Origin of the sequence: Iodobacter fluviatilis, from assembly GCF_004194535.1 — a bacterium.
In the GTDB taxonomy this organism is placed as follows: domain Bacteria; phylum Pseudomonadota; class Gammaproteobacteria; order Burkholderiales; family Chitinibacteraceae; genus Iodobacter; species Iodobacter fluviatilis_A.
Genome location: NZ_CP025781.1, coordinates 2,475,830 through 2,533,500, shown reverse-complemented (window position 1 = coordinate 2,533,500; position 57,671 = coordinate 2,475,830). Strand labels below are relative to the sequence as shown.

38 protein-coding genes, 1 tRNA gene and 5 pseudogenes (2 of these 44 running past the window's edge) are annotated in these 57,671 nt (G+C 45.0%); 12 read left to right on the top strand and 32 right to left on the bottom strand.

Annotated elements, in window-relative coordinates:
* From C1H71_RS11320 to rpsU, 17 genes are all read right to left on the bottom strand, one after another.
* Positions 1 to 1,144, bottom strand: partial view of a hypothetical protein gene (locus tag C1H71_RS11320; protein WP_130106637.1) — the 5' portion only. The gene continues 116 nt to the left of window position 1, outside the view; the window shows 1,144 of its 1,260 coding nt (coding positions 1–1,144); it begins with the start codon at positions 1,142 to 1,144; the stop codon falls past the left edge of the window.
* A 112-nt stretch (positions 1,145 to 1,256) separates the two neighbouring features.
* Positions 1,257 to 2,546: a lipopolysaccharide biosynthesis protein gene (locus C1H71_RS11315; protein ID WP_130106636.1), complete on the bottom strand. Its 1,290-nt coding sequence runs from the start codon at positions 2,544 to 2,546 to the stop codon at positions 1,257 to 1,259.
* Between the two features lie 62 nt (positions 2,547 to 2,608).
* The gene (locus C1H71_RS11310) at positions 2,609 to 3,574 is read right to left on the bottom strand and encodes a GDP-L-fucose synthase family protein (RefSeq protein ID WP_308418280.1); all 966 of its coding nucleotides are present in this window, start codon (positions 3,572 to 3,574) and stop codon (positions 2,609 to 2,611) included.
* Between the two features lie 59 nt (positions 3,575 to 3,633).
* Complete coding sequence (gene gmd / locus C1H71_RS11305; protein ID WP_130106635.1) at positions 3,634 to 4,755, bottom strand: GDP-mannose 4,6-dehydratase; 1,122 nt, start codon at positions 4,753 to 4,755, stop codon at positions 3,634 to 3,636.
* Position 4,756: 1 nt separating this feature from the next.
* Complete coding sequence (epsI, locus tag C1H71_RS11300; RefSeq protein ID WP_130106634.1) at positions 4,757 to 5,473, bottom strand: exosortase-associated protein EpsI, B-type; 717 nt, start codon at positions 5,471 to 5,473, stop codon at positions 4,757 to 4,759.
* A complete protein-coding gene (gene xrtB, locus C1H71_RS11295; protein ID WP_130106633.1) occupies positions 5,448 to 6,338 on the bottom strand; it encodes an exosortase B in 891 nt (296 codons plus the stop codon). The genes epsI and xrtB overlap by 26 nt, the downstream gene beginning before the upstream one ends.
* A gap of 5 nt (positions 6,339 to 6,343) precedes the next feature.
* Complete coding sequence (gene epsG / locus C1H71_RS11290; RefSeq protein WP_262488277.1) at positions 6,344 to 7,219, bottom strand: chain length determinant protein tyrosine kinase EpsG; 876 nt, start codon at positions 7,217 to 7,219, stop codon at positions 6,344 to 6,346.
* The gene (epsF, locus tag C1H71_RS11285; protein WP_130106632.1) at positions 7,216 to 8,592 is read right to left on the bottom strand and encodes a chain length determinant protein EpsF; all 1,377 of its coding nucleotides are present in this window, start codon (positions 8,590 to 8,592) and stop codon (positions 7,216 to 7,218) included. Before epsF ends, epsG begins: the two co-directional genes overlap by 4 nt.
* 27 nt (positions 8,593 to 8,619) lie before the next feature.
* Positions 8,620 to 9,405 carry an SLBB domain-containing protein gene (locus C1H71_RS11280; RefSeq protein WP_130106631.1) on the bottom strand — a complete coding sequence of 262 codons (786 nt, stop codon included), beginning with the start codon at positions 9,403 to 9,405 and terminating at the stop codon, positions 8,620 to 8,622.
* Positions 9,405 to 10,304, bottom strand: a complete 900-nt coding sequence (locus C1H71_RS11275) for an EpsD family peptidyl-prolyl cis-trans isomerase (protein WP_130106630.1) — start codon at positions 10,302 to 10,304, stop codon at positions 9,405 to 9,407. Before C1H71_RS11275 ends, C1H71_RS11280 begins: the two co-directional genes overlap by 1 nt.
* Before the next feature lie 31 nt (positions 10,305 to 10,335).
* Entirely contained in the window at positions 10,336 to 11,820 is a 1,485-nt protein-coding gene (locus tag C1H71_RS11270) for an undecaprenyl-phosphate glucose phosphotransferase (RefSeq protein ID WP_262488276.1), read from the bottom strand.
* 72 nt (positions 11,821 to 11,892) lie between these two features.
* Positions 11,893 to 13,065 carry a hypothetical protein gene (locus tag C1H71_RS11265; RefSeq protein WP_130106629.1) on the bottom strand — a complete coding sequence of 391 codons (1,173 nt, stop codon included), beginning with the start codon at positions 13,063 to 13,065 and terminating at the stop codon, positions 11,893 to 11,895.
* A gap of 1,868 nt (positions 13,066 to 14,933) precedes the next feature.
* Positions 14,934 to 15,010, bottom strand: a tRNA-Ile gene (locus C1H71_RS11260).
* A gap of 43 nt (positions 15,011 to 15,053) precedes the next feature.
* A complete protein-coding gene (rpoD, locus tag C1H71_RS11255) occupies positions 15,054 to 17,006 on the bottom strand; it encodes an RNA polymerase sigma factor RpoD (protein WP_130106628.1) in 1,953 nt (650 codons plus the stop codon).
* Positions 17,007 to 17,219: 213 nt separating this feature from the next.
* Complete coding sequence (gene dnaG / locus C1H71_RS11250) at positions 17,220 to 19,136, bottom strand: DNA primase (RefSeq protein WP_188053214.1); 1,917 nt, start codon at positions 19,134 to 19,136, stop codon at positions 17,220 to 17,222.
* Positions 19,137 to 19,259: 123 nt separating this feature from the next.
* Entirely contained in the window at positions 19,260 to 19,700 is a 441-nt protein-coding gene (locus C1H71_RS11245) for a GatB/YqeY domain-containing protein (RefSeq protein ID WP_130106626.1), read from the bottom strand.
* 79 nt (positions 19,701 to 19,779) lie between these two features.
* A complete protein-coding gene (gene rpsU, locus C1H71_RS11240) occupies positions 19,780 to 19,992 on the bottom strand; it encodes a 30S ribosomal protein S21 (protein ID WP_046350429.1) in 213 nt (70 codons plus the stop codon).
* A 224-nt stretch (positions 19,993 to 20,216) separates the two neighbouring features.
* Between rpsU and tsaD the strand changes: the two genes are divergently transcribed.
* On the top strand, positions 20,217 to 21,230 hold the full coding sequence (tsaD, locus tag C1H71_RS11235; RefSeq protein ID WP_130108209.1) for a tRNA (adenosine(37)-N6)-threonylcarbamoyltransferase complex transferase subunit TsaD: 1,014 nt from the start codon (positions 20,217 to 20,219) through the stop codon (positions 21,228 to 21,230).
* 159 nt (positions 21,231 to 21,389) lie between these two features.
* Here tsaD and C1H71_RS11230 read toward each other — a convergent pair whose 3' ends face one another.
* Positions 21,390 to 22,040 carry a fumarylacetoacetate hydrolase family protein gene (locus C1H71_RS11230; RefSeq protein WP_130106625.1) on the bottom strand — a complete coding sequence of 217 codons (651 nt, stop codon included), beginning with the start codon at positions 22,038 to 22,040 and terminating at the stop codon, positions 21,390 to 21,392.
* A gap of 196 nt (positions 22,041 to 22,236) precedes the next feature.
* Positions 22,237 to 23,172, bottom strand: coding sequence for a CobD/CbiB family protein (locus C1H71_RS11225; RefSeq protein ID WP_130106624.1), 936 nt, complete (start codon positions 23,170 to 23,172; stop codon positions 22,237 to 22,239).
* A gap of 316 nt (positions 23,173 to 23,488) precedes the next feature.
* Between C1H71_RS11225 and C1H71_RS11220 the strand changes: the two genes are divergently transcribed.
* Positions 23,489 to 24,082, top strand: coding sequence for a superoxide dismutase (locus C1H71_RS11220; protein WP_130106623.1), 594 nt, complete (start codon positions 23,489 to 23,491; stop codon positions 24,080 to 24,082).
* A 149-nt stretch (positions 24,083 to 24,231) separates the two neighbouring features.
* Complete coding sequence (locus C1H71_RS11215; RefSeq protein WP_130106622.1) at positions 24,232 to 25,365, top strand: hypothetical protein; 1,134 nt, start codon at positions 24,232 to 24,234, stop codon at positions 25,363 to 25,365.
* Between the two features lie 88 nt (positions 25,366 to 25,453).
* Here C1H71_RS11215 and C1H71_RS11210 read toward each other — a convergent pair whose 3' ends face one another.
* A complete protein-coding gene (locus C1H71_RS11210) occupies positions 25,454 to 27,937 on the bottom strand; it encodes a family 20 glycosylhydrolase (RefSeq protein WP_130106621.1) in 2,484 nt (827 codons plus the stop codon).
* A 324-nt stretch (positions 27,938 to 28,261) separates the two neighbouring features.
* Here C1H71_RS11210 and C1H71_RS11205 point away from each other — a divergent pair, with 324 nt between their 5' ends.
* Together C1H71_RS11205 and purL are read left to right on the top strand one after the other, a co-directional pair.
* Positions 28,262 to 30,979, top strand: a complete 2,718-nt coding sequence (locus C1H71_RS11205; RefSeq protein ID WP_130106620.1) for a TonB-dependent receptor — start codon at positions 28,262 to 28,264, stop codon at positions 30,977 to 30,979.
* A 392-nt stretch (positions 30,980 to 31,371) separates the two neighbouring features.
* Entirely contained in the window at positions 31,372 to 35,322 is a 3,951-nt protein-coding gene (gene purL / locus C1H71_RS11200; RefSeq protein ID WP_130106619.1) for a phosphoribosylformylglycinamidine synthase, read from the top strand.
* 344 nt (positions 35,323 to 35,666) lie between these two features.
* Here purL and C1H71_RS11195 read toward each other — a convergent pair whose 3' ends face one another.
* The 4 genes and pseudogenes from C1H71_RS11195 to C1H71_RS21950 form a co-directional block, all read right to left on the bottom strand.
* On the bottom strand, positions 35,667 to 40,532 hold the full coding sequence (locus C1H71_RS11195) for an RHS repeat domain-containing protein (RefSeq protein WP_130106618.1): 4,866 nt from the start codon (positions 40,530 to 40,532) through the stop codon (positions 35,667 to 35,669).
* A gap of 286 nt (positions 40,533 to 40,818) precedes the next feature.
* Positions 40,819 to 41,802 carry a hypothetical protein gene (locus tag C1H71_RS11190; RefSeq protein WP_130106617.1) on the bottom strand — a complete coding sequence of 328 codons (984 nt, stop codon included), beginning with the start codon at positions 41,800 to 41,802 and terminating at the stop codon, positions 40,819 to 40,821.
* A 10-nt stretch (positions 41,803 to 41,812) separates the two neighbouring features.
* Complete coding sequence (locus tag C1H71_RS11185; RefSeq protein WP_130106616.1) at positions 41,813 to 42,349, bottom strand: hypothetical protein; 537 nt, start codon at positions 42,347 to 42,349, stop codon at positions 41,813 to 41,815.
* 92 nt (positions 42,350 to 42,441) lie between these two features.
* Positions 42,442 to 42,543: pseudogene (locus C1H71_RS21950) on the bottom strand (hypothetical protein); the annotation flags it as partial.
* A gap of 839 nt (positions 42,544 to 43,382) precedes the next feature.
* Between C1H71_RS21950 and C1H71_RS11175 the strand changes: the two are divergent.
* Positions 43,383 to 44,364 (top strand): annotated as a pseudogene (locus C1H71_RS11175) (IS3 family transposase).
* A gap of 214 nt (positions 44,365 to 44,578) precedes the next feature.
* On the opposite strand, the gene C1H71_RS11165 reads toward C1H71_RS11175, so the two are convergent.
* Positions 44,579 to 45,208: a helix-turn-helix domain-containing protein gene (locus C1H71_RS11165; RefSeq protein WP_130106613.1), complete on the bottom strand. Its 630-nt coding sequence runs from the start codon at positions 45,206 to 45,208 to the stop codon at positions 44,579 to 44,581.
* Positions 45,209 to 45,429: 221 nt separating this feature from the next.
* Positions 45,430 to 45,734: pseudogene (locus C1H71_RS11160) on the bottom strand (integrase core domain-containing protein); the annotation flags it as partial.
* Between C1H71_RS11160 and C1H71_RS21455 the strand changes: the two are divergent.
* Positions 45,724 to 46,200, top strand: a pseudogene (locus C1H71_RS21455) (transposase); the annotation flags it as partial. The pseudogenes C1H71_RS11160 and C1H71_RS21455 overlap by 11 nt on opposite strands.
* A 108-nt stretch (positions 46,201 to 46,308) precedes the next feature.
* On the opposite strand, the gene C1H71_RS11145 reads toward C1H71_RS21455, so the two are convergent.
* From C1H71_RS11145 to C1H71_RS11130, 4 genes are all read right to left on the bottom strand, one after another.
* A complete protein-coding gene (locus tag C1H71_RS11145) occupies positions 46,309 to 46,734 on the bottom strand; it encodes a hypothetical protein (RefSeq protein ID WP_130106610.1) in 426 nt (141 codons plus the stop codon).
* Between the two features lie 86 nt (positions 46,735 to 46,820).
* Complete coding sequence (locus C1H71_RS11140; protein WP_130106609.1) at positions 46,821 to 47,258, bottom strand: lysozyme; 438 nt, start codon at positions 47,256 to 47,258, stop codon at positions 46,821 to 46,823.
* A gap of 182 nt (positions 47,259 to 47,440) precedes the next feature.
* Entirely contained in the window at positions 47,441 to 47,716 is a 276-nt protein-coding gene (locus C1H71_RS11135) for a hypothetical protein (RefSeq protein ID WP_130106608.1), read from the bottom strand.
* Positions 47,717 to 47,782: 66 nt separating this feature from the next.
* Positions 47,783 to 47,995 (bottom strand): hypothetical protein, encoded by a 213-nt coding sequence (locus C1H71_RS11130; protein WP_223145853.1) that lies wholly within the window; start codon positions 47,993 to 47,995, stop codon positions 47,783 to 47,785.
* 1,092 nt (positions 47,996 to 49,087) lie between these two features.
* On the opposite strand from C1H71_RS11130, the pseudogene C1H71_RS21450 reads away from it, so the two are divergent.
* Positions 49,088 to 49,960: pseudogene (locus C1H71_RS21450) on the top strand (IS256 family transposase); the annotation flags it as partial.
* A gap of 54 nt (positions 49,961 to 50,014) precedes the next feature.
* Here C1H71_RS21450 and C1H71_RS11120 read toward each other — a convergent pair.
* A complete protein-coding gene (locus tag C1H71_RS11120) occupies positions 50,015 to 50,866 on the bottom strand; it encodes a FecR family protein (protein ID WP_130106607.1) in 852 nt (283 codons plus the stop codon).
* An 82-nt stretch (positions 50,867 to 50,948) separates the two neighbouring features.
* On the opposite strand from C1H71_RS11120, the gene leuS reads away from it, so the two are divergent.
* From leuS to rng, 4 genes are all read left to right on the top strand, one after another.
* Positions 50,949 to 53,558 carry a leucine--tRNA ligase gene (leuS, locus tag C1H71_RS11115; RefSeq protein ID WP_130106606.1) on the top strand — a complete coding sequence of 870 codons (2,610 nt, stop codon included), beginning with the start codon at positions 50,949 to 50,951 and terminating at the stop codon, positions 53,556 to 53,558.
* A gap of 69 nt (positions 53,559 to 53,627) precedes the next feature.
* A complete protein-coding gene (locus tag C1H71_RS11110; protein WP_188053210.1) occupies positions 53,628 to 54,116 on the top strand; it encodes an LPS-assembly lipoprotein LptE in 489 nt (162 codons plus the stop codon).
* 23 nt (positions 54,117 to 54,139) lie between these two features.
* Entirely contained in the window at positions 54,140 to 55,144 is a 1,005-nt protein-coding gene (holA, locus tag C1H71_RS11105; protein WP_130106604.1) for a DNA polymerase III subunit delta, read from the top strand.
* A gap of 136 nt (positions 55,145 to 55,280) precedes the next feature.
* A complete protein-coding gene (gene rng, locus C1H71_RS11100) occupies positions 55,281 to 56,735 on the top strand; it encodes a ribonuclease G (RefSeq protein WP_130106603.1) in 1,455 nt (484 codons plus the stop codon).
* A gap of 72 nt (positions 56,736 to 56,807) precedes the next feature.
* Here rng and C1H71_RS11095 read toward each other — a convergent pair whose 3' ends face one another.
* Positions 56,808 to 57,671, bottom strand: the 3' portion of a protein-coding gene (locus C1H71_RS11095; RefSeq protein ID WP_130106602.1) for a DUF6311 domain-containing protein. It continues 795 nt past the right edge of the window; the window shows 864 of its 1,659 coding nt (coding positions 796–1,659); its start codon lies beyond the right edge, outside the window; it ends in the stop codon at positions 56,808 to 56,810.

The following is a 57,671-nucleotide window of genomic DNA, read 5'->3' as shown; positions in this document are numbered from 1 at the left end:
CAATTATGCCTCCTTTAACACCACAAACAACATAATTGAGCTCTTTGTCATCAGATATATCACTATCACCAATTAAAATCAAAACAGATGCAAATAAAAAAGCTATTAAAGAGAAAAAACCATAATTTATTATTATATTTAAGTATGTATTATGAGCATTGGGGTATATAAACTTCCCAAACGTAAAGATATTACTAGCCATTAACATATCTCTTTGCATTGATCCAATAAAAAACTTCAATCCTTCATTAGAAAATATATAAAATGCAGACTGCCATAGCTGATACCTAGTTTCCATTGTTGATAACGTTTGTTCTTTTGAATTTAAAGAAATATATGCCATGGAAAAAATTATAATAGGTATTAAAATAACAATTAATCGCCCAGCTTTTTGCCCTTTCACAATATATAAAAAACTACAAAACACACCAATTAAGCTCCATAAAAATGCCCCCTTGGCTTGAGCGTAATAATAAGTGACAAAAAACAAACACAGCCCCATTAAGCAAAAAAATTTAGCTATATGTTTCTTTACATAAATAGTTAAAACCGCAAGTGCACATACAGGTGCAACTAAATATAATCCAAGAGCATTTGGATGACGAAAAAAACCTACTGCAATATTAGTTTTTAAAATTGAACCATCAAGACTCATTTTTCCTAATTTGCTAACATCCACATCAATAATATAGGGCCAGCCTAGTAACCCTTGCATAACGCCTAAACCTGCACTAATAATTCCAAGTAAAATCAATAATCGAAACAAGATAAGTAACTGTTTTTTGTTTTTAGTAAAAATAACTAAAATGGGCACTAATATACATGCAGGCAAAAGGTCTTTAAAGGACTGAAGCCCAGCTGCAGAACCAGCTAACAGAGAAAGAAATGCGCCCACTCCAGCAACAAACGCATAAATCATTACCCATTTTGACTCTTTAAATGCACTTTTCCACACTAATACCCCATGTATTGGATTAGCAACAATAGCCAAAAACAAATAGAAAATACTTGTATAAACTGCAATCTCAAGTATGGTAAAACTCACCATACCAGAAACGCCTGAAAACACCCGAAACTCCCCCATCATTAATACAAATAAAAAAACAGGAACTAAAAATGACTGAGAAAATTCATTATTATTCAAAATATATTACCAGTGGTGATTAAATTCAACCTTTGTAAAACATATAAGAGCTTGAAAAAATAAAAATCATTCATAAAGTTAGCACATCAACAATATAAATTATTAAAAAAAATCACAACGAGACCTTCCAAGCAAAAACAAAAGGAATAGAAGAATAAAAGAATAATCTTAAATAAGGAAATTTAAGTTTATATATTCTCTGTGAAATATAATGAATAAGCCCAAGACTACATAAACTAGCAATAAAAAAAGCCCAAGCAACGCCTTGCGCCATAAAAAATTTAACCAAAAACAAACCTAATACTATTTGAATAAATGCACCTAGTGCTGTGGTATATATCAATAAATGTGTTTTATTTTCTTGTAACAAACCAATGTTTAAACTAGGCTCAATCGCTCGAACTACTACGCCAAAAATAAGCGGAAAAAGCAGGCTAGCTTCAATATGAACCCCTGGAGCCAATAAAGGTAAAATCCAAGGTGATGCTAAGCATAATAATGCCCCGGCCAATGAATATGCAGCGGTGAATTTAATAGCCATCCTTGCAAAAAAGGCTTGCCCACGATCTGGATCTTCAATATGTTGAAAGCGGGCAGTTGGCCACCATAATGCAACCGGTGTAATTAAAAAATTAAGCACACCGGCTAACTTTAGTGCGATAACATATTGCCCTAAAGTTTGTTTATCTAATACAGAAGAAACAATAAAACGATCTGCATTATTTAAAATAGTAGCAAAAATAGCTGAAATGAGCATAGGCACGCCATACTTTATTGCACTATGCTTAAATACTTTTTTAGCCGCTAAATCAACTGGTAACGTTTTATTGCCTTTGAAAATTTGGTAATTTGCCAGAAATGCAGCAAATGTAACTGCTGCGGCATAGACAGCCAGCCACTGCACTGCGGTACTTACTAATACAGACTTACCAGTAATATTTATAAATGCGAATATAGCTAATATTCCAAATTTACTGATAATCCCTAGCATATAAGGTAGGGCAAGCAATTTAGCCCGTGCTGCAGCCAAACCTAAGCCTAATATTGCTTCCGCAACAATCACCCAAGGCATCAATAAAATAGCGTAAGAGAACTTAAACTGCAGCCCACCCCAGACGCAAGCTAAAGTAATTGCGAATAACATTGGGCCTATCGCTAACTCAAGGCATACACGTAGTGCTGCAGTTACATCAACTTTATCAACATTAACTAACTTTAATATTCCCCAGTTACCCCCCATTTGTGCAATCAACGCAAATAAATAAATAGCAGGTTCAAATAAACCCCACTTACCATATTCCTCCACACCTAAGGCTCGAACGATTAAAGGGATCATTAAAAACTGCAGTCCAGCTTGAGCTGCATTACTAATAAAAAACCCACCAAATATTTTTTTAATCATTAAATGTAGAGGTCACAGTTTTTTAACTAAGGTTAAAATACAAAAATATTTATTTTTTTAAATTAAATATGATTAGAAAACTCAGAATAAACATTAACAAGGCCATCAATAAATGGCATGCTAGCCCGCCAACCCATTTGATTTAATTTACTGACATCCTGCAATTTGCGCATCGTGCCATCTGGCTTACTCGCATCAAATACCAGCTCGCCGTTAAAGCCAACCACGTCACAAATCGTGCTCGCTAGTTCACGAATTGTCATATCTTCGCCAGTGCCAATATTAATCAGTGGCGGGTGTTGATCATTTAATTGTTTTTTATATTCTGTATCGGGCAAGTTCAATAAATAAACGCAAGCCTCGGCCATATCTTCACAATATAAAAATTCACGTTTTGGAGTGCCGCTGCCCCAGACCACCATTTCTTTTGCGCCGCTTTGTTTGGCTTCATGCGCTTTGCGAATAAGCGCAGGAATCACATGGCTGTTTTCCGGGTGGTAATTATCACCAGGGCCATAAAGATTAGTCGGCATAACTGCTAGGTATTGCGTGCCATATTGACGGTTATAGCTCCAGCACATTTCAATACCGGCAATTTTAGCCAGAGCATAGGGCTGATTGGTTTGCTCTAAAGGGCCTGTTAAAAGATACTCTTCTTTAATTGGCTGTGGGCAATCTTTAGGGTAAATGCAACTAGAGCCTAAAAACATCAGGCGGTTAACGCCATGCTGATATGCAGCATGAATCACATTATTTTGGATCATTAAATTCTGATAAATAAAATCACCACGGTACACATTATTTGCATGAATGCCGCCTACTTTTGCTGCGGCTAAAAATACAAAATCAGGCTTTTCTGCTGCAAAAAAAGCATCGACTGCGGCTTGATTAGTTAGATCTAATTCTGCATGAGTGCGGCTTACGATATTTGTGAAACCTAATTTATTTAGCTCACGCACAATCGCAGAACCCACCATGCCACGATGGCCAGCAATGTAAATTTTATGTTCAGGCAGGATATAGGACATTTTATTTATTCAATTTAATAGGGGGATAAGCTGGGCACAATGTGCCCAGATTGATATTACTACTCAGTTGAAACAGAGACTGTATAACCATGTGTTTTTAATAGGGCATGCTGACGAGCATTTTGCAGATCATGAGCCACCATTTCTTGCACTAATTCTGGCAAGGTGGTTTCTGGTACCCAGCCTAATTTCACTTTGGCTTTTGTTGGATCGCCCAATAGTGTTTCAACTTCAGCAGGGCGGAAATAGCGTGGGTCGACTTGCATAATGATATCGCCCTCTTTTAATGCAGGTGCTTTATCGCCTTCAATTTTAGTAACGATGGCTTTTTCATCCACCCCTAAGCCCTCAAACTTAAGCGAGATACCCAACTCACTGGCTGACATGCGAATAAAATCACGCACGCTATATTGCACGCCAGTAGCAATCACAAAATCATCCGCCACTTCTTGTTGCAACATCATCCATTGCATTTTGACGTAATCACGGGCATGGCCCCAATCGCGCAGGGAATCGATATTGCCCATAAACAGGCATTTTTCTAAGCCTTGAGAGATATTTGCTAAGCCACGGGTGATTTTGCGCGTTACAAAGGTTTCACCACGGCGCGGGCTTTCATGATTAAACAAAATGCCATTACATGCGTACATGCCATAGGCTTCGCGATAATTCACCACAATCCAATAGGCATACATTTTAGCCACGGCGTATGGGCTGCGCGGGTGAAATGGTGTGGTTTCTTTTTGCGGGATTTCTTGCACCAAGCCATATAGCTCGGAGGTGGAAGCTTGGTAAAAACGTGTTTTCTTTTCTAGGCCTAAAAAGCGAATAGCTTCTAATAGGCGTAATGTGCCCATTGCATCAACATCGGCTGTATATTCTGGCGATTCAAAACTCACTGCCACATGCGATTGCGCACCAAGGTTATATACTTCATCTGGCTGCACTTCTTGCAAAATACGGGTTAAATTAGATGAATCGCTTAAATCACCGTAGTGCAATTTAAAACTGCTATTTTCAATATGTGGATCTTGATAAATATGATCAACACGTTGAGTATTAAACGATGAAGCACGGCGTTTAATACCATGCACTTCATAACCTTTTTCTAATAGAAACTCAGCTAGGTAAGAGCCGTCTTGGCCGGTAACACCCGTAATTAGCGCAACTTTTTTACTCATATTATTCTCCATTTAAATTTCCAGCCAGTCTAACTCTGGTTTGTTTATCAACATTATTTAATAGATCATTGGTAAATTTTTCTTGCAGCTGATACGAAGCATCTATTTCTGTTGAAATATTGGACACCCTAAATAATAAGCCATCTGGAATCGTGCCTTTTAAGCCGTAACTTATTTGAGCTAACTTTCTATCAAAGCCAGAACGCAGCGCGGTTTCACCTACGGTAATCCAATAGCTTATTGGCTCTGTTCTACTCCCGTTTACCGCAAGTAAACGCCGTACCGGTATATAATCATTTTTATATTTTAATTTGCCATCGTGAGTGTTTTTCAATTCAAATCCTTGAGCCGGATAACAGTACTCTGGCCTATGTACTTGCGACCCATCCCCTCCTTGATCTCTGCCATAGGCAATAGAAAGCATGATTTGCTCGCCTTTAGCATTAATATAAGTACGGTTTACTATTTGGCTATATAGATTATCCAGTTTTTCTTGTAATTCTGGATTTTTACTAATGGGCACAACGCGTGTATCTTGTGTCCAGTCCGCAAAGGTTTTAGGAATCGATTTTTCTAAATCTATCTTTGGCTTCGTATCGGCCATCGCATTTTTGGGGGTGAGTGTATAGCCTAAAACTGCCGATAAAAATAAAGCTGTAGCAATAACCAATGCATATTTATTTTTTTTTAAATTAAGCATTTTTTTTAATTCCTGCATCAGTAATACCACACTTTTTCATGATCCAGCCAAGCAATGTGTCAAACGACATGAGCAAAAATAACGCGGCCCCAAATAATACAAAACCAGCAAAGCCATGCAAAAAACCTTGGCCTGCGGCATCGCCAAAATAATAGGTGATTAAAATAAGGATGATTACACGAATTGTGTTCGCAGCGAATGAAATTGGCACAACCATCAATGCAATACAAACATTGCGTGGCACAGATTTATATCCCATTAAGTTTAAATATAATAAACCAATCGCCTCTAAAGTAAATAGTGTATGTAAACCAGCACAGGCATCTGCTACCAACATTTGGTATTGTGCTATTTGAATAATTACCCCAGTACGCGAAACAGGATAGCCCGCATGATATAGCAAGGCTTCTGCAACATAAGAAACCGCCATTTTCATAGGCAAAGTAAGTGCCGTCACCAATACGCCAGGCAAAGGCAACATAAATAACATAAAAAACAATGGGAACCACATTAAGCGCAATGCAGCCCAGCCACCAAATAACAGCAATAATGAAGCAAGCACCGCAATAAAAGAAAAAGCCAATACCAAATCAATTGATTGTGATTTACCTAAGATAAATAATAGGCAACTAACAAGCAACAAAATCCCCCCCAATGCTGGCTGCTGTTTCCCCTCAATACAGGCAGAGATTAAGCCGTCTTTATTGCGATAGAAAAGCCATAATCCTATCGCCAAGACAATGGGGCCGTGGGCTTGGCTCTCTTCCCCCCAGATATGGTTTAGCAACCACCAAAATGCCGGAATAAACATAGCAGCCAAGCCAATCAATACTGGCCCAGTTTTAATCAGTAATTCGCGTGGATTATGTGCATAGGCCATCATGTGGTTCACTCCTCAGCCGTAGCAAGCACGCAGCCTAGAATCTCTGCTCCAGTGGACTCCAGCTGCTCACGGGCTTGTGCTAGGCCTTTAACCGTTGTTTGGTTGCGATTTACAATCAAAACAACTCCTTTAGTTCTGGCGGCGATAAGCTGAGCATCCATGGCGCACATCAATGGGCTAGTGTGGTAAATGACCACATCAAACTGATTGGCAAGCTCGCCTACTAGCTGGCTAAATGAATCTCTTGAAAGCAGCTCTTGCGGGTTGGGTGCTTGTGTACCCGCAGAAAGCACGGATAGATCGCGTAAATCGCCAACTTTTTGTATCGCCTCAAGCCCTGCTCTATTAGCCAAAACATCGCTTAAACCAATACGATTTGTTTGCCCAAATAAGGCATGCTGATGTGGGGAGCGCAAATTAGCATCCACCAATAAGGTATGCTCACCTAGCTGTGAAAACACCACAGCCAAATTAGCTGCCAGCAAATCAGCAGTTAGACCTGCATCATAAGAAGCCAAGGCTATCGATTTATTGCCGCTTTCTACCCAGCGCAGCAAGAGCTGACTGCGCAAACTGCGTAGTGCTTCAACACTAGGATCAAAAGGTTGATACGCTGCCAAGATGCGCTGATCAATATCGCTTTGCCCTGCAATTAAATAGGGATAGGCAAACTGATGCGCCAGTACGGATTGAATATCTGCTTCAGTAATAAACCCCAGTTGAATCGCAGCCTGACCAAAACGCAAATTAGTTTCTTTTTGCATTAATAATACTTTTTCAGCCTGGTTTGCTGTTAACTTCCCAGAATCTAGTAATTGCTTGCCGATATTTCCCACAGATGCCGCGGCAGATAGCTCCTCTTTATTAACCATGGTATTCATGCTTTTACCTCCGCCAATCGGCGATACGATTTCTTTTTAGCCGCGGGTATAGGTAAATCAGCAAGCACAGCAATACCCAGAATGGATTCAATATCTTCTTTGCTGCGAATTTTACGATCAAATAACTCTGCAACCATTGAAACAATTACTGCTAATAAAGTGCCAACAAATATAGATAGCACTAGATTTAATAGCGTTTTAGGGCTGGAATGCTTTAGTGGTGGTATGGCAGATTTCAAAATAGTGATATTGCTAAGATCAGAGCGACTTTCTAGCATTGTCTGACTAAAACGCTGCAAGGCTTGATCATAACTACGCTGTGCATTATCTACATTACGCTGTAATACATCAATATTGGCACGGCCTGACTTCAGCTCTAAAACACGTTCTTTCTGTGTTTTCATTGCTTGATTTAATGCGGCCTGACGTGATTGTGAATTACCAGCAACCCCGCTTAAGCCCCCCGAGTATTGAGTCATCAAGTCATTTAATTGATTTTGTGTTGCAGTCACCTCAGCCAGTGCTTGGCGATAATGCGGATGATTTGGGCCATTTTTTTCTGCCAACTCTTTTAACTTTGCTTCCTGAGCCGATAATTGGCCTTTTAATTGCAGGATAAGTGGGTTATTTAAAACATCTGGCGCACTTTGGCCACCGCGTGCCCGGGCTTGAGCGTCAAAAGTTTGTGATTGAGCCCCTACCAATTGACTAGATATTTCATTTAAACGCTGCATTTCAATATCAAGGCGTTCATCAGTTGCAACGATGCCTTTTTCTTGCTGATATTCAGATAGTTTTTGTTGCGTTTTTTCCAGATTCGCTTGTAGCGTTTTCAATTGCTCTTGGAAAAAAATATTATTTTGCTGCGCCGATGCCACTTTAATATCAATTGTTGTACGAATATAGGCCTGAGTAAAGGCATTGGCTAAAGTGGCTGCAAACTGTGGATCAGTTGCTGTATAAGACAAATTAATCACATTACTTTCACGGCTAGGTTTTACTTCTAAACCTTTTAATAAAGATTCAGCAAACCAATTCCTAATGTCACCACGCCCCTTAGTGGCCTCAATAAATTGCGCCTGCGCTTCTGGCAGATTTATCAGCCCCAGCGTATCCACAACTTTTAATGCCCCATTCTGACTAGCAATCATTTCAACTTGCGTAGCCATAAAACTTGGGGCTAAAAATCCAGCTACCTGCTGCCCTGTAACTGGATCAGTCGCTTTGATATCAACGGCCAAAGCAGCATCAGACGTATATTGCTTTGGTAATATCAGGCTAATAATCAGGGTTACTAAAATAACAGTAGAAAAAACAGCAACTCCAATAAGCTTTCTAGCACGTAGGATATTTAAAAACTGTTCGAGTGTCATTATTAGATTTGCTCTATCACGATTAGATTAGAAAAGGCTTTCTTGCACAAAAATAGTATCGTTTTCTACGAGTAAATCACTCAATTCAGCCTCTACTTTCGTAACCGCACCAAACTGATCAATACGATGAATTTCTAACCTGCGCTGAGATGCACGTGGATTAAATCCCCCTGCAACCGCCAATGCCTGCATCACCGTCATTTTTGGCTCCATGCGAAACACACCAGGACGATTTACTTCACCATAAACATAAAACTGCTGAGCACGAGGCACGTAAACGACATCACCATTAATTATGGGCATATTGCGCTTTTCTTCATTCGATAATTTCATCGATTGATTTAAGCTATATTCAATACGCTCTACCCCACGCAACACGATAATTTTGTCACCCGCATTTGGGTTTAGCCCGCCAGCAATAGCGATCAAATCTACTAACCCCGTAGCACCTTCTAGCGCATATCGCCCTGATCGATTCACCTCACCAATCACAGCAATCCGCTGGCTACGGTACTGAGAGATTAAAACACTTACATTAGGGCTATTAATAAATTCCCCTTTTTTAAGCGAATCACCAATTAAAGCTTCTGCCTCGGTGTATTGCAATCCCAATAGCTTGATCTCGCCAAGTAAAGGGAATGCAACAGCCCCCTTATCATTTAACTGCAATTCTGTTGTTAAATCAGGGTGATCATAAACACTAATTTTAACTATATCGCCAGGCCCAAGGCGATATTCAGCATTAGGTGCAGCAATGGCAAAAGTATTGTAAAAAAATACAAAAACCAAGGCGATAACAAGCTTTGCTTTCATTATTTTAGCCCTTTCAATCCTGCTTTTAATCCATCATCCGTGCTCGACGTGCCGCTTGCTGCCTCTGGATTGGGATTGGGCTCAACAAATTTTTGGGTATATTCAATTTTTGCTGCATCACGCAATGCTTTGATCTTCACTTTGGCATCCACTTGGGCTTTATCATTTTGCAGATAACGCTTAATAAGTGGTGCGGCATTTTCTTTAGCAACAGGGGCTAAAATGCTTTCTTTTAATACCAACAACACCACTTTATCGCCCTCTGGCATTGTCATAATATCGCCAATTTTCATCACCGAAAATTTTGGCAATAAGGCTAATGGTAATTGCTCTGCGGTACGTTTAACTTCATTTTCACTAAATGCAATTTTTTCAGCATCTAAAGTGGCTTTTACCTGCTGTGCATTGCTTACTTTATCTAGCTGTTTAATTATCCCATCGGTATATGATTTTTTATCAATACTAAACACTAAAAAATCATAATTTTTTCGCTCGGCAAATAAAGCAGGATTTTCATTGTAAAATTTATCAATTTCTTCAGGCTTTAACTCTTCCGCTTTGCCTAATACTCGCTCTGCTGCGGCTTGCGATAAGATTTGACGCTTAGCCGCTTCAATCGCTTGTACTATATTAGGCTCTCTATCTAGCTTTAAATCCGTTGCTTTTTGCACCAACAGTTCTTGATCAATAAGTTGATCGAGCATTTGTTGCTTAATAGCGGGGCTAGCATTTTGTACTTGTCCAAGCAAACCATTTAATTGATGAACCGTAATTTCAGTTTTGTTGACCTTTACCAAAACTTGGCTAGGTGATTTCTTTTCATCTTTATCACCGCACGCAGATAGCAATATTACAGCAGCAATAGATAACACAATAGGTTTGATAGCTGTTTTTAGCATTTTAATTCCTTAATATTTTTTCAAGTTGAATTTAATACGCATTCCTGTCACGAAGCACTACAGCAACAGTTAAAACTATAATTTTCAAATCTAGCCACACCGACCAATTACGCAAGTAATCTAAATCGTATTTTATGCGGTTTTGCATTTTATCTAATGTATCTGTCTCGCCTCTAAAGCCATTTACCTGAGCCCATCCTGTAATGCCGGGTTTTACTTTATGCCTAATCATGTAGCCTTTGATTAATTTTCTATACTGCTCATTATGTGCATTGGCATGTGGCCTTGGCCCTACAATACTCATTTTTCCTTGCAGTACATTAATAAACTGCGGCAGCTCATCTAACGATGTTTTACGTAAAAAGCCACCCACTGCAGTTATCCTTTGATCATTCTTAGTTGCTTGGACAACTTTATCGCCGTCTTCCATTACCGTCATTGATCGAAATTTATAGACCAGCACGCTATCGCCATTTTCGCCATAGCGGCGTTGCTTAAAAAATACTGGCCCAGCAGATGTAGATTTAACCGCTATAGCAACGCAGAGTAAAATAGGCCAAATTATCATTAAAATAAGCACAGACAATACAATATCGCTAATTCTTTTAACTACGCCATTCAAACCCATAAAAGGACTTTCACAAATAGCCACAATCGGCATTCCAGCCACATTATCAAAGCGTGCATTAATTAAATCAAAAACAAATAAGTCAGGAATAAAATAAATTGATGCTGTGCTATCTTTCAGCTCGTCAATTAAATCTAAAACCCGCGGTTGAGAGCTCATAGGCAATGAAATAAATATTTTTTTTATACCATTTTTTTTAACAAATTGAGGTAAAATATCCAAGCCACCTATTAAATGTTCTGATGCACTTTTTGGCAGTCTACTGATGGCCCTATCATCAAAATATCCAATAAAATCCATTTTTAAAAAAGGTTCTTCATTGATGTTTTTAACTAATAACTGGCTTGGTTGATTAACCCCAACAACAATAACTTTACTATGTTCTGCATTTTCACCTGAATCAACCCGTAACACATAAACTCGGATCGCAACATGCACACCAATTAGCACAATTGGTGCCACAATAAACCATGTAATAACAAATGGTGGATGGTAATAATTTACAAATCCAGAGACTCGCCCTATTAATACTAAGCCTATCACAACACCTAACCATTCCACGATAAAACGCCCAAGCCCTTGCCATGATCTAGAATAACCAGGAATAAATAAAAACATCCCATCTAACAAAAGGGCGGTTAGTAAAAATGCAAGTGCGCCTAAAATAAACTCATACCCATCCATTGCAACATCAAAGGGTATAGATAATAAGTACAGTGTTACCACAACCAGCACTGGATCGATAAACAGCTTAAAAAAGCTAATAAAAGGCGCAGCATTAGAGAATTCGCGGAATCGATCTGCTAACAAACTTGGAGCAGACACAATACTCGATTCTAATTGGCTTTCATCTATATATTGGTCTATTTTTTGGGCTGTATCATTCACAGTAATATATACCTTCTGATAAGTTTATCATTGATTAATTAAAAATTAATGCACTTATCGTTTATTAAACACTTAATAAACCAGCGTGGCATTCATACCGATTTGGTAGTATTTATAATCAGCATTATTCAAGCTACTGTTCCGCTTTTCTGTTTGCAAATAGCTATTAATTGTTAGCTGTTGTAATGCTTTATAGCCAATGCTTAAGCGTGCGGTATTTGTTTCTTCTTCACTACTTGATTCACTTCCGGCAACTTGAACACTACGATTACGCTGGTTCAAATCAAGATTCCAATTTATTTTTTCTGACATAGTCCATCGAGCATTAAAATTCATATACTGATCTAAGTTTCGCCCTGCGCCGCTTGTAAACTCTGCAAATTTTTCACCGTAGCTGAATCTTAGCCGTGTTTTATCTGTGATCTGCCAAAGAAGCCCTAAATCACCTTGGGGAGTGTATTGTTTTTCATTATTAAAATCAGAAACCCAACGGCTTATTCCTAAAGAAATGTTTATATCTACTTTACTATCAGGCGCATAGGCAAGATCTAGTGAGGTAATTTGTTCGGTAAAGCCAGCCCTTAAAAATAAATCTTGATCATAGATATACTTTCGCCAACTATGCTTAGCTGAGATATAATTACCTTTGCTTGAACTGTACCTCAATCCTATGCTAGCCATTTCATTTTTTGTATCAATATAATTTTTTATATCATGTTGCTCAGTGCTAACTATTGCAGAACCAATAATGGCAATGCTGTTTTGTAATTGCAATGCCCCTTGCCAATTTATGCTATTTTGCTTTTGCATATCCAAAATACTATTGCTATTTAAGCCAAAAATATTATCCTCAAATGAAGCCATGCGTGTTGATGTGCTTGTCCTTAACTGCCCAGTTGCAATACTACCTACAACCCAATCCCAAATTAAATTTACACTCCATTCATTGCGATTTAAATCAGTAAAATTACTATAATTAATCTGATTTACATCCGCCGCTACATGAACAAATTGGCGAGATACAGCTAAATCTAAACTTGCACCTAAACGCGTTTCTAATTTTGAATCAGATTTTTTTTTATGTTTAGCTGTTTGTAAATTATCTTTATTTTCATCTAGCTTAAATGTATTGCTGTCGTATTGATATGCAACATCTGCTGTTAACTTAAAAATATCTTCAGGACCATAAGCAGCTTGCGCATAATCGACCAAGCACACTCCAATTAGGCAGGCACGAAACAACATCACTTGCATCCTTACTTTTTTAATCATCTTATAATTAATGAAGATACATCAGTAGTATTGCAAATGTCCTACCGTACAACACCCTTTATGACATTTTTGTTATTTATTTATTAGTGCAGTTTACCTGTCTTTTAAACTTACTGCATTATTTGCTACATATTACACATTGCTTATATAGCATAATGCAACACACACATGGATAAACTACCCATCACCCCTTACCTTTTAACAACTTACCAAATAACCAAGTTTAAACTTACATAAATGCGCTTATTTTGCGAAAAAAGAGTAATTATTCTCTTTATATCGTCTAAACTAGTCATACTTATTGAGCAATACTGCATATTCATAATGACGTTATCATTACTCAGTAAAATTTCCTTAATACCGCAGGTGTAATGATGTAGTAATTTTTCAAAGTAATCGCTGTATATTATTAAAATGGCATATTTTATAGGTAAAATACCTTGCTATAATCACCTCCTTATTTTTTGTATATATACAACATCTGCATTATTAGGCTGTAACCACAATAATAAAGGCCGCTTACCTAATGGTTTGCGGCCTTTTATTTTTTAGCTTCATTTATTTATATATAGATTGCCACTCAATTTGCATAAATATCGCAGCTTTAAAGCAGCTCCTTCAAGTAGCAGCGGGCTGAACAAGGCAAAAGATATGAGCTGGTACGAGTACCATGAGCATCTTATAACGCCGTGCAGACCCAAACATATAGCCAACCCTTAGCGTGTGAGGGGGTTTTCCTCGCTCAGCAATGGGGCTGGGCCGGAAAACGGCCATTCACTGCGTTATGCTTGGCCATTTTCAGGCTCAGCGCAATTGTGAATGAAACGTCAACAGACCTTAGAATAAGTACGAATGCACATTTAGTATCTGTGCTTTGGTGAGGGGCAATACTTCGATCATTTATTTGATCGGTAAGTAACGCTAGGAAAATGCCATTGAAGGGTGGCAGATCACTCATGCTAGATAACATTGTGCAAAACCCCCAGATCATCCCGCAGTTGGTAGCTGATGCTGGAAAACACAATACGCCTGCACACCATCAGATTGGCATTCTCAGTAATATCTAAGGCGATGCACGATAGTGACAACCCCACCCAAGATGAGCAATCTGTTGCATGCTCATAGCCCGTCTGGAGCCGGCCCCAAAGACAACGCATCAACCCGCCAATACTCTGTTTGAGGGCTGCGTTTTAACAGCCAACTCAAATGACTTAGCAAATACCTTTGGCGCTTCATTGTTCAAACACGAATGGCGGCAAATCCTGCTATAAAAAAATTTTATTAAATATAGTAGATGATCTAACCCTGCTCCTTTACTCGTGTTTTGTAGACCCTTGATGAATCAATTCATTCTTTAACGCCCCACCCCAAACAAAAGCAGTCCATTGGTGCATTGTCATAGCAGCCCCCTTCCCAAAGCTTGCCATTACCCCTCGCCATCAAAAGTCACGCACGCAATATTAACTACCTCGTCCTGAATACCTCACCAGCTCGCTCATCATTCGACTATCTATTGAGTAACCGACAATGTTACAGATAAGTACATTCTTGAATTAATTTTACTAGCAGCCTGTCGGTCTTAACGATCGTAGCGAGGGAAAGACCGGTTTGAGACAGATTTCGCGGGTTTTTGAGGCGATAGCTGGCTATTCAACGAGAAAATGCGTGAAATATGGCCAAATCCGGCTTTTCCGTAGTAGAGCAGTCTTAAGTCCGACAGGCTGCTAGTGACTTGTCTAGTAGAAGAAAAGGGGGGAAAGAACCTCCCTGAGATGGACACGGAAAAGTAGACAGGCAAAAAAAATACCCAGCCTAAGCTGGGCATTTCTTTAACAAAATTTTGGTGGGCCCGGTCGGACTTGAACCGACGACCAAAGGATTATGAGTCCTCTGCTCTAACCAACTGAGCTACAGGCCCGTCATTCTTTTATTTTCGAGTGGACTCGAAAAGAGGCGCTATTCTAACCTTCACTAGCCTGACTTTCAACAAAACTTTTCAGTCTTTCTGAACGAGTCGGGTGGCGAAGCTTACGCAGGGCCTTGGCTTCGATCTGACGGATACGCTCACGCGTTACATCAAACTGCTTACCCACTTCTTCCAGCGTATGATCGGTATTCATATCAATACCAAAACGCATACGCAGAACTTTTGCTTCGCGTGGTGTAAGTGTATCTAGCACTTCCTTAGTCGCTTCACGCAAGCCTGCGTAGATAGCGGCTTCGGCTGGAGCCAAATTGTTTGCGTCTTCAATAAAGTCGCCCAAATGGGAATCGTCGTCGTCACCAATCGGCGTTTCCATCGAGATCGGTTCTTTAGCGATCTTGAGGATTTTGCGGATTTTGTCTTCCGGCATTTCCATGCGATCAGCTAGCTCATCAGGAGTCGGCTCAATACCGGTTTCCTGCAAGATTTGCCGCTGAATGCGGTTCATCTTGTTGATTGTTTCGATCATGTGTACCGGAATACGGATAGTACGGGCCTGATCGGCAATCGAGCGTGTAATCGCTTGGCGAATCCACCATGTTGCGTAAGTCGAGAATTTGTAACCACGGCGATATTCAAACTTATCTACCGCTTTCATCAGGCCGATATTGCCTTCCTGAATCAGGTCTAGGAACTGTAAGCCACGATTGGTGTATTTCTTAGCAATCGAGATAACCAGTCGCAAGTTGGCTTCAATCATTTCGCGCTTAGCACGGCGAGCTTTAGCCTCACCCGTCGACATCTGACGGTTGATTTCTTTCAGGTCTTTAATCTGGATCATTGCGTTAACTTGCAGCTGAGCCAGAGTTTGTTGCTTTTCCATAATAGCGTGCTGATAGCGCGCCAAAATAGCCGAGTATTTGTGCCCGTAGTTGATCTCATCCACTACCCATGTCGTATCTGTTTCACGACCAGGGAAGGTTTTGATAAAGTGATCACGCGGCATTTTTACCCGAACGGTACAGATATCCATGATTTCACGTTCGCTGCTGCGGATTTCATCCACCATGCCGCGTAACTGATCGCAAAGCGATTCAACTTGGCGAGCGCCAAAGCGTGTAATCAGGAAAATCCCAGCAATCGCTTGCTGATGCTCCAGATAAGTTTTGCCGTGCGCGCCTTCTTTAGCCAGCGCTTTGATCATTTTATCGAAGTGCTCGCGCACGATGTCAAAATGCTCACGCACTTGAGTTTTTAATAGCTCAAGATTGGCTTTAGCTGCTGCGCTACCGTCGTCTTCCTCGCCTTCTTCTTCGATCTCTGCCGCTTCGTCAGCATCCTCTGCTTCCGCTTCAATCACTTCGATTGGCGGTGGGGTGTTTTCGTCTGCGTTAGGATCAATAAAGCCGTCGATCACATCATCAATGCGGATCTCATCAGCCAAGCCCTTTTCTACCAAGCCTAAAATATAGGCAACAGTAGTTGGGCAAGCCGAGATCGCTTGGATCATGTGCTTAAGACCGTCCTCAATCCGTTTGGCGATTTCAATTTCGCCTTCACGGGTTAAGAGCTCTACCGTCCCCATTTCACGCATATACATGCGCACAGGATCAGTAGTACGACCAAACTCTGCATCAACGGAAGATAGTGCTGCTTCTGCTTCTTCAGCAGCATCTTCATCCGGCACAGACGGCGCTGCATCGGACATGAGCATATCTTCAACGTCTGGTGCTTCGTCGTACACCTGGATGCCCATATTGCTGATCATGCTAATGATGCCTTCGATTTGTTCGGCATCCAGCATGTCATCTGGCAGGTGGTCGTTGATCTCGGCGTAGGTTAGATAGCCGCGCTCTTTACCGAGCACGATCAGCGTTTTAAACTTCGCTTTACGTTGCTCGGGGTCGGCCTTCTCCTCGGAGGGCCGATTGGCCTCACGCAAATCAGCTTGCGTTTGGTCGTCTTTGTCGATTTCTTGATCTGCCGCCATGACTCTCGAGTTCAGGTATGTTCGGGAAAACCGTAGATTGTATCACAAATTGATGACAACTCTTCGGCATAAGTGCACCCACCTTACTGCTACTGCAAAACGCTAAGCTGTTTGTACTGCGTATGGCTATCTGCCCAGAACCCTTATTACCCATGGTAATGCTAGGGTTCGCTTTGTATGCACAGCAAACAGTCGTACGTTTTCAATTGCCGTTTATCGGTGAGATACGAGTGCTGCAAACTCCAGTTTTTCTCCCTCTGTTAGTCCACCATTCGCTTGCTTATAGGTCAGAGCATAAAAACGCTCTTGCATCATCGGGCGAATCACACTGACTTCTACCGCTTTTAGCGTTGCGGCCAATTGCTCTTCAAGCTCGGCCTCGGAAGCCTTATCAAAGTACTCCCCGCCAGAAATACGCAAACGATGTAGTACATCGTAGTCAAACATTCCTTGCCATGACTCTACGAGTTGCAAACTACCCAGCAAAGGGTAATTACAAATTTTATTAAGCAACTCCTGTGCCAAACCAACGGCTTCAGTCTCTGGCCAAGCTTGCCATACTGGTTCGCTGCGTCGTGCTAAATCTGGGTGCGCCAACACCAGTTGAATCAATTGATGCACCGGCCCAGTCGGCGCGGCCCTAGGTGCTGGTCTTGGCATTTGGCTTGCTGGTATTTTTTCACCTGCCCGCCCTTTCCACTTACTTTTTGGCTGCCAATTGGCTTGCCAAGCTCGTTTTTCGGGCCGGACGACTTGCTGTTCCCACGGCTGACCGTAATGCGCTGGGGCCGATTCACTCTGAAAACCTTCAACGGGCAAATATTCCGGCACAGATCTTACAGGGCCGCCATCCAAAACGGTGCTTAATTCGCTCATTTCTAAGCGAGATAACTCGGCCAAGCGTTTACGAATCATCATTCCAAAGGCTGGCGCTTTGACCTGAGAGAGCATTGGAGCCGCTAAGGATATCAATTTAGCCCGCCCTTCTTCGCTTTCCAACTGAACTTGGCTAGATAATTCTTTCAGTAAAAACTGTGCTAGTGGCACAGAATCTTGCAATAAGGCAGCTTCAAAGCGCTGCTGGCCAAATTCTTGCACGTAAGAATCAGGGTCATGCTCAGCAGGCAAAAAGAGGAACGCTAATTTTTTACCGTCTACCAGTTGCTCTAAACTATTTTCTAGCGCCCGCCAAGCGGCTTTCTTACCTGCTTTATCACCATCAAAGCAAAAATAGACCTCATCGGCCAGCTTCAATAGCTTACGAATATGTTCTGGTGTGCATGCCGTGCCTAGAGAGGCCACCGCGTATTCCACGCCATGCTGATTAAGCATCACCACATCCATATAGCCTTCTACCACCAGCACACGACCACGATCACGGATCGCAGCTCTGGCCTGTGGCAAGCCATATAGTTCCTTACCCTTCTCAAATACGGGCGTTTCGGGCGAATTCAAGTACTTGGGTGCACCATTGCCCATAATCCGCCCACCAAAACCAATCACTTGGCTGCGCTGGTTTAAAATCGGGAACAGTACCCGTGAGCGGAATCGATCATAGCGACGCAGGGTATTTTCTTCTTCCGCCACCAAGCCCGCGTCTTTAATGACCGTGTTATGCTCATAATCAGCAAACACGGCTTTAAGCGATTGCCCGTTACTTGGCGCGAATCCCAGCCCAAAGCGGGCAGCGGTTCGCCCCTCTAGCCCACGGCTTTTCAAATACTCAATCGCCGCCGGTGCCGTTTTAAGCTGGGCGCGATAATAATTCATGGCGGTTTTAAGCACGTCATAAATACCAGGCGCGGCCTTGGCTTTTTCACTGATGGGTGCGTCGCTCACCGGCACTTGCATGCCTACTGATTCAGCCAACATCCGCACTGCATCTGGAAAACTCATGCCCTGATGCTCCATCACAAAGCCCACCGCCGAACCGTGCGCACCACAACCAAAGCAATGATAAAACTGCTTGGTTTGGCTCACCGTAAACGAGGGTGATTTTTCTTTATGAAAAGGGCAGCAAGCGCTGTAATTCTGGCCGGTTTTTTTCAGCGGCAAATAGCGCTCAACCACGTCCACAATATCGACGCGATTAAGTAAATCTTGGATAAAATCGTCTGGTATTTTTGCCATCTTGTTGTTTTTCCAACCCTGATGGACCATTTAGAAACAAAAAACCAACTAAAAATCTACATCTAAGTCTAAAAATTAAATGCAGATTTTCTAGCTCTGATTCACAAATCAGAGCCCATTAAATTAAGCCATTGCCACTTTTACGAGCTTAGATACTTCAGACATATCTGCTCGCCCTGCCAGAGCAGCTTTCAGCTCCGCCATAATTTTACCCATTGCTGCTGGGGTTTTACCATGGCTGGCTACGGCGCTGGCCACGGCGGTGGAGATTTCTTCCGCAGAGCATTGCTGTGGCATATATTCAATCAATACCACCACTTCTTGCTTTTCTTTATCTGCCAAATCTTGGCGATTTGCCGCTTCAAACTGCCCAATACTGTCTTTACGCTGCTTGAGCATTTTCTCAATCACAGCGGTCACTGCGGCATCATCCAGCTCAATACGCTCATCCACTTCACGCTGTTTAATGGCGGCCAGTAACAAACGAATTGTACCAAGGCGGTCAGCTTCTTTTGCTTTCATCGCGGTTTTCATATCGTTCTGGATTTGCAGTCTTAGGCTCATAGATTTCACTCCGTGATTGAAAGAGAAATGCTAAAAGGCCGCTCTAGGCGACCTTTCGGCATGCGCTGCTATAAAACTCTTAGTAGAGCTTTGGTGGCAGTGTTTGGCTACGCAGACGCTTGTGCTGACGCTTTACAGCAGCAGCTTGCTTGCGTTTACGTTCAGCCGTTGGCTTTTCGTAGAATTCGCGCGAGCGAAGGTCTGTCAACAAACCAGTTTTTTCAACAGCACGCTTGAAGCGACGCATCGCAACTTCAAACGGTTCATTTTCTTTTACGCGTACGTTAGGCATCGAGCAATCCTGTTTTACGATGATCTCAAAAAAAGACCAGAATCGTTTACATCAATCAAGGCGTAGCATTATCCATAAACTAGAGACACATGTCAAAGCCCAATCCGCAACAGCTCACCATAAACATGCGGTGAGGCGCGATGACTGCGTTTAAAAATGGCACTTTATATAATTACATCAGGCCGTTAAGATGGCGGATTACATCCCTTTTTGAGTACGCTGGCATGCTGGTATTAGGCATTGAATCTTCCTGTGATGAGACTGGCATTGCGCTCTATGACACCGAGGCAGGACTGCTGGCGCATCAAATCCATTCACAAATTGCCATGCACACCGAATACGGCGGCGTGGTACCGGAGCTGGCCTCACGCGATCATATTCGCCGCGCCCTGCCGCTCACCTCGGCTTGTTTGGCTGAATCAGGCAAAACGCTGGCCGATATCGATGCCATTGCCTATACCGCGGGGCCAGGACTGTCCGGTGCGCTACTGGTCGGCGCTTCGGTGGCCAATGCACTGGCTTTCTCGCTAGGCAAGCCTGTAGTCGCCGTACACCACCTAGAAGGGCATTTGCTTTCACCGCTCCTTGCCAAGCCCGCGCCTGAGTTTCCATTTGTAGCGCTATTAGTGTCTGGTGGGCACACCCAGCTCATGGCCGTGCGTGGAATTGGTCAGTACGAAATTTTAGGTGAAACCGTTGATGATGCCGCCGGTGAGGCTTTTGATAAGTCGGCTAAATTATTAGGCCTTGGCTATCCTGGCGGACCAGCGCTATCTAAATTGGCCGAACAAGGCGATGCAAAACGCTTCACCCTGCCCCGCCCAATGCTGCATTCAGGCAATCTAGATTTTAGCTTCAGCGGGCTAAAAACCGCCGTACTGCAACTGGCAAATAAACAGGACGAGCTGGATCAACAAACTCAAGCCGATATTTGCGCAGCGTTTCAAGAAGCGGTGGTAGAGGTTCTCAGCAAGAAATGCTTAGCCGCACTAAAGAAAACAGGGATGAATCGCTTAGTAATTGCAGGAGGGGTTGGGGCCAATAAGCAACTTCGTGCGGGACTAGACGCAGCCGCTAAAAAACGCCGCTTTGAGGTGTTTTATCCGCCGCTAGAATTATGCACCGACAACGGCGCAATGATCGCCTTTGCGGGTGCACAACGTTTGAAGTTTGCAACGACGGCAGGAAGTTATGCAGTGAAGCCACGCTGGGATTTATCCAGCCTCGCAGCGGTTTAAAACACAGCAATACCAAACACTAACCTTGCAGCACGAAGTTTAGCAAAAACACGGAGAGCACAGAGAAAACCCTTAAGATTTAAGGATGTTTTTTCTACTATGTGCCTCCGTGCTCCCCTAAACTCCGTGGTACTAAATCTAGGTTTACCCCTCCCCCAATCAAGCCACCACAAATGTCTCGTCGATTAGCTCGCCCAATCTGAGCCTTAATCGATCACCCGATTGGATCTGACCTACGCCCTCTGGCGTGCCGGTGTAAATTAAATCGCCAACTTGCAAAGTAAACCGGCTAGAAATCCAAGCAATCAAAGTAGCAACATCAAACGCCATAAGCTTTGTGTCCGCCTCTTGCTTAACTTCATCATTAATTTCAAAAGAAAACGTCACCGCAGCAGGATTGCTGATTGCGCTGGCGGGTACAAATTTAGTCAGTACCGCCGCGCCATCAAAGCCTTTAGATAAAGTCCACGGCATACCGTTTAGTTTGGCCTTTGCTTGCACATCACGGGCGGTTAAATCCAATCCTAACGCGTAGCCAGCAATATGCTGCAGAGCGTCCTCAGTAGCAATATTCTTGCCCCCACGGCCAATTGCTACCACCAGCTCGGCCTCGTGATGCACCTCTTTAGACCAACTAGGGAGTTGTAGCGCTTCACCGGATTGCCGCACAGCAGAATTAGGCTTAATAAACACCACCGGCTCCGCACCAATACTCGCCCCCATTTCCGCAGCATGCGCAACATAATTACGGGCAACGCAAAAAATATTGTTCACATTTATGACCGATTGATCAATCTGAATGCTGGGCATTTAAGACTCCTATGAATAAACTCACGCTAGCAGCCTGTCGGACTTAAGCGATCGTAGCGAGGGAAAGACCGGTTTGAGACAGATTTCGCGGGTTTTTGAGGCGAATAGCTGGCTATTCAACGAGAAAATGCGTGAAATCTGGCCAAATCCGGCTTTTTCGTAGTAGATCAGTCTTAAGTCCGACAGGCTGCTAGGCTTACAAAATAGCAACGGCTCCTAGCCAAGACCCTAGGCTAAATAGCAGTACGATGGCAATCCACAAAATAGCCGTGCGCCAGATCAGGCCCACAGCGCTAGCCAAGTAATCTGGGCTTGCTGCATCGCCAACGCCTAGCTCTGGGCGAAATTTAACGGTGTGATCTTGATGCAAGGTATCGCCTAAGCGCACGCCAATCGCACCCGCTCCGCTCGATAATAAAATGCCGTCAATATAATCCGCCCAAGATTGAGCTTGGGTGCGCCAACAATAAACGGCATCTTCAAAATTACCCATAATGGCAAAGCTGGCGGCGGTTAAACGCACCGGCAAGTAATCGAGCATCTCAAGCGCAGTCACAGCAAATTGCCCAAATGGGCCTGAGCTACGGCCCCACTTTTGTGCCAATAAACTAGCCGCGCGGTAAAGTAACGCACCCGCCGGCCCCACAAACCAAGCCAGCACCACAAACCAAAACAGCGTACCAAACACATAGCGGTAAGAATCAGCCAAACCTTGCTCGATGGCCACTTTAGACACTTCATCAGCGCTCATTTCTGCGGCATGCTGGCCATTCCAATCTGAAAGCAAGGCACGTGCAGTGTCTAAATCATCCGCCTGCAAGGCCTTAGAAATGCCAGAAAACGCATGGCTAAACTGACGGAACCCCATGGTCAGATAAAGTATCGCCACATTCCAAAACAGAGCAAAGCCCACATTTACGCGGCACAAAAGGGCATACACCACAAACGAGATAATCAGCAAAGGCAACACCAATACCAGCCATGCGCCTACACCATTTCGATATTCACCCGCATTAAGGCCACGCTCCAATTGATTAGCGAGGCGTACAAAAGCCAAAGTGAATAGATTACGATTAGATAAGGGCCGGAACTGCTCCAGCGCCAGAGCGATAATAAGAGCAAGAATAGTCATTTTTAAATTCCTGAAGCCGGTCTTGCCGACAACTTTTGCAGACGGCGAAAGATACCACAGGCAACCGCCAGCCCCAAAACCGAGTGTTACCACCGCATAAATTAGTTTGCACGAAAAACAGCGGCAAACGTCATGTAAACATATGCGGTGTAGCAATCATTTAATACAGATTAACGACTTAATTTGCCAGAAAGCTGGCAAATTATAGCCAAGATAAAAATTAAGCTATCGCGTAGAACTTGAAATTAGCAGGGATAGTCCCGATATTTAATTAAAGCTGTTTCGCGCCTAAAAACATACCCAATCGGAGATCACGATGGAACACAAACTGCCTGAATTGCCTTACGCACAAGATGCTCTTGCTCCATTTATGTCAGCAGAAACGCTGTCTTATCACTATGGCAAACATCATCAGACTTACATCACCAACTTAAACAATTTAATCAAAGGCACTGAGAACGAATCATTGTCGCTTGAAGAAATCGTTAAAAAAGCCCCTGCTGGTGGTTTATTCAACAATGCAGCGCAAGTTTGGAACCACACCTTCTTCTGGCTAGGTTTCAAGCCAAATGCAGAAGCTGCAGACCGCGCTCCTGCTGGTGATTTAGCTGCGGCTATTGATAGCGTATGGGGCTCATTTGCTAAGTTTCAAGAAGCTTTCAATGCTTCTGCTGCTGGCAACTTTGGCTCTGGCTGGACATGGCTGGTTAAGAAAGCCGATGGCACCCTCGCTATCGTAAACACCTCTGCAGCAGCTACTCCGCTAACAAGCGCTGACACTGCGCTGTTGACCTGTGATGTGTGGGAACACGCTTACTACATTGATTACCGCAATAGCCGCCCTAACTACCTAACAGGTTTCTGGAAGCTCGTTGACTGGAATGTAGTGGCTGCACGCTTAGCTGCTTAATTGCATTAAAAGGGCACGGCATGCCGTGCACGATAACGTCTGGCGCTTACATACAACAGTATGTGAGCCTAGGCGTTTTTTTATATCGATCAAATGAGCGATAAGCTTATGCTTTCGCACTCAATGCTTATCATCGCGGACAAACTTAAATGAGATTAAAAGCGGCCTGCCTCTGCCTTAGCCTGATTGTTAGCACCCATAGCCTTGCGGCCAGTGTGGAAGAAAAACGCTTAGATGCAGCAAAAACGGTTATGCCACACTTGCTCGCCCCTTTTGAGACTCAAATCAGTAAGCTGAGCAGTAGCTTAGCCACAGCAAAAAATAGCCAAGAAGTAGACACGTTATTAATCAGTGCTGGGCAGGTGCTTTGGAACAATGCTCGCCAACAAGCGCGACAAACCACGGACGATAGGCCGCTTTACTGGGCACGTCTTGCCATGACCCAGCAAATCCGTGATGGCAAGGTGAGCTTTGATGCCAATGCGGCGCAGCGAAATAGCTGGTTAGTCCTGTTTGAGCAAAGCAGCCGCGGCATTCAAGATATTCGCTACACCCAAGGGGTGAAGCGCATCTTGCTAACGGGCTTTGATCCTTTCTTGCTCGATAGAAACATCAATCAAAGCAATCCATCGGGCCTAGCCGCGCTGCTACTGGATGGAAAATTTATTGAAGTGAATGGCCAGCAGGCGCAAATTGAAACCGTAATTGCGCCGGTACGCTTTGCTGATTTTGATGCCGGTTTTGTAGAAGACCTGCTCACGCCCTATTTTAAATTGCCCGTAGATTTAATCGTGACCGTCAGCATGGGGCGCAAAGATTTTGATTTAGAGCGCTATCCGGGCCTGCGCCGCTCGGCAGATTTTCCTGATAATTTAAATATTAAAACCGGCGGCACGCTAAAAACCCCAGTGTTACCGCTACTGAAAGGCTCAGCGCTGGCCGGTGCAGAGTTTGTAGAATTTGGCCTGCCTGCCAAAGCGATGTTGGCCGTGCAACAACCATTTAGTGTTCACGATAACTGCACCATCAGCAGCCTACGGCAAAAAGATTTTTGCCCCAAAAATCTAGCCGAATTGGCAAAAGAAGTATCGGTAGAAGGCTCTGGCGGCGGCTATTTATCTAATGAGATTTCCTATCGCAGCCTGCGTTTACGCGATCAGCTAGGGGCAAAAATCCCAGTCGGCCATATTCATACCCCTGCCATTAAACAATATAACGCCGATAAAGAAGCGGCCATTGTTCAGCAAATAGAAGAGCTACTAAAGGCTGCGCTGGCGAAATAGGCGGGTGTAAGGGCGGGTTTAAAACCCGCCCATTACGCTTTCTAGCCGCCCACCTGACGGCCTAAGAACGGGTAAAATCTTACCCACCCTACATTACAACGGTTCTGCTTTTACGCCCACTGCGGCTAAATGCGGCGGCTTTGACTTCCCCACTGGCAGCAAAGGGCGCGGTGTATAGCATAGATGCTGCTGTTGGCTCGCTGCCATCCAAGGTATAACGCAGAGCCAAGCCTGGCGCGGACACATTCAAAGCAACTAAGCCATCTGTGCATTGCACGCCCGGCAGCGGGATGCGGTAGCCATAACCGCCTAAAAAGCCATCCAGGCGGGGCAATTCACGTTGGCCTAAGCGATTGGCAAACTGGTTCCAATCGGCATTCATTTTGGCATCGCGCTCAGCTTTATTTGCAAGCGCAGTCCAAGCTGGATCTGCTGCCCACGCACGCTCTGCCAAAGCAATCACCCGTGGCATCGCCAAATATTCAACCCGCGCTTGATTACGCGTATTTTCACCCCAGAGCTGGCCCTGAATCCCCAAGACATTTTGCTTACCTGTTGGCGTTAAGCGCTGCATTTGCGCCACTTTTTTCGCATCTAATGGCTTACCAAATAAATCAACCGTAGCGGTAGTGTAAATATCCAGCGGGCAGAATTCATAAGCACCACGCGTTTCAATAAAGCCGCCCCAGTAATAACCTGGCTCTTGCGGATCTTTTGCGTAGGACAAATCGAAATACAGATTAGTCACATTCGACAGCACCACTTGATAGCCTGCATTGGCGAGCTGATAGGCAAAATCCTCCTGCCCCCAGCCCCAGACATTATTCCAAACATAGGGCTGGAATTTGGCGTCTACAAATTCTGGATTCGGGCCATGCTTGCCATCTTGCTTAGATAAGGCTATTTCCTCCCAGCCTCCAAAGATCAGATTGTGCTGTTGCAACAGGGTGCGATAACGGGCAAGGAAGTAATTTTGTAAGGCCTGAATCGAAGCAATGCCCTGCTCTTGCATAAATGCCTGACATACAGGCGAGCCTTCCCATGCGCCGTGCGGCACTTCATCGCCACCAGTATGCATGGTGGTGAGCGGTGCGCCTGCCTCGGCAAACATCGCCTTCATATCCACCAACACCGTTTCAATAAAGCGGTAGCAAGACTCTTGGCCGATGCAGATCACATTGTCTTGCCACAGCTGCACCGATTCGTACTTGGATTGATCGTTGAAATCGCTAAGCAGATATTCTTCTGCCCCCGCCAAATCACCAGCCGCTTTTAAACGCTCATAACGCAGCTCCATCGCCTTAATCGCAGCACGGGCATGGCCTGGCACGTCTATTTCTGGGATCACTTCAATATGGCGAGCGGTAGCAAATTGCAAGATTTCGATAAACTCGGCACGGGTATAAAAGCCGGTTCCCGCAGAGCCAGCCACTTTGGCACCAGAGCCAAAGCTAGGCAATAAGCTGGTTTTTTCGTCCACGCTAAACCCGCGCAATGAGCCAAGCTCGGTGAGCTCCGGCAAAGATGGAATCTCTAAGCGCCAACCTTCATCATCAGTCAGGTGAAAGTGAAATTTATTTAACTTATATAAGGCCATGCAATCTAGTAAGCGCAGCACGGTTTCTTTGCTAGAAAAATGACGTCCCACATCCAAGTGCATGCCGCGATAAGCAAAACGTGGCGCATCCAGTACTCGGCCCAGTGGCACAACCAGCTCAGCCTGTGGATTCTGATAGCTATTCACCGGCAATAACTGACGCAGCGATTGAATCCCATTCATCACCCCTGCTGGGCTAGCGCCGGTAATCACAATGCCGGCCGCACTAATTTCTAATAGATATGCCTCTAGCGGCGCGCCACTTTCTGCCACGCTAATCGCGCCAATTTCTAGGGTAATTCCCGCGCCGGAGCGAGCTCTTTGCAGCTCTACCCCACTCACATCCCGTAGCACAGCACGCAAAAACGCCGCCTCTTTAGCCAGTGGCTCGCTGTGCACAATCAAAGTGTGCGCATTAATCAGGAATTCACCTGCAGTCCAGCTGGCTTCTAATGGGGTTGGCGTAATTTTGCCAACGGCATGACTCGCCAGCAGAGTGAGTGCTTTATTTTCTTCAAAGCGTATTGCTGCAGTCATAGTCGGGACTTGATCGCCTAAAGTGCGATTGCATTGCTCTGGCCGGCTAAATGGCACGATCTCAGGATCACCAATCGCTTCGGCTATTTCGTTTTGATAAACAATATAAAAGCCCAGCGGAGCGTCCGTTTCATTAATCACCCATAGCAAACCCTGATAGCGAATCACCACCGATTCGCCCGCCGCTAAGCCTGCAAATTCTCTAGAAGGGATAAAACGGGAAAGATCGCCATTAACATGCTCAACCCGAAAGCCACCTTGCACGCTTTCTGGCTTGATCTTGCGACAGCTATTAAAACACAGCGCCCAATCTTGCCCAGTTAACGCCACATCAGAAAGATTTGTAATAGTGAGCTCGGCTAAAAAATGGTCTCCCTCGTCATGATTAGTCAGGCATTCCCACTTTAGCTGCAATTGTGCACCCGCTGGCTGCGTCATTTTATCTCCCGTCTCTTTGGTTTTTTTAAAAACATCGCACTCAATAGCGCACAAAGAGTTTAGAAGCATTCACTCCATGAAAACAGCAAGGACTTTGCTTGTATTGCGGAATTACTAAGGGCAGACAAAAAGCACAAGCAACCCAAACACCTGCATTAGCAGGCGCTTCACGCCACTTCATTGCTCTTACTGTCATAAAGGCGCAACAAATAACAAGCGCTTACGTTTAAAACGGGAATATTTACCGGGTAATTGTTACGATCGGATTAATCGCTTACTTACAAGCGTCTCCAAAAAAAGCAAAGTCGTTACCTAGGATAAGAGATGAAATTCCCAATCAAAGCCTTAGCGCTCGCGCTAGCTAGCATCAGCTACGTCTCTTTTGCAGTCGCCGAAGACTCGCCAAATAAAGTACAACGCGTTGAAGTAACGGGTTCAAGTATTAAGCGCATCGTAAAAGAAGGCGCTTTGCCGGTTCAGCAAATTACTAAAGAAGAGATCGTTCGCTCAGGTGCCACCAACGTAGCTGAATTGCTACAGAATATTCCTGCGATGCAAGGCTTCTCTGTGGCGGCAACGGCTGCGGGAACGAACTCTGGCGGGAATGTGAATGCTTCGCTGCATGATATTGGTAGAGCTTACACGCTGGTGTTATTAAATGGCCGCCGTATCGCACCACAAGGCGATGGTAGCGCAGTGAATCTGAATGCCATTCCGATGAGCGCCATTGAACGAATCGAAGTGCTGACCGATGGCGCTTCAGCCATTTACGGCTCTGATGCTATTGCTGGTGTAATTAACTTTATTACCAAGAAAAATCTGCAAGGTGGTCAAGTAGACGCCAGCTATAACGCACCACAGCAATCGGGCGGCGGCTCATCCTGGAATACCTCCTTTAGCTATGGCTTTGGTGATTTGGATGAAGATCGCTTTAACGTTTTGCTATCCTATCGTCACGACGAGCAAACCGCACTAAAAGCCAAAGATCGCGACTTTGCTAAAACATCATATTTACCGTTAAATTTTAACGGCAATAACTATGTTTTTGATAGAACCAGCCCATCATCGATTCCAGCCAATGCCACGGTTCAATTTAATGATTCTAAAAAGAACCCTAATAAAACATTTAATCCTGGATTTCTCAAAACTGGTAGCTGCGGCGAGTTAAATTTTAAGAGCTTAAGCACTGAAGATGCATGTGGTTTTGACTTAGTTAATACTATTGAAATCTACCCAGAATCAAAACGTGACACTTTGTTTTCCAATGTAAAATTCAAGGTCAATGATAACCTTACATTCTTCGGGGACATGGCTCTTTCACGCTATGACTTAACGGCACGTATTGCGCCCAATCCCGTGTCACTGACCATTGATAAAAATTCTGCTTACTATAAAAATTCAATTGAGCCATTCCTATCTTCAGCTCAAAAAGCTGATGTTAAAAAAATATCCGCCACCTATCGAGCTTACGATTGGGGCACACGTGATAGCCAAACGCTGACTGATTCCAATCACTTTGTAGCCGGTGCCGAAGGTGAATTATTAGGTTGGAGCTGGAATACGGCTTTGACTTGGTCCAAGAATGCACTGGAAGAGCGTTATGTCGGCGGTTACATGAAAGACGCCGAATTTCGCGACATGCTAAAAAATGGCTCATTTGACCCATTTGCACCGATTGGTAGCCAATCAACAGCCACCAAACAACTCATCAAAGACTCCATCTTTAATGGTGCGGTCCGTACTGCGTCAACCACGCTGAAAGGTGTTGATGCCAAAACCTCAGGTGAAGTATTTACCCTGCCGGGCGGTGCTGCCAACTTAGGTCTGGGTGTGGATTACCGTGATTACAGCTATGAGCAATCGCCATCAGCAAACGGTAAAATTTATGGCTTTAATGATATTCCAGCCTACGATCTGCATCGCGCGACTTACGGCCTGTTTGCCGAGCTATTACTACCAGTAATTCAATACCTAGAAGTGAGTGCGGCCGTACGTTATGACAATATTAATAAAATTGATAACGGCATAAGCAAAACCACCATGGGTGAAGACATGGCAGCCAGCACTTATAAACTATCTGCTCGCTACCAACCTACTAAGTCTTTCCTGATTCGCGGCTCGATTGGCACAGGCTTTAAAGCGCCAGATATGCTGGATATTGGCCAACCGCTAGTATCTCATGGCGTAACGACCTCCAGAGCATGCCCATTCCCAGATACTGCATACTGCAAACCGGCGAAACTTGCCCAATACGATATGCTTTCTGGTGGCAATGAAAAACTCAAGCCTGAAGAATCAGAGCAATACACCATTGGCTTCCGCTTCGAACCAATATCTAACTTCTCATTTGGCGCTGACTTATGGGATGTAAAAATCACTAACCAAGTCTCTGCGGTAAGCCAAGATCTTGCTTGGAAGGACCCAGCTAAATACGCCAGCTTATTTACCCCGAGCGCAGAAGCCAGCACAGGTGATATGTACTGGGCCTTTAAGAGCATGTCCATGAATATCGGTCAGTCCCACACCCAAGGGATAGACTGGGATTTTAACGGCAATTACAAGCTTGACTTTGGAACGCTAAGTGGCTCGCTGGCAGGTACATATCTGATTGACTCCTCCTACACTCGTGCAGGTACGGATAATGATTGGACAGATAGCCTAGGCCACACCGGTGAAAACAATGCCGTGTCCTTCCGTAATATCATGAAACTCAACGTAGCCTTAAAAACAGGTGCATTTAATAATGCAATCACGGTCAACTACCGTTCAGGCTACGGCGATACTGAAGCAGAGGTACGTAATCTTGCTACAGGTCAAAATGAAATGATTACCTTAGAAGTTCCTTCCTACACCACGATGGATTGGCAAGGTACTTACACTGTAAACAAAGCATTTGAAATCCGTGCTGGCGTGAAAAACATCTTTGATACCGAGCCACCAATGAGCTTGCGCACGGGCAACGGGCATCAAAATGGTTATGACCCACGCTATACAGACCCAATGATGCGTTCTTTCTACATAAGTGGTAGCTATAAGTTCTAAAACTACAGCAAGTGCTTACCCATACACAAAACCCAGCCGCAATGCTGGGTTTTGTTATATTTCAAACAAAGCCATTGATGGAAGCCCCCTAAAACCATTAGTTAACTGATGTTACGCAGGCCTTTAGGTGGAATGCGCTCTGCAGCTGATTGAGAAAACCCTAACCCATTGATTTTTCATAATGGGTGCGTAACATCAGTTAATTAATTCAGAATATATAAATATTAATAAAAACTAACAGTAAGCAAACGTAATATAAATACTTTACTTTGTCAGCCTATCCTGCTAGAAATTCCATATAGTTAGCAAACAGTCGCCGATATTCAAGGCAAATCAGGTCGTTTTTGGGTATCATTGCGACTTCCCGAGGCTTTCCAGACAAGATCAAAGACATGGCTGACGTTCTCCAATTGCGCGGCGGTACCGCGCTTTCATCTTTCCGGGTCGAAAAACTGACCGCCGCCCTAGCCACTCATGGCGTCACCGCCCGCATTTATGCTGAGTATTGGCACTTTGCCGAACACAGCGCAGCGCTGAGTGATGATGAACAAGCGATCCTCAGCAAAATTCTGCATTACGGTGAGCCAGCCCAGCCAGCGCTCGCTGCCGGCAGCTTGATTATGGTCTTGCCACGCTTGGGGACGATTTCTCCTTGGTCGTCTAAAGCCACCGATATCGCCCAACACTGCGGCTTACGCAACATTGCCCGTATCGAACGCGGCATGGTGTTTTATGTTAGCAAGAGTAATGGTGAAGCTTTATCTAATGCCGAGCGTAATCTGCTCTTGCCGCTGATTCATGATCGAATGACTGAAGAAGTCTTCAGCAGCTTGGAAGCGGGCAATGAGCTATTCCGCCACTTTGAGCCTAAACCTTTTCTGACAGTTGATATCTTGGGCGGTGGCACAACCGCACTGGTCAAAGCCAATAGCGAATTTGGCTTGGCACTCAGCGATGATGAAATTGATTACTTGGTAGAAAACTTCAACAAGCTGGGCCGCAATCCCACAGATGTTGAGTTGACCATGTTTGCGCAGGCTAATTCTGAGCACTGCCGCCACAAGATTTTTAACGCCGATTTTATTATCAATGGCGAAAAACAAGATTACAGCCTGTTTGGCATGATCCGCGAAACGCATAAAGCCGCGCCAGCGGGCACAGTTGTGGCTTATTCAGATAACTCTTCGGTGATTGAAGGCGCAGAAATCAGCCGCTTTTACCCACAGGCAGGCAGCGCCGAATACGCATTCAGCGCCGAACAAACGCATATTTTAATGAAGGTGGAAACGCATAACCACCCAACCGCTATTTCGCCGTTTGCCGGAGCTGCAACCGGCTCCGGCGGTGAAATTCGCGACGAAGGCGCAACCGGCCGTGGCTCTAAGCCTAAAGCTGGTTTGGCGGGCTTTACCGTATCCAACTTAAATATTCCGGGGGCCGAGCAGCCTTGGGAAGCACAGCCTTACGGCAAGCCAGATCGCATTGCCAGCGCGCTGGATATCATGATCGAAGGCCCGATTGGTGCAGCCGCATTTAATAATGAATTTGGCCGCCCGAATATCTGTGGTTACTTCCGCACCTTTGAAGAAGACCTAAACGGCGAGCGTCGTGGCTACCATAAGCCGATTATGATTGCCGGTGGTTTGGGCAATATCAGCGCCCTGCACGTTAAGAAAAACGGCTTGCCTGATGGCTCGCTCCTCATCCAAATCGGCGGCCCCGGCATGTTGATTGGTATGGGCGGCAGCGCGGCCAGCTCGATGGCAACTGGCGACAATGCGGCCAATCTGGATTTCGATTCAGTACAGCGCGGCAACCCAGAAATCCAACGCCGTGCGCAAGAAGTGATCGATCGCTGCTGGCAGCTGGGTGCAAATAATCCAGTCCTGTCGATTCACGATGTAGGCGCGGGCGGTATTTCTAATGCCTTCCCTGAGCTAGTGAACGACGCAGGCCAAGGCGCGGTGTTTAATCTGCGCAAAGTCAATATCGAAGAAAAAGGCATGGCGCCTAAGGAAATTTGGTCGAACGAAAGCCAAGAGCGTTATGTATTGGCGATCGATCCTAAAGATTTGCTGGCATTTGAAGCCATTTGCGAACGCGAGCGTTGCCCGTTTGCCGTGGTTGGCCGTGTCACCGACGAAAAGCATCTGGTGCTGGCTGACGATCATTTCGAGAACAAGCCTGTCGATATGCCGATGAATGTCTTACTCGGCAAGCCTCCAAAAATGACACGTGACGTGAGCCGTATTGCGCCTGAGCTGGCTGTTTTTGACGCTTCTGACTTAGAGCTGAAAGAAGCCGCTTACCGCGTATTGCGCTTGCCATCGGTGGCCGATAAATCGTTCCTGATTAATATTGGCGATCGCACCGTGGGCGGCTTTACCGCTCGCGACCAAATGGTTGGCCCTTGGCAAGTGCCGGTGGCCGACGTGGCCGTTACTGCGATGGCTTACGATAGCTATCTTGGCGAAGCAATGGCGATGGGCGAGCGCACACCGCTGGCGCTGATTTCTGGCCCAGCATCTGGCCGTATGGCGGTAGGTGAAGCGCTGACCAATATTGCGGCTGCGCCGATTCGTCAGCTATCCGATGTAAAACTGTCTGCAAACTGGATGGCCCCCGCTGGCCATGCGGGGGAGGATGCCAATCTTTACGATACCGTACAAGCCGTTGGCTTAGAGCTGTGCCGCGAGCTGGGTGTATCGATTCCAGTCGGTAAAGACTCATTATCCATGAAGACCGTCTGGGATGACGCAGGGACTGCCAAGCAAGTAGTTGCGCCGCTGTCCTTAGTGATTTCTGCCTTTGCACCGGTCACAGATATTCGAAAAACACTGACTCCAGAGCTAAAAACCAGCGTAGATACTGATCTGATTCTGATCGATCTTGGCGATGGAAAATGCCGCTTGGGTGGCTCGGCACTGGCACAGGTTTACAAGCAAGTTGGCAATACCGCCCCCGATATCGTAAACGTGCCGCATCTAAAATCTTTCTTTGAAACCGTGCAACAGCTAAATGCCGAAGGCAAGCTCTTGGCTTACCACGACCGCTCCGACGGCGGCCTATTTGCCACGATCACGGAAATGATGTTTGCCAGCCATATTGGCGTAACTTTAGAAATTGATGAACTGTGCATCGAGCGTCGCCGCCGCCAGCGTCAGCAAGATGAGATCACCGCAGAAGACGTGGCTCGCGATGCCAATGCACGCGTCATGGGCGTATTGTTTAACGAAGAGCTGGGCGCGGTATTGCAAGTGAAGCGCACTGATACTGCCGCCGTGATTGCCGCCTTTGCTAACGTAGATATCCGCTCTGAGCTGCATGTGATTGGTAGCACCAACCACGATGACAAACTCAAAATCAAAGCGCGAAATCGCTTGGTGCTTGAAGAATCGCGCATTGATCTGCATAAAGCGTGGTCGGAAACCAGCTGGCGCATTCAGCGCCTGCGGGATAACCCAGCCGGTGCCGATGCAGAATATGCACGCCTTAGTGATAAGCACGAGAAAGGCTTATTCGCCAAGCTGAGCTTTGATCAGAATATCAACATCGCCGCGCCTTATATCGCAACCGGCATTCGCCCTAAGATCGCCGTGCTGCGTGAGCAAGGCGTGAATGGTCATGTAGAAATGGCTGCCGCGTTTACTCGAGCAGGCTTTACCGCCGTTGACGTACACATGAGCGATGTGATTTCTGGCCGTGTACAACTGGCAGATTTCCAAGGCTTAGCCGCTTGCGGTGGCTTTAGCTATGGCGATGTACTGGGTGCTGGCGAAGGCTGGGCAAAATCAATTCTATTTAATGCAAGTGCCCGAGCACAGTTTGAAGCCTTCTTTGGCCGCTCAGATACCTTTGGTTTAGGCGTATGTAATGGCTGCCAGATGATGGCCAATCTATCCGGTATTATTCCGGGTGCTGAGCACTGGCCTAAATTCACCCGTAATCAAAGCGAGCAGTTTGAAGCACGCTTGGTGATGGCTGAGCTGACTAAATCCCCATCATTATTCTTCAGCGAAATGGCAGGCAGCCGTATGCCAGTGGTCATTTCTCATGGCGAAGGCTTTGCCAACTTCAGCCAGCAGGGCGATATCAACAAAGTGCTGGTTGCCATGCGTTATGTGGATAGCCACGGTAAAACCACCGAAGCCTATCCGGCTAATCCAAACGGCAGCCCACAGGGGATTGCCGGTGTCACCACCGCCGATGGCCGCTTCAGCATCATGATGCCGCACCCAGAACGCGTATTCCGCACAGTGCAAAACTCATGGCACCCAAGCGATTGGACCGACGATGGCGCATGGATGCGGATGTTCCGCAATGCTCGTCAGTTTATTGGCTAATTTTTTTAGCCCACAAAAAGCCGACCTATTTAGGTCGGCTTTTTTTATCCCCAAACACAATGTAAAGCTGACTTTGCCTCAGCAAGCTTTTGCATCAAGCGAGCCGCACGGGCTCTTTCGGCGAGTTTTCTAACCACATCTGCCACCACCGCCCAATTGAATGTTTAAAAAATAAATTTAACGTAATTCATAAAAGATTCGTACAAGTAAACAAGTGGAATACTCATAAAAACCAAGGGCATTTACACAGAAAGATTTACAGGCTCTAGGGGCGATGATTTTCTATCGCCCCTACCTAGACTGAATTACTTAGTCAATTTAGGAAAGAATTCAGGCTATCTCTCCTATTCATCTTGATAAACGCCCGCCTGCGTATTGAATGCGCTTTGCGGTGGAACGGTATCCTCTTCAACTGGCAGTGGCTTTAGATCCACAAAACTAATAATGGAAATTGCCAGTGTCAAGAGTGCACTTGTATTTTTAGTAGCATGCGTCAAGAGGTTTTTGGTAATAAAAAATGAAGAAACACCTTTCACATTTGTTCTTGTATTCTCCGTTTTCAATAAAAATGGCCCCGCTATTTTTTTATAGGTATAACTCGGTTTATTTTTAAATAACGGCGCTAGCTTAAATGTTGAGTTAAAGTTATTTGGCTCCCTACGATTAGTTGCCATGCGCGTAAATTGCCTAGAATCATAACGATTCATATTACGAGATGTTGCTGACATTCCAGGCATTTTTCTTGTCGGCACTAGAACGTTGGTTGATTTTTTACTCGTCCTTCCTATGGTCAATTTAAATGTTTTTAACGTCGTTATACTGGAGCCACTTTTTACCGCTGAATAGGCAGCGCCACCAATGGCTCCTCCGATCCCTACCACTGCGGAGGCAATGCCAAAGCCAAGGCTAATTTTCTTTAACTCTTGTGCTTTTTGCTCATTTGTAGTCAGCCCGGCAGCTAGTTTCAACGATGAAGATACCACTCCCAACACAGCAGATAGCATCGCCGTAGCAATGACAATCGACGTTCCGCCAGTGAAAGGAGCGGACGCAAAGGCGAGAATACTAACGAAGATGCCTAAAGCTGATAATGCTACATCCCCCTGCGGCGAGTATCCTGACGGGTCTATCGCACTGACTGGATCACCGAGACAGTAGCGATAGGGATTTAAACCACCGGTGGAAAATGGCGATAAAGGATCCAGACTGGTGAACTGGGCAAATTCTGGCAAGTACAATCTCGCGCCGCTTCCCAAAAGATAACCGCCACTTTGATGATTCTGGATCTCTCCGTTGAATCCGCATCGTGATGGTGCCTGTCCGACTCCGAATGGCGTATAGCTGATATTGGTATCCGTACTGCCGTCTTTTACACGTAGAATAGATCCGTGGCTATCATTGCCAAGGAATTTGGTGCCAGCTTTTGTCACTTCAGCCATCGCGCTGCCAGCATGCCGGACAATAGTGCAATTATCAGATAAAGATTTTGTCTGATGTAACAAATCATTCTGATAGTTATACGATGTATCGCCGCTAGAAATTAACCGACCATACGCATCATAATCGTACGGCACATTATTTATCGTCGCGATTTGATTCAGAGCCGTGTAGGTAAATGTATTTTGCTCCGTCGCGCTTGCAATGCTGGTAACGTTGCCATCCTTATCGTAGCTGAAGGCGATACTGGCCGGATTGGCATTAATGCCGGTGGTCAGACTGTGTGTCAAGGTTGTTAGACGCAAGCCTGTATAGATATAAGTTGCTTCATCACGGTCCGTATTCGGGTATGTTGTAACTACTGTCGTGATGTTATTAAGCCCATCATAGGTAAAGTCTTGCCCAGTGATGGCATGCCCTTTACCATCGCGCGGCAATAAGGATGCGTCATAGCCGTCATCGATTAAATAGTTAATCAGACGGCCACGGCCATCGTAATCATACCTTTCCATCATGCTCGCACCACTGGCAAGCGTTCTGCGGCGCGTTTTAAGCCGATCTAAAATGTCATAGGTCTGCTCAATGGTTGTCGATTGCGTGCCAAATGCAATTGTGCGCTCTACTTCTCGTTCAAACTCATCATACTCAACGGTTGTTGTTTGAACCAGCGCACTGTTTTGTTTAACAGAAATGATACTGACACGACCAAAAGCATCATAGGTCGTGCTTGTCTCGATGCCATTTTCAAGAGATATTTCAACGCGGCCAAAGCGGTCAATGGTTTGGTCTTGGTCGGATCCCCATATACTGGATTGCAAGCGATCGCCATTAAGAGTGAACCTTTTATGCTCAATTGCTGTTGTTGTTCCCTTTCCCTTTCCAAAGTGACCAATTTTGGTCAGTCGCCCAGTTGGATTGTAGTCATAACTGTAAGAGCCTTCTGGGTGGGTGGCTGCTATTTTCATCCCTGCGGGACGGGTTAAGTCGTTTTTAGTCGTGAAATCATAAGAACGAACGACGGTACTGGGTGTGTCATCAGTGGAAACAGCTAAGCTGCCAAGATGATCAAGTTCAGGGATGTAATCCAGTGTGATGATATTCCCTCGCCCATTAATGATCGAGCAAGGATACTCTGAGCCATCTTGATACGTATGTTGCACGGTACTGTTGCTAACAGTTTGACTGAGTTTCCGCCCAACTCCGTCAAAAGTACGCGCTCCAAGAGTCACCCAGGCTTTCCCAATTTTTGCATCAATACGGCAAACCATGTTTTCGGTTGACGCATCAAAATAAGTAATGGCATGTTCCGTGCCATCAAAATGGGTATAGGAGACTGGGCGGTCAAAATCATCGTACTGATTAATACTGGATATGGCTAAGGTCGGGGTGATTTGTTGAATGAGTCGACCAAAGCCATCGTAGGCCATTTTTTTTGTGCTATATACCGTCTGTTTGTCTTTTTTGAGGATATCAACCTGGGCTGGCTGTTTAAATTCATTAAAAGTGGTTCGGGTATACGCCAGCGTAGTGCCTTTTAAATCTTTTTTGCCTTCTGTTTTGATCAAGGCGACAGGGTCATTTTCAATCGTTTCGATAACCCCATCATTGTGTTCGATTTGAGAAATTTCACCCCAACCGTCATAACTATAGGCACTTCTTAGCATTGACGACTCAATACCGCCAGTGTAATCAAAGTCACTCAACACGAGCAAACGTCCGCGGCAATCGTATTCTGTTTTTTTGATTACCCTATAACTGCCTGAATATGCTTTTCCTTTCTCAAACTGACCATTTTCGTCTTGCGACTCAACCAATAACTCCTTTGCAAAACCATCTAATTTAGTCTGGGTTGCAACGCCCCATTCATTGGTAACAGTGATGGTGTAGAGAGCACTTCCCGCAGGGAGTGTGTATTGATGCGTTTGCTTGCTTTCATACAGTGAGCCAGCCGCTTCCGTCATACAAGTTAAGCGTCCGAAGACATCGTATTCATAGGCTATCGTTACATCATTGCTATCCGTGGCATTCAACAGCAGGCCTGTATACAGGTTAGTTGTTTCCACCTCCGACTGTTGGGCAAGATCAAAGCCAATTTGCGTTGTTGTAATACACAATGTGTCATTGGAAAGAATGTAATCGTAAACCGTTTGGTTTTGCTTTCTGTCTGGGCCATTGCCAACTGGCAGTGATTCCGTTTCTTGATGTAGCATGCCATTGAAACAGCTGTTCGGATCATTACGGTAGACAGACTCTGTGATGAATTTGCCGTTATTCAGATTGGAGCTCGACTGCTTTACAAAGTAGCTAAAGGGGGTTGTACTAATAGTTTGATCTGTATATTCAAAGGTTGTCACTTTGGGTGAGCCATTATTGGCGGCGGCACTTTGAGTCGATTGTTTGATAAAACGAACGAAGTAGTTAAACGGATCCGCTGGGCATTTTCCCGGTTCACCGCCCTTTGCATAATAAATATCGGTCGTTTGAATCCCATTGACATCCACTGAATGGGTAACGTTGCCATAATCATCAGTTGTAATAGTTTGTATTTCGATCCGTGGAGTACCACTACCAAGCTGATACTGTGTTTCTATTTTTTTTGCTTGCTGGAGGTTTTCTGGCTGATCATAAAAATTACCTTTCGTTTCATTGTAAGTCGTAATTTTGGTAACCTTATGCTCAACCCCTGCATTAATCTCAGAATTGATCTCAGAGGTCACCAAATGAAAACGATTATAGTTAACCAAGTGAGTGTGTAAAACATTGTCCTCTTGATCAAGCATCATTTCCGTGGTTGAGTAATCATAAGCATCATCGTAAAGATACAAATTATCCTCGGTGCTGCTGGGGTGGTTTCCATTGAACGGATAACCTGTAAAGTTCAAACCAGCTGAATATTCATACGAGAGTTTTGTGGGCGGCTGGTTTCCGCTAGGAATCCGTTCATAGGTCGAAACGTATGGAATATAACTATTTTGAGACAAGCCGCCCACTGAGTGACCTTCAGGCTGATAAACGATCCGCTCTATCCCACCCAAGGGATTAGTCAATTGCGTGATTGCCAAGAATCTAGGGTCATATTCAAATGCACTTGTGAGGCGCAAAGATTTATCGTCTGATACCAGAGAAATTGAGTTCAGCTTATTACTTGCCCGATCACTCAGGTCATAGTCAACATATTGATTGGCATTAATGCGCACATGGATAATATCAATCGCATCTTGATACAGACTTTCAAAGTGAACAAGAGTAGTTCCTTGGTAGTCAGTGATTTTATCGGGGCAATGCATTGGCCCTAAATATTGATACGTAATGTCAAAGAACTCGCCATTTTCATACTGAATACGAGTCAGTTTTAATGCATCACTACTCCCTTCTATCCGAGTTAATGTTTCAATTACTCCGCTTTTATATACAAGAAGAACCTTATCTGTTGTCTCCCGTCTCGCAAAAACATTGATGCCTTTTTTGTCCTTAAAGACAATTCCATCTGACGCTTCTTCTACATTATATGTTTCACCGGTAGAGAGCCGAATAGTGGGGTATGAGTCCATCAGAGCGTCACGATATTGAGATAAGCCGGTCAAACGCCATCCCAGACCAAAACCAGAATCAACCTCTTGCAGCATTGAAAATGTCAAACTCACTTGACGGGAAGCATCTTCGTTAAACACGCTGCGCAATGTTATTAAAGATTGTTGTGCGCCATATTGCCCTGTGCGAAGATCGACGCTGCCTTGCAAATAGGTGGATCCATTAAAAGCATTAGAGTGCATAATTAATTCCTTAATTGGAAATTTTGGATTTGGTCAGAGAAATTTCAATTCCATCTGAAAAAACAAACTTGAAGGCCGAGTTTCTGCAATTCCCCCAGCAAAAATCAGGTTCTAAACTCATTCAGAACCTGAAGAAGGGGACGCAATTACGGTCAATTTTTTGATTTCTAGGATCACTTAGGAAACGAGTTCCTTGCCTCGGGAAAGGCATATAAAACAGCTCAGAAAATATCAAAAACTCATACTGAAATGATTTGCCAAGCATCTACCGAGGCGGGCAGATTATTTAAATATTACGAATCCTAATGTAATGCCCATAATTCTCGTCATAGAGGACATATGCATGCTTGCATCCATAGATATCGATGATGGTCAGACTATTATCTAACCAAGTAACCGGCTCCGAGTAATACCAGCCATCTTTCCAAGCTTTTGACGCACGAATTGTGTTGTTGTGATAGGGGACCGTAACATGAGTGGAATCAAAATCACGTAAAGTTGCAAACTGTCCTGCAATGAAATCGATTTTTTCAGCCTCAAGAAGTAAATGGCAAATAATTGGGTCTTCATTTTGAGTCGTTGACCATATTCTTGTACCGGCGGGATATTCGCTTCCAGTGATAACATAACTAGAACTACCGGAGAAAAACCGCAAGCCCCAAGGCAATGTCCAAGTAAATAAACTCACCGAGTACTCATCCTCTTTACCCATCGGGTTGTTATATATTAGTTGTTCCGGATTACTAATCAATTGAGTTGAGTCAATCGTATAAGGTCTTTTAGGCTTAATAGTTAATACCTTGTTGTATAACAGATCGCCAGACGTTAAATCAGAGCCACCATCAATATGTATGAAAGCGACTAAGTTTTTAGTATCCAATGTGGGATCATCGCAACTTAGATAAAAATAAAAAACTTCTGGAACCGTCTTACTATTTTGCGACGCGATCTCTTCACCATCTAAAGCCGGTTCACAAAGCACCCCACGCAAACCTTGATTAGTCATATTTGACGGGGTGAGTAGGCCCTGCGTATAGCCAGTATTGGTTTTGCTTGAAACCCACTGAGCAGGCATCGTGCTGCTACTTTGCTCAACAATTTTTATTGAGTTTTTTTCAGTCTCAGAAAGTGTTTCAGCGGCATTTAATGTAATCGACACTCTCACTTTTAATTGGTGCCGCGAGTTGGCATAGAGTTCATCGCTTATTACGCCCGTAGCAACATCACCACGCATGCAAGTCACGTCAAAAATCTTTATCGTTTTAGCCATGATAATATCCTTATGCAGTTAATTTTAAAGAAGCGGTCATTCCATAAAAAGGCTCAAGCACTTCGTCGTGAAAAGTAAGCAGCAGTGAGCCGTTTTGCGCGCAAGGCTGGGAAGGGAGTATGTTGCGGATGAAATTGCCAAGATCAGGCTTAGTCTCGAAGAAAAATTGCACAGCCATGCCGTTTTGTCGGGCATAGGTTTCTACCACTTGATAAAGTACTTCAGCTAGCTTCAGTACTTGCGTGGATTGAACTGCTGGCATGATCAACAATTCTCCTTGGACGTCGACAGAGAGCAGGCTCAATATCCGATGCTCACGCTGAGGAAGAAACACGCCATCATCTCGAGTCTTTAACCATGAGTCTGTATAAGAGCCGATCCCGTTCAAATGTTTTGGATACAGAAATTTGGCAACGTAGCGTTTCCCAGCAAGAGCAAAAGGAACCATGTCGAAAAAGTTATTCATCATGTGAACATCACCCACCCAGAGTTCGCCGGTGTGATGACGAAACAAGGCTAGCATTTCAGTTTCATTTAGGGGCATCATAATTTACTTCCTTTGTAAACAATCTATTGGCTGGTGTAGTGATTACCCTTCCCCTTTTTAAGCTCACTTAAAAAGTAGAGTCAGGTATGTAATTACCGTTTTTGTTTCGCCCTGATGCCTCCCAATCCCATGTGCGGGCGTTCGTTATTGAAACTCCAAAACCATTGCGTTGCAGTTTTTTTCACTTCGGCAAGGCTTTTAAAATCATTACAAACTAATCATTCATAACGCACAGTCCGATTAAAATACTCAATATATGCATATAGCTGTGGATTGCTAGGCTGGATACAGGCCAATTCAATGGATTATTATTCTGCCCAATCCTTTAGCCTGATTATGCCTCTTGCTCAATTTCAGAATAATTCCACTCATGCGGGCAGTTTTTTTCAAAATGATTGCTTTAAAAAATAGAGGAACCATCATGTATAAATTGGCTCACCGGTTAAATCGGTACTGCACTTAAGCTAAATAGTGGGACGTATATTGTTTAATATTTAAATGCGTGCTGGATAATGTGGTTTTTATTAAATTACCTAACAATACATTGAGCCATTTTAAAGCATCAATTTCTGTACCTGCTTTTCCTTTTGGCGTAATTACGACTTGATGCTGGAATTACGATAAAGCATGACTACAATAAAAAAAGATATACCATCACAATAAAGTTTATTAATACGCTTCGTAATTACCTGCTGTAACTTCATGCAGGTAGACACATTGCATGTTAACCAAACTTTATAGACAGCAGAGTTGAGAGTCTGAAAAAAGACTTTTTGACTGTTCTATTGCATAAATCCAAATCAGGATGATTTTCCTGTTTTCCCAAACAGATTTATGCCACCACTACGGCGTTGGTGCATGGATACCACCGGCGTGTAACATGCTGCGATGAAGAGTTAAAATAGCAAGTCGGTGGTATCCATGCGCCGGTAATCCCCCCCCCCCACAAAACCAGCTCATTTTTAAGTAGAATTTTCTCGTAGTCTTTGAGGAGCTCTACATAAAAGCCGAAGGCAATTGGTAACGCCATATTATGGCGATTTTAAAGCAGGCCGAAGCCGGCTCGACCGTCCCCGATCTGTGCCGCGAGCACGGCATGAGTTCTGCCTATTTCTATAAGTGGCGCGCTAAGTTTGGCGGCATTGACGTTTCCATGATGACGCGCATGAAAGAGCTGGAAGATGAGAATAAGCGTCTTAAAAAGATGTATATCGAAGCCCAAATGCAGGCGAACATCATCAAGGAAGCCATGTCAGAAATCCTCATAAACATCTCAGCGCCGCGAGATGGCTCACTGAGCAGTTGAAAGCAAGGCCGTTTCTATTCGCGTGGCTTGCGCCAGTTTTGCAATTAGCACGACTTGCTATCGCTATATTCGTAAGTTGGATGTAGAAAACGCAAAAATTGCGGATTCGCTGATTCAGCTCACTGAAACCAATCGAAACTGGGGCTTTGGCCTCTGCTTTTTGCATCTGCGAAATGTAAAGACAAAGCGCTTAGAACTCTAAACGCCAGCGCCATTAGCAGTGCCAGCGGCAAAAAATGAAACATGGCCTATGGATTTTATGCACGATCAATTAGCCGATGGCCGCAGCATTCGCTTATTCAATGTGATTGATGATTTTAATCGGGAAGGATTAGGCATTGAAGTCGATTTCTCTTTGCCAGCAGAACGCGTAATACGCAGCTTGAATCAAATCATTGAATGGCGCGGCAAGCCAAAACGAATCAGATCCGATAATGGCCCTGAATATATTAGTCACCTATTAAAAAATTGGGCAGAGCAACAATCGATTGAATTGGCCTATATTCAGCCCAGTAACCCGCAGCAAAATGCATATATCGAGCGTTATAATCGAACTGTGCGTTATGAATGGCTAACTTGCGATGATTTTGAAAGCCTTGCTGAAGTACAAGAAACTGCGACACAATGGCTTTGGACATACAATAACGAACGCCCGCATATGGAATTGGGCGGCATCACCCCGAAACAAAAACTGGCATTACATGCCTAGCCTCTACTTTTAAGTGAGCTTAAAAATGGGGGGATTGCCAAAGAAATGGACGATGCCGATTCAAAACTGGCATATGGCGCTGAATCGTTTTGTTATAGAATTTGGTGACCTGCTGAACGGCCACCAGTCATTCCAAAGGCATTTACACAGAAAGATTTACAGGCTCAACCTACCAGCGTTGCACTTATTTTTTGAATTCACGAGAGTTTATAATCTAAAATTTATCAGGAATTTTCTTTACAATTTCAATTAAATATCCATTATTTACTTCAATATACCCTCCTTCTTTCAATTGTTTAAGCACCATATGCACGTGAGCCTTTGAAAGTCTGGTGCGATCGCAAATGAATTTTATAAGTGTAATGCTTTCCTTGTATATTGCAGGGGAATAATTCAACCATTCCAAAGTAAATTTAATTTTCAGGTAAGCATCTGTGGATGCCAGAATATACATTCTGACGCTTAAACAACTCATTACCCAAGTTAAATATTTATGAGCGGCGTTAGATATTTCATTTTCATCAGAAAGATTTATAACATCGCTCTCGCACTCATAAATTATTGCACTCTCCATAACGCTGATACTATAAATTGAATAAAGCTCTAAACTTCCAATTATGAACCCATTGTTTGCATGAGCTACAACAAATCCGTCATCTAGCTTAAGTATTAAATTTCCTGATTCGACACTAATTATTTTACCTTTTATATCTTCGGCTTTCACTACTGATCCTTCCAAATATTTACGCATACGACCATTACTCCTTATCGTGGATTGCAATATTTCTGTGGCAGCTTTTGGCGGCATTTTCCAAGAATTGTAAAATTCATTGCTAATAATCATAGAATCACCTTTTTATTAATAAAAAATTGAGCTCCAAAAATTAATGCTTATGCCATTAAAATCATGAATGCGCCCACACTATAAGATGAGTCTATTAATTAAATCTATAAAAAAAATATTCAAAACATATAAATTAATTTATTTTAAATATTAGTTATCTATCAAGTATCGAGTGGTCATAAACTACGCTTAGTAAATAACTCAGATCTGGTTTTTTGCTAGTTCTTTAATGCCGTAATCAGTGTGATATGCCCTAGCGCCTTTTGCGGAATATGGTGATTGTAGAGCTTCAAATATTTTTCCAGTGTAAGCCGCAATTCCTGCTCCGAAGCAAAGTGGGTTTGCTGTACGATTTCACTGATTCGACCATTGAAACGCTCCACCATGCCATTCGTTTGCGGGCTGCGCGGCGGAATTAAACGGTGTTCAATGCTCAAACGTGCGCATTCACGATCAAAGCCATGTTGACCACTCGGCATCTTTTCTTTTTTAGTAAAGCGGTCGGTTTGTGCGTGCCGTTGTCGGTGCCAGCGGCAAAAAATGAAACGTGGTCGATGGATTTTATGTACGATCAATTAGCTGATGGCTGTAGCATTCACTTATTTAACGTGCTTGATGATTTTAATCGTGAAGGATTGGGCATTGAAGTTGATTTCTCTTTGCCAGCAGAGCGTGGAATACGCCGTCTGAATCAAATCATTAAATGACGTGGCAAGCCCAAACGAATCAGGTCCGATAATGGCCCTGAGTATATTAACCATCTGCTAAAGAATTGGGCAGAGCAACAATCGATTGAATTAGCTTACATTCAGCCAGGTAATCCATAACAGAATGCATATATCGAGCGTTATAATCGAACGGTACGTTATGAATGGTTAGCCTGCGATGATTTTGAAAGCTTCGCTGAAGTACAAGAAACCGCAACGAAATGGCTTTGGACTTACAATAACGAACGTCCGCATATGGGATTGGGCGGCATCATCCCGAAATAAAAACTGACATTACTGCCTGACCTCTACTTTTAAGTGCGCTTAAAAATGAGGTGATTACCCACCAGCGCCTCCCTAAACCCCATTATTCTACCGAAAAACTACAAATAGCTAATCTGAATCAGCACCCGCTGCTTTTGGCATATAGCGATCCTGCTTGAGAATGGCTTGGCAGGCAGTTAGCTGCCTAACAACGTTATCGGCCTCAGCGGCAAGTCGGAGAGCATCTTCTCCATACGTAACAAGAAAGTCGCTTCGCGGGGTAGCATCACATCCGAGGGGGGAGGAGGAAGCTGCGGGCAAATTTTGTTTGACGCTGGCAAGCTGCTGCTCGCGCAGGCGGAGAGAAGTGCGCAAGCCAGTAATGGCATTATCCAACTCTTTATTTCCATCTTTTTTGCCCTTCTGATAGTCGGCTGAGGCAGCCTGGTCGTTGATAGCGGCCTGCTGTTCTATTTGACGGACAGCTTGCCATTCCTTAATCTGTCGTTCCGCTTGTAATACGCGAAGATTGGCCATCTCAAGCGATGTCTTCATATTCCGCCAGCGCTCAAACGACAACCATAACGCAGTAATTATTAATATAAGCCCAATCTCACGCCAGTATCGGATCGCTTGTGTGATCACGCTTCAGACTCCCTGAATAGTGCAGCCTCTGCATTGCGACGATTCACTAATCCTTTCAGTATTTCCCCCCCCGCCTTGTTCCAACGCGGGAATTGATCGGCAGCGCCAGAATAATTAGCCTCATTTAGTCTCTTTAGCAATGTCGATTTATTAAAATTTCCCAATCCAACGTTGTAACTGAAGCTGATTAGTGCGTCGAATTGATTTTGTGTTAATGGCACCTTCACACTCTTACTTACACCACTTTCGAAACGTTCCAGATCCTGTTGCAGCAATATAAAAACTTGCGAGTGGTTGATGGTTAGGCCTGGCTTTACATCAGTGCCAGTATGGCCATAGCCTATAGTCCATATCCCAACTGGATCTTGATAGCTGGTCAAACGTAGCCCCTCGAATTTCTGTATAAGCGCAATACCATTCTTACCAGTTCGCATAAAAGTACAACCCTATAATTTAAAAAAAGAAAATAGTATTAAATAGCCCCGCTCCAGTGGCTAGGAATGAAATCGTAGTCAACATACTGAATTATATGAAAAAGTCGTATACAACATTCCAATCTAGCCTAGTGACGCTCCTTAACATAATCGCTTTGAGTTTGTCCTTTTATTCACTTCCCTTAATGGCTCTTATTCTGCCTCTCCATAGCTGTATCAATCTTGGCACGCAGCTCTTTCAGATCAGCCTTTATCTCCACTCCAAGATCCTTGCTCTGCTGATCTCGTTGCTGGTTTTGCCTGGATTTGGTATCAATTTTCACCTCCAGTATGGAAATGCGTCCCTCTAGTCGAGACATATATGTAAACAACGCAGCAACTACAGCCACCAGACTAACTAGGCTACCCAAATTAATGCTTTTTTCAACATGCCAGCTTTCTTGATTTTTTTTTTCCATTTCTCAATGACCTTTTCTGATTATTGATAGGCATGTATCAATGCATCTCAATATTATTTCGCATAGCTAGCAATTTTCATCGTGCCTGTCTTCCTCTTTACTTGTATTTCCATCAGGAAATACAGCCCCAATCAAACCAGCCAAAGCCAATCCCACTACAACCACGGCTTCACTCTGCTCCGGGGACAGATAAATTTCACATGCCGTGGCTACGAGCACTAAACCACGCCAAGTCGATGTCTCTTTTGCGCGAGATAATAAATACGTCATCAGTTTCATATTAAATTTCTTCCTTTATTTTCATGAGTTATGAGTTAAATAAGGTTATATCTAACACTGCGTTGATGCATGGAAGTAAAGGAGGGCTCACCAAGAGCAGGGAGCTCAGCTCTTATCCGACATTACGGTCGCAGCGGGCAGATTTTGGGCGACCCGCTTCCAGCATGCGGTCAAAACCGCAATACCGATGGCTGCTTCCATCTACTGTCCTATGAAAGAACGGGCACGCAATTTTGCCCCAATGATCGACTTGTATCGACACATGGCCGTTTCCACCAAGGCGCGTATTCCATAGCCGATGAGACCTGCTGCCAGCCTAATCGCCCCCGTATCTGCAGGTCGGTGATATGCCGGTCTCGTTGACTGGGCACAGAGTCCGCCTGCTCACTGGGTACTGCCGTCGAGCGCGGCGGAATGACTACCTTAATATCATTGCCACGCTTGGCGATGGCATCATACGCGCCAGTGGTATTCATCACGCCAAGGCCTACGACCAGCTGTCGTAGGCTTTGGCCTCCAGCAAGATCAGGTCCACGCCCCAGCCACACCCACTATTAGATGCCAATAGGTTGTCCAAGCGGTCATCGTATTGAGCCCAATCCGCGTAATAACCGAATACAGAGAAGTCCGTATTAGCGGTGGGCTCATACCCGTTACAAACGCGCTTCGACACACGGCTAGAGGTATAAGAAAAATGATTTACTTCCTTTTCAGGATTGAAACCATTTGGTTCGTAAGTCGCCTCCGTACAGCTATCACCCTGAATCAGCATACTGTTGGTAGTCTTGGTTTTTATGACATCACCACAAAATTTATTAACACGTTTCGTAATTACCTACTGTAATTTCATGCAGGTAGGCACATCGCATGTTAGCCAAATTTTATAGACAACAAAGTTGTGAGTCTGAAAAAAGACTTTTCGACAGTTCTATTGCATAAATCCAAAGCAGGATGATTTTCCCATTTTCCCAAACAGATTTATGCCACCACTACGGCGTGAGCCTGTAACTAAAATTGTGTAAATGCCCTGGCCGATTAATCTCTTTCCAGAGAAAATTCATATCAGGCACCACAATGGGTCGTCAAAAATGACAGGCTCTTGCCGCTGAACTCGCTAAAGATATCAAAACTGAAGCGGATTTAAATGCGCTCTCGCGTGAGCTACTCAAACTCACCGTCGAAACCGCTCTGAATGCGGAATTAACCGATCATCTCGGCTACGAGAAACACGCCAACACGGTGGGTGAACGTGGCAATTCGCGCAATGGCAGTACGCCAAAGCACCTTAACAGCCAGCATGGCGAGGTGAACATCCATACGCCGCGTGACCGCGATGGCTCATTTGAACCGCAACTCCTTAAGAAGGGTCAAACCCGCCTGACGCAAATGGATGATCAAATTCTCACGCTGTACGCCAAAGGACTGAGCACGCGCGAAATTGTGGCGGCATTCAAGGAAATGGTCGATATAGACGTGTCGGCCACCTTGATTTCCCGCGTCACCGATCGCGTACTAGAGCAAATCGCCCAATGGCAGTCGCGCCCTCTGGATGCCATTTACCCCATCGTTTACCTCGACTGCATCGTGATTAAAATTCGTGACAATTTACGCGTGATCAACAAAGCTATTTACTTAGCTTTGGGCGTGAATAGGGACGGGCACAAGGAATTGTTGGGTTTATAGATGTCCGAAAATGAAGGCGCTAAATTTTGGCTCTCTGTGCTGACGGTGCTAAAAACACGCGGTGTGCAGGATATTTTGATTGCGTGTGTCGACGGGTTAAAAGGCTTCCCCGATGCGATTACGGTTGAATTGCCGCACACGCGGGCTCAGCTTTGCATCGACAGGGTGCGCAACAGCTTAAGATATGTGTCCAGAAAGGATTACCAAGCCGTTACTGCGGATTTGAAACGGATTTACCAGTTCGCCACGCAAGAGCAAACGCTGCTGGAATTAGAGCGCTTTACGCAGAAAGATTTACAGGCTCGTGCCCTTAATAAACCACATCCGTATATCTAATCAGTGACTAATCTGAGCCAGCGGCGTTGCCAGCGTTGCGTGCACTTTGCTCACTACCGCCTGCGCATCCACCTGAGTGGCCAAACCCATCAGTAGCACATGGTGCTGCTTGCCTTGGCTCCTTATTTTTACTGGATAACCCGCCACTTGCAGGTTATCAAACAAAGCCAAAGCCTGATCCAACTTGGCGTATTTACCCCACACAATCCGCCAGCCACCTTTTTCAATAAGCGCCCCTTTTTGCCCCTCTATTTCTGTTTCGGCTGACCACAACTTAAGTTTTTCTGGGTCTACCGCGCCCACAGGCAAGGGCTCGCCTTGCAGTGGCGCCACGTAAAAGCTTAAAGGCTCATTTAACTCCACCTGCGGATAGCCCTCTGCCCCTACCGCTATTTTTCCTTCCAGCAAGCAAACCACGTTTTTATCCACGTCCGCCTTGCCCCATAAATCCGTACCGCGAATCCCCGCAGTCACGGTAGAAACACTCACATTCACTTCGCGCTCCGCCGTTTTACTTAAGGCATTGGTGGTAAATCTAAATGCGCCCGTCACCATTTTGAGCGCGGCCTTAAATACACTGCCATTCTTGCCATCCGCCTCATTGATCTGATCGACTTGCATGTTTACATTCTCACCAAGCTTTACTCGACTGCCTTCAGGTAGCTGTAAATAAACTCTGGCTCCTGCACCTGTCATGATTTTATCCGCCGATAACAACAACATATCGGGAGCCAAGGGTTTTTTCTGCCCCGCCCGCTCTAACCATGCAGGCAATTGCACCGATTCCACTCTAGCAGGCTGTGCATAAGCAAAAGAGCTAAGGAGTAAGCCAAATATTATAGCTAAGCGCATATCAACATCCTTATGAAGCCCGAAATACAAACATTCGGGATATAATCATCGGCTTTGTGAAAGTACAACTGGATTCTTAGGCATGATCGAGCTCTATACACCGTCTACCATCGAAGCTGCAGCCCAGCAGCAGTGGGAAAAAAATCAGGTTTTTGCGGCCATCGAAAAGGCCGGTCAGCCTAAATACTATTGTCTATCCATGTTCCCTTACCCAAGTGGCAAGCTACACATGGGCCATGTGCGTAACTACACCATAGGCGATGTACTCTCACGCTTCCATGCTTTGAATGGATTTAATGTGATGCAGCCTATGGGCTGGGATGCGTTTGGCTTACCTGCCGAAAACGCCGCGATGAAAAATAACGTCGCGCCCGCCATTTGGACTGACTCCAATATCGAATATATGAAGACCCAGCTTAAATCGCTGGGCTTGGCTGTGGATTGGAATCGTGAAATCGCCACTTGTAAGCCAGATTACTATCGCTGGGAACAATGGCTATTTACTCGCCTATTTGAAAAAGGCGTGATTTATAAAAAGAATGGCTCGGTAAACTGGGATCCGGTTGATCAAACCGTACTGGCCAATGAGCAAGTGGTGGATGGCCGCGGCTGGCGCTCTGGCGCGGTGGTTGAAAAGCGCGAAATCCCGATGTACTACTTCAAGATCACCGATTACGCCGAGCAATTACTGCAAGACTTGGATCAGCTTGATGGCTGGCCTGAGCAAGTTAAAACCATGCAACGCAATTGGATTGGTAAATCACGCGGTATGGATGTGACCTTCCCGCTGGCTGCCGCATCAAACGATATCGATTCGCTCACCGTTTACACCACACGCCCCGATACCCTGATGGGTGCGACGTATGTGGCCGTTGCTGCCGAGCACCCACTAGCAACATCCGCAGCCGTGGGCAATGCTGACTTACAAGCCTTTATTGCCGAATGCAAAAGCGGCTCTGTGGCTGAAGCCGATATGGCCACCATGGAAAAGAAAGGCATGGATTCCGGTCATAAAGTACGCCATCCACTGACAGGCGATTTACTGCCGGTGTGGGTTGCCAACTATGTACTGATGAATTACGGCACTGGCGCAGTAATGGCCGTGCCTGCTCATGACGAGCGCGATTTTGCCTTTGCCCACAAATACAATCTACCCATTACCGCCGTGATTGAAACCTCAGCAGGGCGTGATGTGGCCGCGCCTTGGCAAGACGCTTACGGCGAGCACGGCGTATTATTTAATTCTGCCGAATTTGATGGCCTGAATTTTGAACAAGCCTACGATGCTATGGCCGCAAAATTATCCCTACAAAATGCGGGCGCACCCAAAACGCAATACCGCCTGCGCGACTGGGGTATCAGCCGTCAACGCTACTGGGGCTGCCCAATTCCTATCATTCACTGCAAAGCTTGTGGTGATGTTCCGGTGCCAGAGCAAGACCTACCCGTTGTACTGCCAACCGATGTGATTCCAGACGGCGCAGGCTCGCCTTTAGCGCGCATGCCAAGCTTCTATGAAACCACCTGCCCTAAGTGCGGAGCCGCAGCCAAGCGCGAAACCGACACAATGGATACTTTTGTCGAATCCTCATGGTATTACGCTCGATATGCTTCGCCAAAATGCGAAACCGGCCTAGTAGACAAGGCTGCATCAGACCACTGGCTGCCGGTTGATCAATATATTGGCGGGATTGAACACGCCATTCTGCATCTTTTATATGCGCGTTTCTTCCACAAGCTGATGCGTGATGAAGGCTTGGTTTCTGGCGATGAGCCATTTAAAAAGCTGCTCACGCAAGGCATGGTGGTGTGCGAAACCTTCTACCGCGATATGGATAACGGCGGTAAAGACTGGATTAATTTTGCCGATGTAGAAATCGAGCGCGATGCCAAGGGCAAAATGATTTCGGCTACCAGCAAGGCTGATGGCTTGCCGGTGATGGTGGCGGGCGTTGAGAAAATGTCTAAATCTAAAAACAACGGCGTTGATCCGCAAGAGCTGATCGAGCAGTTTGGTGCAGATACTGCCCGCCTGTTTATGATGTTCGCCTCCCCGCCAGAGCAATCTTTGGAATGGTCGGATGCCGGTGCAGAAGGCGCGCATCGCTTCTTAAAACGCCTGTGGAAACTCTCTTACGACCATATCAGTGGCGGCGTTGTAGCGAAGTTTGTCAGCGGGGAGCTCTCTAAGGAGCAAAAAGCCTTACGCTTTGCCCTGCACACCGCCATTGCTAAAGTGAGCGACGACTACAGCCGCCGTCAGCAATTTAATACCGTGATTGCTGCGATTATGGAGCTGCTCAATACTTACTCCGCCATGGCCGTTAAGGGCCAGCTGGCCGATGAAACAGGCCGCACACTGGCGCAAGAAGTACTAGAAGCCGCCGTGATTATGCTCTCGCCTATCGTGCCGCATATTTGCGAATCCATCTGGAGCGAGCTGGTGCCTAGCTCCGTGCTGCAGAAACAAAGCTGGCCAGTAGCAGATAAAACCGCCATGGTGCAAGATGAAGTTGAGCTGATGATTCAGGTAAACGGCAAGCTGCGCGGCAGTATTTTAGTTGCTAAAGATCTGCCTAAAGAAGAGATCGAAGCACTTGCGCTGGCGCATGAGCACGTACAGAAGTTTGTAACCGGCACACCGAAGAAAATCATCGTAGTGCCAGGGCGTTTAGTGAGTATTGTGGTGTAAACCCCATACTCTATGGCGGGTTACGGTCTGCGGCCTAACCCGCCCTACCTCTTTAAACTGGCGAGAAAAATGCTAAAAGCTTTCAGCTCTCTGATATTAATCTGCTTTATTAGCGCATGCGGCTTTCACTTGCGCGGCACAGGCCCAGGCACCTTTCCATACGCCACGGCCAGTGTATTAGGCGATAGCGCCGTAGCACTGCAGCTAAAGCAAAGCTTAGCTTCTTTACCTGGCGTAATGCTCAGCGCAAATAAGCCTGCCGTTGTGATTAACGTCATCAATGAAAGTACCGAACAAAAAGTGCTTACCGTAAATAACGCGGGCCGCGTTAGCGAATATCGCTTGTTCTATCGCATTACCTATAGCGTACAAGCGGGTGAGCGCCAGCTACTTGAAAATGGCAAATTACAGCTCAACCGTGATTACAGCTACGACGAGAACAATAGCCTAGGTAAAGATGCCGAAGCCTCTTTACTGATTGCCGATATGCAACAAGATGCAGCCCAGCAAATCCTGCGCCGGATCAGTGCGCTCGCTAAAGTACAGAATGTTCCCTGACCCATACGCACTGAGGATAAAAGATGCGTCCTGACGACTTGCCGCGCCAGCTCAGCAAGGGGCTATCCGCACTCTATACCCTGCACGGGGACGAAAGCCTGCTGCTGCTAGAGGCCGTGCAGCAAATCAGAGATGCCGCCAAAAAAACAGGCTACATCGAGCGTGAAGTGCTCACGGTGGAAACAGGCTTTGCTTGGTCTTCACTCGAAATGCAGGGCAATTCGTTTTCGCTTTTTTCCGACAAAAAAATAATCGAGCTACGCATCCTCACTGGCAAGCCAGGCACCGATGGTGGCAAAGCCATTGAAGCCTATTGCAGTAATTTACCGCCCGACACCATCACCATTGTCACCAGCCCAAAACTAGATAAAACCGGCCAAAACAGCAAATGGTTTCAAGCGCTATCTGCCAAAGGCGAGGTACTTGAAGCCAAGAACATTGAGCACCGCCAGCTACCCGAATGGATAGCCCAGCGCTTAGCCCGCCAGCAGCAAAAACTCGCCCCCGAAGCACTGCAATTTTTAGCCGATCGAGTTGAGGGCAATTTACTGGCGGCGTTTCAAGAAATACAAAAACTCGCCCTGCTGCATCCAGCAGGTGAAATCAGCCTTGAAGACCTGCAAACCTCGGTGGCCAATGTGGCACGCTACGATGTATTTCAGCTTGGTGCGGCGCTCTTAACAGGAGACGCCACCCGCTTTGCCCGCATGTTGGCAGGCCTGCGCGCCGAAGGCGAGGCACCGCATTTGGTACTATGGTCGCTAGCGGAAGAAATCCGTACCCTATACCGGCTAGGGCTGGGTAAACAGCGCGGCACGCCGTCTGCACAATTATTTAAAGAGTTACGTATCTGGGGCGAAAAACAAAAGTTAGTCGAGCCCGCACTTGCCCGAGTCAAAGCCGCCCAGCTCAAAGCCGCCCTTGCCCAAGCCGCCCTTATCGATCAAATGAATAAGGGCGTGGCCAAAGGCGAGGTTTGGGATGAGTTAATGAATATGTGCTTACCTTTACTAAAGAAAAAAACTTAAGGTGTAATGACCACTTTGCAAACGACGGTTTTTTTCCACGTAGCGAAGCACGGAGCAGCAATACCGAAGACGAAAAGCTATAAAACACACGCAAATCCCATGCCGATACTCAAATAAATAAAAACCGAGACTCCCAATGAAAGAGCAAATCCTCATCAACATCACCCCACAAGAAACCCGCGTGGCCACCGTTGAAGATGGTGTGGTTCAAGATATTCATATTGAGCGATCCGCTCACTGTGGCTTGGTGGGAAATATTTATTTGGGCGTGGTGAAACGCGTCTTGCCTGGTATGCAAAGCGCCTTTATTGAAATCGGTTTAGAGCGTGCCGCTTTTTTGCATATTGCCGATGTGATCGAGCAGCGCCAAAACCCCAATGAGCCGCAGCGTATCGAGCGCATCGTGCACGAAGGCCAGCCAGTACTCGTGCAAGTAGCCAAAGACCCCATCGGCACAAAGGGCGCTCGGCTCTCTACCCAAATCAGTATTGCTGGGCGCTTTTTGGTGTTTCTACCACAAGAAAAACACATCGGCATTAGCCAACGTATCGACAAAGATGGCGAACGCAATCAGCTACGCAAACGGCTTGAATCACTACTCAGCCAATCCGCGCATCAGGGTTATATTATCCGCACCTCAGCCGAGCATGCCACGGATGAGGAGCTCACAGCTGACATCAATTATCTCGATAAAATCTGGGCCGATATCCAGCAAAAATCAGTCACTTTGCCCGCCAGATCACTGTTATTTCAAGACTTATCCCTGCAATTACGCGTACTGCGCGATATGGTTAACACCGAAACCGAAGAAGTTCTCGTAGATTCACGCGAAAACTTCGCCAAAATGAGCGAGTTTGCAGCCTCCTTTGTTTCTGATGTTTTACCCAGAGTAAAACACTATTCAGGCGATAGGCCGCTATTTGAATTATTCGCCGTAGAAGCAGAAATCGAGCACGCCATGGTGCGCCGAGTCGATCTAAAATTTGGTGGCTATTTAATCATCGATCAAACCGAAGCCATGACCACGGTGGATGTGAATACCGGCGGCTTTGTGGGTACGCGCTCATTTGACGACACCATTTTTAAAACCAATCTTGAAGCAACCCAAGTGATCGCCCGCCAGCTGCGCTTACGTAATCTGGGCGGCATTATTATTGTCGATTTTATTGATATGGATAACGAAGGCCACAAACTCGCCGTGATGGACGAGCTAAAAAAAGCCATGAGCCGTGATAGAACCAAGGTAACCATCAGCCCATTTACCAGCCTAGGCCTCGTTGAAATCACCCGCAAACGCACCCGCGAATCGCTAGCCCATGTGCTCTGCCAAACTTGTCCCACCTGCCAAGGACGCGGCGAAATCAAAACAGCGCAGACCATCTGCTACGAAATCCTGCGAGAAATCCTACGTGAGGAGCGGCAATTTAGCGCCAAAGAATATCGCATCCTCGCCTCACAAAGCGTGATCGATATGTTCCTAGACGAAGAATCCGCCAACCTTGCCCAGCTGGCCGATTTCATCCAAAAACCCATCTATTTGCAGGTAGAAAGCGCCTACAACCAAGAAATATTTGATGTGGTGTTGGTGTAAACCAAGAAAACCCCGCCCCAATGAAACCCGCGTACTTTCCAGCATCGCTCGCGGGTTTCACCTGCCCTACAACTAGCTCCCTGTTTTAATCATCCACAGCGTATCTTTATATTGCGTATGCAATACATCTTGGCCAGGGCAGGCCTTTGCCTCAAAGCGGCGCAGTATATATAAAACGCTGGGGTTTAAATCGCAGCGTTTTATTTTTTCCAACTGTGGGACATTAATTTTGGCAAAAAACTCAGGTGAAGGATTCCTTGCGTAATAGCCGGTATTAATCGGAATACCTGCACGTAAAGCCTCCCATGAATAAGCTTGATAATCATCCACATAATCAGCAGGAAGCAGCACAATACTTTTTGCATGACTAATCATGGTTTTAAATGCTTGATTACTCTTTAAATGATCAATATGAACATTAGAATAATCATGATTTCTTGCCCGCAAGCTGCGGTGCCAAGCAGATAAATCACCTATTTGCAAAATAGCAACTAAAAGTAGAATACCGACTTGGCTTCGAGTAGAAAAATTTTTAGATAAAATAAACCCAGCTAAAATCACCAATAAGTAAAACATCGGCCAGATAAGCCGCCCACTTGCGCGCACCATGCCCAACCAGGCCGCCATTTGTGGTGGAATGTCATAAATCAAAAACTGATCGTAAAGTGAAACATGATTGCTTAAAGCAATTAATGACAACAAGAAACAAACCCCCGCCATTGGTAAAGCCCAGAGCAAAGAGACTCTGCGTATCAACAAGCTAAAAAAAGTAATATTAAGCAGAACAATCAAGCCTAACCCCAAATAAGCCTGCCCCTCGTACTGCCCAGCAATTGCCGAAGAAAAACCGGAAAAAAAGCCTGATAAGGACTTACTAGATTCCATATTCAAAAACCAAGCAGACGATGCAGGGTTAATAAATGTAAGTAATGAGGC

Coding starts and splice junctions, on each gene's coding strand:
- C1H71_RS11120 (WP_130106607.1), bottom strand. CDS start 50,866: ATGCGCTTAGCTATAATATTTGGCTTACTCCTTAGCTCTTTTGCTTAT.
- C1H71_RS11220 (WP_130106623.1), top strand. CDS start 23,489: ATGGAACACAAACTGCCTGAATTGCCTTACGCACAAGATGCTCTTGCT.
- C1H71_RS11195 (WP_130106618.1), bottom strand. CDS start 40,532: ATGCACTCTAATGCTTTTAATGGATCCACCTATTTGCAAGGCAGCGTC.
- C1H71_RS11230 (WP_130106625.1), bottom strand. CDS start 22,040: ATGCCCAGCATTCAGATTGATCAATCGGTCATAAATGTGAACAATATT.
- C1H71_RS11205 (WP_130106620.1), top strand. CDS start 28,262: ATGAAATTCCCAATCAAAGCCTTAGCGCTCGCGCTAGCTAGCATCAGC.
- C1H71_RS11110 (WP_188053210.1), top strand. CDS start 53,628: ATGCTAAAAGCTTTCAGCTCTCTGATATTAATCTGCTTTATTAGCGCA.
- holA (WP_130106604.1), top strand. CDS start 54,140: ATGCGTCCTGACGACTTGCCGCGCCAGCTCAGCAAGGGGCTATCCGCA.
- C1H71_RS11245 (WP_130106626.1), bottom strand. CDS start 19,700: ATGAGCCTAAGACTGCAAATCCAGAACGATATGAAAACCGCGATGAAA.
- tsaD (WP_130108209.1), top strand. CDS start 20,217: ATGCTGGTATTAGGCATTGAATCTTCCTGTGATGAGACTGGCATTGCG.
- leuS (WP_130106606.1), top strand. CDS start 50,949: ATGATCGAGCTCTATACACCGTCTACCATCGAAGCTGCAGCCCAGCAG.
- C1H71_RS11165 (WP_130106613.1), bottom strand. CDS start 45,208: ATGATTATTAGCAATGAATTTTACAATTCTTGGAAAATGCCGCCAAAA.
- rpsU (WP_046350429.1), bottom strand. CDS start 19,992: ATGCCTAACGTACGCGTAAAAGAAAATGAACCGTTTGAAGTTGCGATG.
- purL (WP_130106619.1), top strand. CDS start 31,372: ATGGCTGACGTTCTCCAATTGCGCGGCGGTACCGCGCTTTCATCTTTC.
- C1H71_RS11135 (WP_130106608.1), bottom strand. CDS start 47,716: ATGGAAAAAAAAAATCAAGAAAGCTGGCATGTTGAAAAAAGCATTAAT.
- epsF (WP_130106632.1), bottom strand. CDS start 8,592: ATGACACTCGAACAGTTTTTAAATATCCTACGTGCTAGAAAGCTTATT.
- rpoD (WP_130106628.1), bottom strand. CDS start 17,006: ATGGCGGCAGATCAAGAAATCGACAAAGACGACCAAACGCAAGCTGAT.
- epsI (WP_130106634.1), bottom strand. CDS start 5,473: ATGCAGGAATTAAAAAAAATGCTTAATTTAAAAAAAAATAAATATGCA.
- C1H71_RS11140 (WP_130106609.1), bottom strand. CDS start 47,258: ATGCGAACTGGTAAGAATGGTATTGCGCTTATACAGAAATTCGAGGGG.
- gmd (WP_130106635.1), bottom strand. CDS start 4,755: ATGAGTAAAAAAGTTGCGCTAATTACGGGTGTTACCGGCCAAGACGGC.
- C1H71_RS11310 (WP_308418280.1), bottom strand. CDS start 3,574: ATGTCCTATATCCTGCCTGAACATAAAATTTACATTGCTGGCCATCGT.
- xrtB (WP_130106633.1), bottom strand. CDS start 6,338: ATGATGGCCTATGCACATAATCCACGCGAATTACTGATTAAAACTGGG.
- C1H71_RS11225 (WP_130106624.1), bottom strand. CDS start 23,172: ATGACTATTCTTGCTCTTATTATCGCTCTGGCGCTGGAGCAGTTCCGG.
- C1H71_RS11130 (WP_223145853.1), bottom strand. CDS start 47,995: ATGAAACTGATGACGTATTTATTATCTCGCGCAAAAGAGACATCGACT.
- C1H71_RS11265 (WP_130106629.1), bottom strand. CDS start 13,065: ATGTTGTTTCGTGCCTGCCTAATTGGAGTGTGCTTGGTCGATTATGCG.
- C1H71_RS11190 (WP_130106617.1), bottom strand. CDS start 41,802: ATGGCTAAAACGATAAAGATTTTTGACGTGACTTGCATGCGTGGTGAT.
- C1H71_RS11145 (WP_130106610.1), bottom strand. CDS start 46,734: ATGAAGACATCGCTTGAGATGGCCAATCTTCGCGTATTACAAGCGGAA.
- epsG (WP_262488277.1), bottom strand. CDS start 7,219: ATGAATACCATGGTTAATAAAGAGGAGCTATCTGCCGCGGCATCTGTG.
- dnaG (WP_188053214.1), bottom strand. CDS start 19,136: ATGGCAAAAATACCAGACGATTTTATCCAAGATTTACTTAATCGCGTC.
- C1H71_RS11185 (WP_130106616.1), bottom strand. CDS start 42,349: ATGATGCCCCTAAATGAAACTGAAATGCTAGCCTTGTTTCGTCATCAC.
- C1H71_RS11280 (WP_130106631.1), bottom strand. CDS start 9,405: ATGAAAGCAAAGCTTGTTATCGCCTTGGTTTTTGTATTTTTTTACAAT.
- C1H71_RS11315 (WP_130106636.1), bottom strand. CDS start 2,546: ATGATTAAAAAAATATTTGGTGGGTTTTTTATTAGTAATGCAGCTCAA.
- rng (WP_130106603.1), top strand. CDS start 55,281: ATGAAAGAGCAAATCCTCATCAACATCACCCCACAAGAAACCCGCGTG.
- C1H71_RS11210 (WP_130106621.1), bottom strand. CDS start 27,937: ATGACGCAGCCAGCGGGTGCACAATTGCAGCTAAAGTGGGAATGCCTG.
- C1H71_RS11215 (WP_130106622.1), top strand. CDS start 24,232: ATGAGATTAAAAGCGGCCTGCCTCTGCCTTAGCCTGATTGTTAGCACC.
- C1H71_RS11275 (WP_130106630.1), bottom strand. CDS start 10,304: ATGCTAAAAACAGCTATCAAACCTATTGTGTTATCTATTGCTGCTGTA.